Source organism: Vreelandella arctica, from assembly GCF_037070215.1.
Classification (GTDB): domain Bacteria; phylum Pseudomonadota; class Gammaproteobacteria; order Pseudomonadales; family Halomonadaceae; genus Vreelandella; species Vreelandella arctica.
On the sequence record NZ_JBANSN010000024.1, the window covers coordinates 1 to 56,823 of the forward strand.

The window sequence follows — 56,823 nt, forward strand, 5'->3', positions numbered from 1 at the left end:
GAAACCGCTTAGCGCCGATGGTAGTGTGGGGTCTCCCCATGCGAGAGTAGGTCATCGTCAGGCACCTATACCGCAGAAAACCCAGCCACCCGGCTGGGTTTTTTGTGTGCGTGGAAGAAAAGCCGTTATTTTTTACAGAAGCAATTTTTTCTTAGCACTCTGAAAAATAAGTTTTTTAAACATATTTATAACAATAGCTTGCGTATTTAACATGGTATTGTTGCCAAGCAGCATCTAGTATTATGCTGCAAGTGCAAGATTTAAAATCTCAGGAGGAGAAACGATATGACGACGGAATTAGCCAAAAAGTTAGCAATTGCCCTATTTATGGCGTTAATGGCAGGCGGGCTTGTCGCCTGTGATGATCAAGGCCCTGCTGAAGAAGCGGGTGAAAGCATTGACGAAAGTGCAGAAGAAGCCGGTGAGAGCATGGAAGAGCTCGGTGAAGATATGGAAGAGGCTGCCGAAGACTAGGCAGGATAAGCATGTAATTGCTACGTTAGCAAAGCAGCCGCTGAAAAGCGGCTGCTTTGTTTTTGTATCGTGTCTATTATGATTCCAATAATGATAAAAATTAAGGAGGCGCTGTGCAGCTACAACGTGAAAAAAGCCTACTGCTGATGGTCGATTTTCAGGCTGGCCTGCTGCCTGTGATTGAAGGTGGTCAAGAGGCCGTTACCGAGGCGGCTTGGCTAGGTGAAATGGCTTGCCTACTTGAAGTGCCGGTGTGGTTAACCGAGCAGAACCCTGAAAAACTAGGTGGTACCGCACCAACTCTATTGGCCGCTCTAAACGATTATCAACTGTGGCAAAAACAGCATTTCAGCGTGATGGCAGAAGCTGAATTTGGTTCAGCATTAAAAGCATCACGTAAAACGCAGATTGTACTGTGTGGAACAGAAGCGCATATCTGTGTGCTGCAAACGGCGTTGGGGTTGCTAGCGGCAGGTTACGAGCTGTACTGGCTTAGCGAAGCGTCTGCCAGCCGTCGACCACAAGAGGCTACGCTGGCCCGTGAGCGTGCTTGCGCAAGCGGTGCGGTGGCTGTAACAGCTGATATGGTGGCTTATGAGTGGCTACACCGCTGTGACACAGCGCTCTTTAAAGAGGCGCACCAGCGGTTTTTAAAGCCGCGTGCGTTACGCCCCGTACGTTTTTTCTAGATTGTACCAGCCCGGTCGTTCGCTTTAGCGATCAGTTTCTTTGCGAGTGAAAACAAAGGTATCACCCTGTGACGCCGAGGCGTCAAAACGGTAGCCTGCCACATCGAAGCTCTTGAGCTGGTCAGGTTCGTTAATCTGCTGCTGAATTAGCCAAGCGCTCATCAGACCACGTGCCTTTTTGGCATAAAAGCTGATGATCTTGAACGTACCATTCTTCTCGTCTTTGAATACCGGCGTAATCACGCGCGCATCAAGCTGTCTCACATCAACTGCCTTAAAGTATTCATTAGAAGCGAGATTAACCAGTACCTTGGAACCGCTTTCAGCAATGGCCTCATTGAGTGCAGGCGTTAGGGTGGGCTTCCAGTAAGCATAGAGATCTTTACCGGCGCTATTAGATAACTTGGTGCCCATTTCCAGCCGATATGGCTGAATTAAGTCCAGTGGCCGTAGCAGGCCATATAAGCCGGAAAGTATGCGTAGGTGCGATTGCGCATAACGGTTTTCAGCCTCACTGAAGCTTTCGGCTTGTAGGCCAGTGTAAACATCACCCTGAAACGCCTGAGCAGCAGGTTTGGCATTGCTTAGGGTGAAAGGGGGCTGCCACTCTTCAAAACGTGCAGCATTCAGGCCCGCCAATTTATCGCTGATGCCCATGAGTTCGCTGATTTGCTGCGGCGAATAGTCGCGTAAAATATCGATCAGCGCTTGGCTCTGTTTCAGGAAGTCGGGCTGTGTCACTTTCGTTGTGGTCGGAGGGGTTTCAAAATCCAGCGTTTTGGCGGGAGAGATAACGCTCAGCATCGCATACTCCTGGTCGTGCTCTGGTAAATAAAAGCCGATTATAGGTGGGCTTAGTATACCAAGCCTCGGCGAAGGCCGAGGCTATAGTGACGATAGCTTGGTGAGAGCCGACTTATTCTGAAGGACGTTTTTTAAGAGCGGCTTTTAAGGACAGGGATTAGGCATACGACGGTGAATATCTTCGATTGCCTCTAGCACGTCGTCATCCAGCTTGAGGCTCTCGCTGGCAAGATTGCTTTCCAACTGCTCCATGGTTGTCGCGCCAATAATGTTACTAGTTAAAAAGCTGCGCGAGTTAACAAAAGCCAACGCCATTTGAGCAGGATCTAAGTCATGCTGTTGAGCCAGTGACACATAGGCTTGCGTGGCAGCTTCCGCTTCTGGGGAGGTATAGCGTTTGAAGCGCTCATAAAGCGTCAGGCGGCCTTTTGGCGGTTGGGCACCGTTCAGATACTTACCTGAGAGAACACCAAACCCTAGCGGCGAATAGGCGAGTAGCCCTACGTCTTCACGATGCGCAATTTCAGCCAAACCCACTTCAAAGGAGCGGTTCAGAAGGTTGTAGGGATTCTGTACAGAGGCGACACGCGGTAAGTCCAGCTTGTCGGCGAGCTGTAGCGAGCGCATGACTCCCCAAGGCGTATCATTAGAGAGCCCAATGGCGCGCACCTTGCCTGCATCAACCAGCTCTTTTAGTGCAGATAATGTCTCTTCCAGAGGCGTGGCCTCTTCATCTTCGCTATGCACATAGCCTAATTTGCCGAAGAAATTAGTTTGACGGTCTGGCCAGTGCAGTTGGTAAAGATCAATATGATCCGTATTTAAGCGCGCTAAGCTTGTATCGATGGCCTGATGAATATGCTCGCGGGTGAGGCGTGGACCACCCCGGATATGGTCAAGCCCTGGGCCGGCTGCTTTCGTTGCAATGATTAGATCGTCGCGGGAGCCACGCTGTTTCAGCCAGCTACCGATATATTGCTCGGTAAGTCCCTGGGTCTTAGCCATCGGGGGTACCGGATACATTTCAGCGGTATCAATGAAATTGATGCCAAACGCCACGGCTCGGTCAAGCTGCTCATGGGCTTCGGCTTCGCTATTTTGCTCGCCAAACGTCATCGTGCCTAAGCAGAGTCGACTGACCTCCATGCCGGTTCTGCCAAGTGGGCGCGTTTGCATTTTTATCTCCTTACTAAGGCGGCATTGCCAAAAAATAAGCCACCCTGGCAGGGTGGTAAACGGCGTATGCATGGCATGTTAGCGAGGCTCTTGGAAAGCAGCAAATTAATGGGGTTGAGTCGTCGCAAAGGCAGGCGTATGCTTGCCAGCCCATCGACCGGCTAAAGGCCGGTTTCTCGTGTGGTTGGTAGCTGTTTTTGGTGGCTGCTGGCCCAAGGTCCCAACAGATAGGCAGGGTGGTTTGCCATGCTGCAGGCATCAACGTTGTTTACTCGGCTAGAATTTCGTCTAGCTAAACGGCTGTTTCATAATCGCTGGCTATTGCCGCGTTCTCCGCGTACCCAGCGTTTAACGATGCGCTTATTTAAGCGTTGTGCGGAGGCGGGTCACCCTGATGCGCTTTCCGTTTATGGTCATATGCTTTTTCATCGCAGTCAAACGCCTCAGGATAAGGCGCGTGGTGCGCGGTATGTTCTGGAAGCAGCGCATGCAGGAGATGTAAAGTCTCAGTACCAAGTAGCGCAAATCCATGAGCATGGCTGTGTGCAATACCCCCGTCGCGAAGATTATGCGGTGACGTGGTATGCCCGCGCTGCCCAGTCTGGGCATTTTTTAGCCGCCGAGCGTCTTGCCCGAGCTTATCGCCTGGGTGAGCTAGGCTTGACGGTAGATGATGAGCGAGCCGCTTATTGGCAACGACGGGCCGAACAGCAGCCGCTAGATGACGTGGCCGTCGCATAAGCGCTTTCACGTTTTGATTGAGTGAGGAAGGTTGTGTCCGAGACGCTACCCACAGTACTAGATATTGAAGCCTCCGGATTTGGGCGTGGCAGTTACCCCATTGAAGTAGGCATCGCACGGGCTGATGGAAGCTGCTGCGCCTTTCTCATTCAACCGCTAGATGAGTGGACGCACTGGGATCCAAAGGCGGAGCTGCTGCACGGTATCTCTCGTGAGCGCCTCATTCAGGAGGGCTATCCGGTGCGTCAGGTTGCCCACTGGTTAAATGATGAGCTGCGCGAGTTAGGCAAGGCCTACAGTGATAGCTGGGGCTACGACAACACTTGGCTTTCCCTGCTCTTTCATCACGCGGGTATGCTGCCGCGTTTTCGCCTTGAGGCGCTAAGAATACTGCTCAGCGAAGAGCAGCAAGCGTTATGGAGCGACACCAAAGAAGCAATGATCGCCGAACGCGGCATTCACCGCCATCGGGCAGGTGAAGATGCACGTTTGCTGCAATTAACTTATCAGCATACCCGCCAGCTCACCGAGCGCATGGGTCGCTAGTAACTTCTCCCTCACTCTTCTCTTTTGTCAGTACTACAGCTGAGCTTCTAGTGCATCAAGCAGTTCATTGGATGTTGATGCGTCGAGCAGCATGTCACGAGTGGCGGATGCCAAAAAGCCATGGCTGACAGTGCTGTCTAAAAAGGTCAGCAGCGGTGAATAGAACTCGTCGATGTTAAGCAACCCCATGGGTTTTTCATGCAGGCCCAGATAGCCCCACGTCCATATTTCAAACAGCTCTTCAAAGGTGCCAATCCCGCCGGGTAAGGCAATAAAAGCGTCGGCATTAGCCGCCATGGTGGCTTTGCGTTCATGCATATTACGCACCCGAATCAGCTCGCTTAACCCAAAGTGTGCCTGTTCTCGCTCCACTAAGTGTTCGGGCATTACACCAATGACGTCGCCGCCTGCCTCCAACACTGAATTCGCCAGTTCTCCCATCAGGCCAATGCGTGCCCCGCCATAAACCAGCGTGTGACCACGCTCGGCAAGCGTGCGCCCTAGTTTATTGGTCGCCTGCCGGAAAGCTGGGCTATTACCCTCACGAGAGCCAAGGTAGACACAAATTCGAGCCATTCGTTTTTTCCTAACGCTAAAAATGAGAAGTGATTAATCCGTTGCTTAGGGCAGGCAGCGGTCGACCTGATGGTGTTGATCCATCCACTGCCCTATAACGTTGTTACCACAAAGGTGATGAGCATATTGAGTGTGCAGACAGCGTACTTGGTGCCAATTGCTAATACCGCCAATGCCGCGTTCGGTCATTACGTCGGTATAGCCCAACTGAGCGACTTCTTGGCGCTGGGCATCGCTCATATAGTCCCAGCGAGCAGCCACATAATCACGGTGACTTTGCAAATAAGCCTCAAGAAAGTCTGGTTCTTCCTGCAGCCGCTGTTCGAGCGCTTTGATAACGCCCACCGCTTCAATGCGAGAAATTTCTACTTTAAGCACGTCTGAGCAGAGCCAATACAGGGTAGGAAAAGGTTTGCCATCAACGATAGGAGACATGCGTAGCACCAGCGGCGTGCCTTCGCCGTCAGTGGCGGCTACTGCTTCAATGCCACGCGGTGCGCGGCCAAGCTGTTGAGCAATAATGGCGAGCTGACGTTCGTCAGGCGCCTGATTGGTGCGTATCACCATCGGGTTGGTCTCTCACAAATTTGTTTGAGCGGCCAACGGCACGGAAAAAGCAGCGATTGAGCTGTTCGGGCGACGCAACATAGCACCACGTCCGCTCACAGTATTCAGCGGCTCGTGCCATTAGCACATCATAAAGGCGGTTGAAGGGGGCATCATAATCGTAGGGGTCTGCCCCAAACAAGCGGATATGCGGATAGTCGGCGAAGCGCTCAACAAAGTAGTGCTCAAGATCCGCTTCAACGGCACGGTGCTGCGCAACGTTGTCAGGGTCTATCCACAGGTTGTAGCGGATGGCCATAAGCGTGGCTCCTATTGCCCCGGCAGTGGGGGGCAGCGTCGGTCAGGCGTGTTCATTCAGGGGCATCTTGCAGGTGGGCCGTTAACGCCTCACGTAAATTTCCCTCGATGGGCTTGGCACACTTAGCCTGGTGGTCGTACTGCACCATAACGGTGTGACCCAGGTTGGTAAGTGTGCCGTGCTGGCGCGCCTCTTGGGTCACCGTAAACGAACTGTTGCCCAAGCGTGTTAAATACGTACGTATTTCGATGTCGTGACCGTAAAACAGTTCAGCTCGGTAGTCGACTTCCATACGCGCCATAATTAAGCGCCACTTCTTCGGGTTTAAATCAGGCGTGAAGAGTTTGAATAAGTCGTTACGGGCCAGCTCAAACCAAGCGGGTAGGCGAGTATTGTTGATATGCCCTAGGGCGTCGGTGTCGTAAAACGCTGGCTCAATGGTACGCGTAAACATGGCATGTCCTTGTTATTAACGAAGGGTTATCAATGACTGGTGATTAATGAACGGGATTAGCAGCAGGTCTTCAGGATTAACCCAAGCAAGTGCTTGGTCAAGTGTCACGGCGTCGGTACCACGCCGTCAGTTGCATCCATCCCAATAGCCATAGCGTCGCCGTGGCAAACCCAGCCAAGCTGCCCCACAACAGGCCTAGCGTTGGGTAAGTATAGGAAACACATAGGGTATAGCTCAGCAATGAACCAAGCCCCATCGGGTAGTGTTTGATAACAGTGGCTACTGGGGCCGCGCCGTGATTGAGATGAAGAATCAGCAAAAAAGGCAGCATGGTGACCGGAAAGGCGGCCAGCGTTCCCGCCCAGGCGGGCGGAAGCCAATGCGCTAGGCTCGTAATGGCAAATATGATCGCGGCGGCAAGGCAGGCCCGTGCAGCAAGAGCAGGGAGCGAAAACGATCGACTGGGTGGACTTTTTACATCTGGAATAGCGCGGAACAGGCCACTAAATGCGGCAATAGCCCCTAGTGTTACCAGCGTGCCGCTGAGCCGGGTGAAATCAAATTGGGCGAGTAGCGTGCTGGCGGCTAGCCACGCAGTGAAACCGCCTAGCACACCGCTGGCCATGCCTTTAACGCCTGGTTGACGTCCTGCTACCCAATAACCGGCGCCTAGCGCCATCGTCGCGGTAAACCCAGCCAGCGTATGTACTGCGCTTTGGGTCGCAAAGACGGGTGAAATTTCTAAGCCGATAAAAAATAGCGCCAACGCCGTGCCCAATGGATAACCCGCCAGCAGCCCGGCCATACGTGGACTGGCGCGCACCGCAATTGCCCCTAGCCCCAATACCATACTGATTGAAAGGCCAAGCTTTGCTAGCTGCCAAGTGAGCGGAATTTCTATCATGTAGCGTGTTCCTTGCTGTTATTTTTTGGTGCTATTGGTGTGTCGTTGTTTTATGACGCCATTTAATGGCCTTCACCCTTTCGGTTTTCTAAGCGAGCGTGCTGCCGATTAAACTAAACGCAGCCCTTGCTGGTCGCGCCAAGCGGCTTCTAACGCCTCTTGCAGAGGAGCTTTTAGGTGAGCAGGGAGGGCGTCCTGAGCTGCTTGCAATGAATCAAACGAGCGATTGCGTAGCCAGCAGTATGCCCAGGCGCAGGCTTCGGCATCACTATCGGGAGTCGGGCGGGCAGGCATTTGATTAAGCAAAAATACCGCGGTTTTGGGCGCCCATAGTGGGATCTCATCGGCGCTGGCCGTGCTCCACGTATCAAGTGTTGCGCCGCTGGGCGTGGTCTCGGGTTCGCCCAGCTTTGCCACTCGGGCTGTCTCCGCGAGAATCAACGCCAAGCGATCAGCATCAGCTTGGCCGAGTGCACGCCACTGCCGCAGCAGCGCCGGCAGCCCTGCCCGCATCTTGGTATAAAAGTCATCTTGCGGCATGCTTGGCATCACCCCTGTTCAATAAGTGAGATTTTTCATGGCCTACGATTTTGCCACGCCTGTGGAGCGACGCCACCCAGAAGGTGGCTGGGCATCGCAAAAATGGCACCGCTACGGCGACGACGTGTTACCCCTTTGGGTCGCCGATATGGACTTTCGCTCCCCGCCAGCAGTCGTTGATGCGCTGCAGTCGCGGGTGGCTCACGGTGTTTATGGCTATGGTGAAGTGCCTGCTACGTTAACAGAAACGCTATGCCAGTGGAGCGCCCAGCATTACGACTGGCCCATTCAGCCCGAGTGGCAGCAGTGGTTGCCAGGGGTAGTGCCTGCCTTACATTTGGCTGCGCTCGCGCTGACCGAGCCTGGCGACGGTGTATTAACAGTCACACCTATCTATCCGCCGTTTCTAGCAGTGGCAGAGCGCACCGGGCGTCTGCCCCAGCAGGCGATGCTCCAAGCGCCTTCGAATCCCGGTGAGCCTTGGCAGCTCGATATTGCCGCCCTGGAGGAGGCGATTACGCCGCTTACCCGCCTGTTGCTATGGTGTCATCCCCACAACCCGACAGGGCGCGTATGGCATCAGGAAGAGCTTGCTGCGCTGGCTGAGCTGGTAGAACGACATGATCTTTGGGTGGTATCCGATGAGCTTCACTGCGACCTGCTATTAGATGAAGGCGCGTGCCACCGTCCGCTGGTGGCAGCATTTCCTGAACTGGCCAAGCGCACAATCACCCTGTGGGCGCCCTCTAAAACCTTTAATTTGGCTGGGTTGACTAGTGCCTGCGCGGTGATCCCTGACCCTGCTCTGCGTCAGCGCTTTGCAGCCGCAGCAAAAGGGCTACTGCCCGATAGCAACATACTCGGCTTGGTCGCGGCGGAAGCGGCTTATCGTGACGGTGAATCGTGGCGGCAGGAACTATTAAACGTACTACGTGAGCATCGTGCGACGCTGGAGGGGCGAGTGGCTAGCTGGCAGGGCGTTCATTGGAGTGCGCCGGAATCAACGTATCTAGCCTGGCTGGATATGCGCGAGGCGGGCCTGGGCAATGCGCCCCATAAAAGGCTGCTGAAAGAGGCGGGGGTGGCACTTTCAGACGGGGCTGCCTTTGGCTGCCCCGGCTTTGTACGGCTTAACTTCGGCACCACTGCTACCCAACTGGAAACGGCATTGTCACGCATGGATGCTGTGCTAAAAAGCAGTGAGACCCGTTAGTAGAGCATGGCAAATAGTTTACGGCGGTAGGTAACGGTCAGCGGGTGGTCGGCGCCTAATGCATCGAACACCTGCAGCAGTGTTTTACGCGCTGCGTCATCATTGTAGGCACGGTCGTGTTTCATTAGCGCCAGGAGTGCTTCCAGGCCTGCATCGTAATGACCGTCAGCCACTTGGCGCAGGGCGCGCTGGTACTGAGCTTCGCTGTCGGTACGATCGCCCAGGGCTGCGATCTCTTCGGTTGAGGGCGCCTGTTCGCCAAACTCAATGCTGGCGCGCACGCCCCGTGCAGGTGCCGCGTCGCGCTCTTCCGGCGGCAGGTTATCAAGCACTTCACGCGCCTCGCTGCCACGCCCTTCGGCTACCAGTACCCGGGCGAACGCGACTTGATAAGCGTAGTGTTCCGGGTACTGGCCCATCAGGGTTTGATAAATTTCGCGCGCGCCCGCGACATCGCCTGCCTGCAATGCCTCTTCCGCCTGCTCTTCCGGGGTGGGGGGTGCTTCGCCGGGGGCGGGGAAGTAACGATTCAACCACTCGCGTACCTCCTTTTCCGGCAATGCTCCCTGAAAACCATCCACCAGGCCGCCCTGGCTAATCAGCTTCACATCGGGCACTGAACGCACGCCGAGTTGGCCGCCGATTTCTGCATTCGCGTCTATATCGAGCTTACCGAGCACAAAAGCGCCTGCGTATTCCACTACCAGTTTCTCAAGCATTGTGAGCAGGGTGCGGCTGCTATCGGTGGAAGGCGAGTAGCAGCCCATCAGTACCGGCACCTGCATGGAGGCTTCCAATACCTGCTGAATATTGCCTGCGTTCAATTCAATGATGACATCTTCAGGACGCACCGCCGCACGCTCATCGGTAGGCGCGGTAGCATCGGTATTTCCAGTATCCGCGGTGAGCGGCTTACCTGAACGGGGATCAATAATCGACATAGGTAGACTCGTCAGCAAAAAATGAATAATAGTTACCCATGATATGCAGGCATGCCCCGGCGGATTCAAGGAAAGACCGGATTTGAACCGATGACGGTTATGAGACTGATGATTTAGGGACATTTATTTTGTCCTTAAATGGTTTTAAATGGCTTTAAACCTTATGATAGAGCGGTTTTCGGCAAATGCCGCTTCTGGACGTAAGGGTTATTAATGACACGGGAAGGCGTAGGAGATTGTCACAGCCAGCAGCTGGAAGCAGTGACCGTAAGTCTCGGGAAGCGGTACCGCAAGCTAATAGCATGGGCGCACGAGGAGAATTTACTTGATGTTCTCCAGGTCATTTATCACGCCCTAGGACTAAGCCCCCGCAATGACGCGATTGCCAATCTTGTAAGGGAATGCTCTCACCCTGAATCTGTCGAGATTCTCTCGCTTTGGGCGGGCGACCCGATAGTCGATGAACTACAGCGGTTTGTTAACCATTTCAATGCATCGCCAGACATCTCTCGTGACTACTCACAGGTACCTCATGTCGGCACGGTTGAACAAAACAAACGTCAGTTTCAGGAAGGGGGTGTAAAAAATAAAACGTTTTTGATTACGTTGCTCACTAACCCGCTGGCTGATGGTAAGGCGAAGTCGACCGAAGGCTACCTGCTGTTTTGGCGTCGACTTTTGCGTTTATGGTTTTTGGTGCACGCAGCACAGCGTATCGCTCATCAAAAATGTATCGCGGATCGCAATATCAGTGATGCAGCACGTTTTATGACCTTAGGCCCCTACGATGAAAAATGGCATGTGGTAGACGCGCTATTAAGGCGGTGTCGCAGTTTTGTGGGGCAGCATGAGCCGACGCTTGAGCGTGTTAACGATGCGTTCATCTCTGCCGCCGATGAGGTGAGTCATGATTATCGTGATAACAAGAGCTATAGCCGCTTTTTCAACGCCATTACTGCTATTGCGCGTCAAGATGTTAATCCCATTAATCATGAGGCAATAGCATCTCTCTTGCGTATTGAACGGTTCTTGCCGACTGTCCTCCCACTGGTACACCAAGGTTATGACGAAAGCGAAGATACCGAGTACGAATTTTACGCGTATCAAAAAGAAGAAGATGCCGATCAAGACCCAGAGGATGAGGGAGTCTATGTTGCAAGGGTAGATCCCTCTGATAGCGATGCGGAACAACAATTAGCTAGCCGAAGCTATTTTGTCCAAACGGCAGAAGCATCGCATTTTTTGCCATGGAGCTGGGAAAAGCTACTGCCGCCAGAGCGAGAAAAGCTGCTTAGTTGGGTGGATCAATGCTTATTTTCAACCGATGAGGTAGAGCAGCTCGGCGCCGTGATGGTATGGCTGTCAGTTCGCTTCTCACGCTCGCTCTATTTTGCTGCACAGTTTCAGATAGATGATGCCCCGGGTGATGAGTGGACATTGACACGTGACTTTTCATCGATAGCGCGGAAATCACCTCGACGTGGGAATGCCTGGCAACCCAATAGCGAATCACTCGATTATGTTCACTCAATAAGAGAAGTGCTCTCCGTTGAACTGCCGGAACAGGTCACTGCGATCCTCCAGCGAGCCGCTAACGCGCAGCAAGCTTCGCTCGCCACGTTAGGGGATATGTGGGAGAACACTCTGCCTTTGGAACGTTGGTTTTATCAGCAGACCCAATTACATTTTCCCCGAGTAACGAGCGCTAAATTGGCGCAGGTCTGGGGACAAGCCGTCTTTGATAACACCCATGACCCCCATTTGGCGCGTCTTTTAACCGCTCACCCCAACGCAGGGTTGCCAGGCGCATGCAGCTATGCGACATGGGATATAACCGCGATCGAAAAAGGATTGTCTCTATCCCTCTCCGACTCAACGCCATTTCCCCCCTCCGTGAATCTGATTGGTAGCCGTCTCTCGCCCATCACGACGGTGTTGCGTCAAGAGATTACTAACGCCAGGGCAATGGTTGAAGGCAGCGCCGACGGTGACCTGATTCACTATCACAACGTCCTGGCTCAATACTGTGTCATGGGACTTTATGCAGCCTCGGGCGGCCGATATCTTAAAGATCCATTTGAGTCGCTGGGACACTTCAACCTAACAGCACGTTGTTTATATCTTAACGATAAAATCGACCAAGGGCGCCGAAGTAGCCGGATGGTGCCGTTACCAGACAGAGCGATCGAACTGTTGCAGTGTTACGTGACGCATTTGCAATGGCTGGCTCAAGTACTCAAAAACGTCAACGCTGCGCTGGCAGAAGCGATACATCAAACACTGGATAACAACGCTTTATCAGCACTTCCGCTGTTCTTCTTGTTGGATGATTCGCTGGTATGGCACTCCATGACAAGCACCGACTTGCCCGGGGTGCCTCTCTTTCAGTGGCCCTTGCCCGGCAACGTGTTTCGCCATCGCTATGCCCAACAGCTGCGTTTTTTGAAGGTGCCATCAGAAGTGGTTGATGGGTGGATGGGGCATGCGGAGCGCAGTGTGGCGACCTACGGCGATTTTTCGCCGCGTTGCTGGACCGACGATGCGCACAGCTATGCCGATGCCGTTAACACCGCCTTTGATGAATTAGGTTTTTTTCCTCCCACGCTGCCTTCGGTGTTGCCTTTATTAACGCCTCCATCTAGCAGTGCTGAGGATCAGCACTATCAAAAGGCACTGGTGAACCGTCGGTTTGGTCAGTGCCAGCGAGAACACGAAAGACGCCAAACGATGGTGCGAGAACGTAAAGCGGCTGAAGCGGATATCGCAATATATATGAGCCGCAGAGCATGGGGGGAGCTGACACAGGACGATATTGATGTGTTAGTTCAGCGTATGCTGCATCGAAGTGGTTCGGTGATACATACCTATGCATCGCTACGGTTGTCAGTGCTGTTGCGGTGCTTGAAAGAGGAAGGCAACCGGCACCAGCACGGTATCAGTAAGCGCGTGGCAGAAGCGTCGGCTGAAAAATCGTTACTGTCCAGCAAGGCTTCAGAGGCCCTTTCATTGTGGCCAGAGCTAAAGCGGTGGGCGGATAACATTCGAGCGAAAGTACTGAAAGCGCATTTTTCTAAATTGAGCGCTTTGAGCGTTGGGGCGCTTTTGTTGTGCTTAGAAAAACGCATTAGTTATCAACGTATGCTGCTAGATGTAGCCCGAGGGCGTAATTATCGACTCATTCAGCACAAGCAAGAGTATTTGCTTGAGTATAGCGAAAGCCTGGAACTGGACAATTACCTCGCACCCGTTCAGCGCCACCGTATCAGCTATAAGACTGCATCTTTGCTAGCCGCCGGGCAGCAAATTCAAAAAGAAATCGATCTAAACAAAGTGCTGATGCCAGCCACTATCACTCCACCCCCTGATGCATTGAGAGGGCATTTGCCGAACATAGCGGAGACAAGCGTTCAAGCCTTGTTTGCAAGCTTGGGTGAGCTGATGGATCAAGTAAATCTCTTATCACTGCCTGGCATGGTGGCAGGCATGCTAGGCGGGCGTGTTCTTTCGACGAGCTTACCGCTTCACGATGAGCTACGGATTCGAGAGGGCGTTAGGTTAGCATTTCCTACCCATGACGATAGCGCAGACAGTGAACTCAATGTGTCGGCCACAAAAACGTCTCGTTGGCGCCATCTCAACAAAGTGGAGCAGCAGGCCAATGCGCAACGGCTTTATGAAGAAGTCCAAGAGGTTCTGAAAGGGTATACAAAGCGGCAATTACGCCAGGGGGCTTCGCAACTCGATAGGCTAAGCAGCGCATACGACGGGCACGTCAGTAGCTGCGTCCTGCTATTAGTGCGGTGGATGAGTTTTATTATGCGGCGAGGCAAAGTCGGTAAACGGAACGACTATGCGCAAAGCTCATTAACGCGGTACTTCTCAGCATTGAAATCAGCCTTTGCTGAGATTGGCTACCAGGTAGATCTCCTCGACTTTGACGAAGAGGAAGTCACGCACCTTTACGCTAAAATGCTGACGTTTGTTGAGCTAACGTCGCAAGATGCGCACTACTTCAGTCATCGGTTGCGTGATTTTCATGCGTGGGTAGAAACGTTGGGGGTGGCAAGCCCTGATTGGCAAGAATTAGCTATCGAGAATGATCGCCGCAGCGTTCGCGCAGGGATGTTGATACAAAGTGAATACCTCCTGTGTCAGTCCGCTTTGCAATCAAAATGGCAAAGCCAACACGATGAGAAATTTCTGTTGTTAGGGTTTGTGCTGTTACTGACCTTTCGTTTTGGGCTGCGCGCGCAAGAAGCGATAGGGCTACAGCGCAATGACTGGTGTGAGCATTACGGTATCCGTTGGGTGCTGGTGCGTGATAACGCGCAGCGCAAGCTCAAAAGCGACGCTAGTCGCCGCGCAGTGCCACTGCTTTTTGCGCTAGATCCAGCCGAAGAGGATCTCATCGGTCACGTGTTAAGTCGCTTCCACTCACTGGCGGGTAACGATTCAAAACGTCCTTTATTGGGTGAACTTTACGAGACCCAAGTCAGGCTCATTCACTGGGCAGCGCAGGTGAGTCCAATTTTGATTCAGTTACTGCGCAATGGGACGTCGAGTAGGGGAATGACGCTGCACCATTGCAGGCACGCGTTCTACAGCACATTAGCGCCCTCGTTATTTGGTATACAAACATTGCTTACAGAAGCGATAAGCGGTCACCTTGATCCACAGTTCATACGTCAGCACGTATTAGGTCACAACAACCAAGTATCGCGACGCAGCGGTATGGCCATGGCGAGATTGATGGGGCATCGTCACCCGCGTACGGGGTCATTAAACTACAATCATGTATTGACTGATTGGGCAGATCAACTAACCCCCGTACGTCATATGCGTGCAAGAAAAATTGATGGTGTTCTAAACACCAAGACATTGTCGCGTATTGAAACTCCGGCGCTTGAAACAACCGATATTTCCGTTCGTTACACTCGTTTAAATTTTATGGTGTTATGGAAAATACTACGGTTTGTAGGGCTAGGTATGAGCTATGAACGTGCAGGGAAGCACGTTAATCTTAATCCAGAGGCTACAGAAGTCATTGCAAAAATCGTTCGCGAAGCCGAATCACATATGCGATTTAAATTGAAAGGGGAAAGCGATGCTTGGGTAAGCGGGGCGAACTATCCCAATATTTTATTACGTCAAGTAGGCGAAAAGGCGTGGCGCCGACTTATTGAGCATGTAACAGGACTAGAAGCGAGCCGGTTGGTGAGCTTGGATGGTAGCGTAATTTTGGGTGAGTTACCTTTTTTAATCAGTAAGAACCGGCAGCTACTAATGAGTCATCAGCATCACTGCGCCTTTCTTATACAGGTATTTTCTCTGTTTAATGTGCCAAAGCAATATATACAGATTGCCTTAAAAAATGCGCCTGAAGAGCTCGTCAAAATGCTAAAATCAAATGGCCTTTATCAAGAAAAGAACATTAATACGTTCCAGCTGGATCCGTTTCCGATTATCGTCGATAATGTGCTTGATCGACGCCAAGAATATGTCGGCATTGGCCTTAAAAGATCTCCGGAAGGAACGATACGTAACAGTCACGAGCTGTCTGTAGCCTTGCTAGCTTGTGGTCTCTTTGCGACACTAAATAGATCTTAGTTGTAAGTATCTAACGTTTCTTCAGTTTCGCTGATAAGCGTGAAATCATCTATTTCTGTTAAGGATTTATCTATCTTCAGTTCTGATAATGTATAAGAAGGTTTTTGCTTCATTTTTTGCGTGATCTTTTTTGCTTTGAAGCGGACATAAGATTCTTGATAGCTGGCTTCTAAAAATACCTTAAAGTCATCGGGGTGAGTAACGGTAAAGTGTCGTACGTCACCTGCCTGTTGTAGACTATCTTCAATGACGCGAAGTTCTATCCAAGTTTGCGTTCTTGAAAAACCATCAGGGAGGCCAACGCCTTCGATCGGTATATTTGTTTTCTCCTCATCGTCGAGCGTAATAAAGTCAGAGTTAACACAAAGAATTGACTCTTTTTCAATAGTGTCAATTAAGCTAAAACCATTCGCCGGGATTTTTGTATTTTTCCAGCTTGATAGAAACATATTGCGGCGTTCATCAAGCATTTCAATATTTTCTTTACTTAACCAAGATATATCAAGCGTTTGGTTAAAAAGATCGTTATTAGGAAGAAGTTGTTGAATAATAAATAACGCCAGTGTGCGTGATTTTTCTATGATTTCTTGATTAGTTTTCGAATCTTTAAAAGCGTCTAAAAAGAAAACAGCACCATCTTTATCATAAGGGTTTTCTGTACTGAAAAATATGGTTTTATATTTTATTGCGACACTATATTCTTTTTCAGTAATGCAGTTAAGACTGGCGGCAAGATATTTGATGATTTTTTCAATAGCAGAGTTTTTAATTTTATTTACATCAAATTCACAATAGTTTTCATATACACTTTCGATGGCGCTAGCATTGGGAGCGAGGATAATCACCTGGTTTTCTTTTAATTTTGACACGGTAAATTCACCAAGTTTAACTATATGTATATACAGATAAAACTAGCAGCTGTGTCATGTTTTCAATGGGTTAAATAACCGTGTTTTTTGATGCTATTTCGCTAATTTAGCTTCATGGGTGTCATTTGTGACTGTTGCACTCTGCTCAAGAAGGAAGGGGGAGAGTCACTATAGATCTCGGTCTACTTGAAGGCTTCGTCACCACGCGGCGGTGAGAGAAGTTGCGAAAGCAAGAGAGCGTCACCAGCGTCGTCATGGCATTTGTGCTTGCCAACCCGTATCGCTCCGATTAGCTGTAGTCCTCAACCGTGTCCTCGTGATCGCCCCACTAGTGAGCCAGAGCGTTAATTGCATCACAAAGACAGACAATGACACCGCTAGAGCCATTGCCAAAGTTGATGTGCCAAGCCATTTAAAACAAGCCACCCCAACAGCAGCAGAGAGTACACTTCCAAATAATACGTGACTGGGCTGTGCGAAGGGGCTGTCAGGAGCTGAATAAATCAGCACTGAAGTGGCTCCGAAAGATCCTACAATGAGCAACTGGTGTTCTCGTTTGTCCCACGCTGGCCTGAACAGTAAGGATCACAGAAATACACGGAGGCGCTAACCGCTTTTGCGACCGTCTCGTGGTCTGCAAACTCCGAGCCATTGTCTAGCGTGATCGTCTTCACCGCGCCCCGACGAGGCTTAAGTAAACGGACCATGGCTCTCTGCGTTAGTTCTGCCGTTACCTTTGGCAGACGTGCCGCCAACAAGTAGCCACTTCGTCGCTCTACCAACGTCACTATCCCCGCTTGCTTGTGCCCATAAAGCACCGTGTCGCCTTCCCAGTGACCGATGGTGAGGCGTTTTTCGATAGCAGGTGGCCGATGCTCTATCCCCACACGCTTAGGAATCTTGCCTAGTCCTGCACTTTTGGCATGGGCACGATGTTTACAGCGACGCTTGGGCTGGCGGAGGTGTCGCCACAAATCGCCACCCTTGGCCTTATCGTCCCAGATCAGCGAATAAACCCATTGATGACTAACTCCTATCCCCGTCAACGGCGCCATAAAACCGCTAATCTGCTCTGGACTCCACTCTTCTCTAAGCCTGTCAGCTACGGCATTGATCAGGCTAGGGAGTTGCTTTGTCCACTTCCAGGCGGAGCGGCGTCTCTGATCGCTGTAACGCTGCGCTTGTGCGGGTTCATATCCCTGGCACCCGAATTACGTCTCAGCTCACGGCTCACGGTACTGCTGTGAATGCCAAGCTGTTGAGCAATCTGACGTTGGCTCAATCCTACATCCCTATGGGCAAAAATTTGATATCGTTGTGCCTGGGTCAGTTGTCGGTATCCCATACTCTGCTTCACTTTGGTCGGTAAGGCGGAGAGGGTACCGCTGCTGGCCCTCCTGCCTCTACCGTATGATCCAAAGTGCTGCAGTTATTCTATGAATTCAGGTTACATGGAGCCTTCAAGCTTCCAATGCATCAACCTTATCAGTTTCGGTGGCAAGGTAAGCTTCCAGAGAGTCATCCATGGCATACAACCAGGGGGTGTGATGAGTGGGAGCCATGGTGCCTGTCATCAACGAACGGTAGGAGTGGTCACGGAAAGCCATGATGTTTTCGTGTTTGTGATGCTCCCATTCCAGAAAAGTTTTGTTGACGCCGTCAATATCGAAACTGGGATAGTCGGTTTTGTCGATGAGTGCCTTAACGTAATCACCCTGAAAAACAATCATATCTTCATCGCTTTCGAGGGTTTTTTCTCGTGCTCGCCAAGAGGCACTGTCGTCGCGCATTTCATTCTGGCTCGGCAGAGGGATACGTCCCAAGATAACATCACGTACGAACCAAGCTTGGGCATCAAACATATTGAAAGTGTAAAACTGATCCTGCATGCCCAGATAGAAAAGCTTGGGATTGTGCTCCCAAACGACGCCTTTATAAAGAGTCAGCGGCCACAGGCGGTTGCTAGTCTTTAGGCGTAGTGGCTCGTCAAGGAAGGGAAAGTGATGGAGGTAGCCAGTACACAGGATGATGGCATCAATGTGCTTAGATGAGCCATCCGCAAAATAGGCCATATCGCGATCTACTCGCTTTAGCTGGGGCTTCTCTTGCCAGTTATCGGGCCAGTTGAAGCCCATCGGCCGAGTTCGATAGCTATTGGTGATGCTCCTTGCGCCGTACTTGTAGCACTGTGAGCCAATATCTTCCGCGGAATAGCTACTGCCGACCAACAGAATGTCCTTGTCTTTGAATTCCAGCGCGTCACGAAAGTCATGAGCATGTAGTATGCGTCCGTTAAAATGCTCAAAGCCTTCAAACTCAGGTACGTTGGGGGTGGAGAAATGTCCAGAGGCAACGATGACATGATCAAATTGCTCGTTGCTGATGGTGCCCGTGGTGTGGTCGTGGGCGATGACAGTAAATGTCTCGCTAGCTTCTTCGTAGCTGATTTGGCGTACCGGGCAATTGAAGCGGATGAATTTGCGTACTCCGGCTTTTTCGACGCGGCCTTTGATGTAATCCCAGAGCACAGCACGTGGCGGATAGGAGGCAATCGGACGACCAAAATGCTCTTCAAAGGAGTAATCGGCGAATTCCAGACACTCCTTCGGTCCGTTCGACCACAGATAGCGGTACATGCTGCCATGAACTGGTTCACCGTTTTCGTCGAGTCCGGTACGCCACGTATAATTCCACAGCCCGCCCCAATCGCCTTGCTTCTCGAAGCAGACCAGCTCTGGGGTTTCACTTCCCTTATCATGTGCCGACTGAAAGGCTCGAAGTTGTGCTAGGCCACTTGGGCCGGCGCCGATGATCGCAATACGCTTTTTCATAGCTAGTTTCCTGTAAGTGTCCTAAATGCAGAGAAGTAGTCGTAATGGGCGCGAAAAAATCTTCGCTCACACACTACCAACCTAGCAGCCTGTCGGACTTTCCGTTGCACCGTGAGATACTGACCACCGTCATCGCCGAGCTGAGAAGATCGCCATGAGCCGCTTCATCCCTGTGGATCGCCAGACCGATTACCTGCTGCCGCCTTCGGTAGACGAGTGGTTGCCCGATGGTCACCTGGCGCGGTTCGTTGTCGATGTTGTCGAACAACTGGACCTCTCGACGTTGACCCGGCGTTACATGGGGCGGGGTTCCAAGGCACATCACCCGGCGGTGCTACTGAGCCTGCTGATCTACGGCTACGCCACCGGGGTGGTCTCCAGCCGCAAGATCGAGCGTGCCACCTATGACTCGGTGGCGTTCCGCTACCTGGCCGCCAATACCCATCCCGACCATGACACGCTGGCCACCTTTCGCCGCCGCTTTCTGCCGGAACTGGAACAGTTGTTCGTACAGGTGCTGCTGCTGGCCCGCGAGATGAAGCTGCTCAAGCTTGGCACCATCGCCCTGGACGGCACCAAGCTCAAGGCCAACGCCAGCAAGCACAAGGCGTTGTCGTATGGCCATGCCAAGAAGCTGGAGGCACAGTTCAGGGCAGAGGTGAAAGCGCTGACCGAGCGGGCCGAGTCGGCGGACAAGGAGGACGCGGCCGACGGCATGGATATCCCCGCCGAGATTGCCCGCCGTGAAGCCCGCCTGGCGGCCATCGCTGAGGCGAAGGCCAAGATCGAGGCGCGCGCCGAGGAGCGGGACGCCACCGAGCAAGCCGCCTATCAGGAAAAGGTGGCGCGGCGGGAGGCGCAGCGCAAGGCCGGCAAGAAGCCCCGTGGGCGTGACCCCGAACCGCCCACTGGTGGCCCGCGTGACAAGGATCAGATCAATTTCACCGACCCGCAGTCGCGCATCATGCCGGTCACCGGCAAGGGGTTTGATCAGTGCTACAACGCCCAAGCCGCGGTTGATACCGAGAGTCTGCTGGTGACCCATGTCCACGTCACGCAGGCGACCAATGACAAGCAGCAAGTCATGCCGCTACTGACGGCCTGGCAAGGTTACCCGGAAACGCTGGGAAAACCTGACCACCTGCTGGGTGATACCGGCTACTTCAGTGCCAGCAATATCCAGGCCTGCCATGACCATGGTATCGAACCGCTGTTGGCGATGAAGCGAGACGTCCATCACCTTCCGGTCTTTGAACGTTTCGCCGCGGATCCGCCTGCCCCGGAGAGCGAGGACCCCGTCGAACAGATGGCACACCGCTTGAAGACGCAGGCGGGCCGAGCGCTCTACGCATTGCGCAAACATACCGTGGAGCCGGTCTTCGGGATCATCAAACACGTGATGGGGTTCCGGCAGTTCTCGCTACGCGGACTGGATAAGGTCAGCGGCGAGTGGCGATTGGCCACCATGGCGTGGAATATCAAGCGGATGCACCGGTTGACGGCGGGCTGAGGGCTCGCCGCGCCCAACCGGCCAGCAGGCAAGGCGTCAGAACCGCCTTGCAGAAGCTGAGGGGCAGGTTAAGAGCCACACAACAGCACCAACACCAACACCAACACCAACACAGGGGGGGGGTGAAGAACCCACGCCTCAGCTCATCCATTAACCTCAAGTCCGACAGACTGCTAGGCCCCGGCTATTTTATGGGTGGTAAACCCTTTCCCAAAATAGGCTTCGCATGAGATAGGCTATTCCGATGACTACCTTCTGAGGCTGCCTAAGTGCTTAATCTAATATTTTCGTGTATTATCGATGCAAGGATCTCGGGCACGGATGGAACCATGGCAAGAAGGCGCTTTATTGCTCCACTTTCTGACTCTGAACAGCAGACGCTGACCTCTGCTTATCAAAATGGTGAGAAGCGCGCCTTACGTCGTCGTGCTCATGCCATCCTGTTAAGCAATCAAGGCCATACCATCAATCAAATCAGCGAGATACTGCAGGTTCGTCGCGATGCCGTATCACGATGGCTCAAGCAATGGGAAGCGTCGGGCCTTGATGGTCTAATCGATAAGCCGCGCAGTGGTCGAACGCCTGTCTTGGATGACAATGACCATCAGCGACTGCAGGAGCTGGTCGCAGAACAGCCCCATCAGCTCCGCTCCTTGCACGCCCGCTTTCAGGAGGAGACGGGGAAAAAGGTCAGCATGGTGACGCTCCGCAGGGCGCTTAAAAAAATAGGCTCAGCTTCAAGCGTATTCGGCATTCATTGAAGGCACGCCGTGACGAAACTGATTTTCGCAACACTCAGGGCCTCCTCAAGGCGCTTCACCAGCGGGAAGACCAGGGCGAACATGAGCTCTATTACTTTGATGAATCAGGCTTTTCACAATCATCGTCGGTGCCATACGCGTGGAGCCTCATTGGTAAACCCTGCGAAGTGCCCGCCTACTCGCATAGCCGAAGGCTGAACGTACTGGGATTTCTCAGCCGAGCAGGGAAGCTGATCTATCACACCGCCACCGAGTCCGTGACCACCGATACGGTCATCGACGCGTTTGACCATTTTGTAGCCCAGAAAGACCCCGACACCTTTGCCGTGGTGGTGCTCGACAATGCCAGCATGCATCGCTCCAAGGCCTTCAGGCGGAAAATACTCGAGTGGATGTCGCATCGTGTTCATCTGGTCTACTTATCGGCTTACTCGCCGGAGCTGAATCTGATTGAGATTCTGTGGCGGCAGATGAAGTATGCATGGCTGCCGCTGAGTGCGTATCTTTCGTTTGATAATCTCTGTGATGAGGTACACCGGCTACTCGATGGCTATGGCACTGAATGCGCGATTAATTTTGAATAGGCACTTAGCGCTTGGGTGCTGAAACGCCTGTTGGGCCAATGTTCACTTTGGACGGGTGTGACATCAAACTCGTCAATTACCAGTGAGCAGTGATAGTTGCCTTTTTCCCACGATGCCTGATTATAATTAATCAACTGTTTTCCTCAAAGCGGCCAAAGCCATTTGGGCGCACCGCTAGTTGGTGCCCTAAAAATGTTTTGCCACCACTTGTGAACCACGCCACTTAGGTAATCTCTGGTCATGCCGTGCATATAACGTTAAATGTTGCCTGGGCATGCAACATCTGTTCATGAAGTTTAGCAAGGCAGAATTTGTTTGGCTGGTGGCAACACCGTCTTTAGTCATACGCCCGGCTTATTCATGAGACCGGCCTGAAAACGAAGATGGCGAGTGGTTTTCTCTTGTAGAATCAGGATGTTCCTGGCAGAACACGATTCAAGAGGACCACTCGCCATGGGTGAAAGCCTATCCACCTGGACGCCCTCGTGCAACGGCTCTGTCCGTGTCGAGTTGAGCGGCCAGCGCACCACCAGCGACAGCGGCGCTCTGCTGCTGCGTGAAGCCCTCGACAATAGTGGCGTGATCGAGGCGCTCGAGGACAATCTGGTCGACCTCCGCAATCCGCTACGCGTCCGCCACTCACTGGCCAGTCAGCTGCGTACCCTGGTGCTGCAGCGTGCCATGGGCTGGATCGATCTCAGCGATACCGACACGCTGCGCCGTGACCCGCTTTGGCAGCTGGCCTGCAGCGACGCGCGCGGGATGACGCCCCTGGCCCAAGACCGGCCGTCTCAAGCCACGTTGTCGCGGCTGCTGACCTGCCTTGGCCGCAACGACAACATCGATGTCGTGCACGAAGGCCTGCTGCGGCTGGTGCTCTGGCGCCTGACCTCGCTGAAGAACGGCGATCGTCCCAAGCAGCTGACGCTGGATATCGACGGCCTGCCGATCGAAGTCCACGGCCATCAGGGCGGCTCGGCCTATCACGGCCTTTACGGTACCCGCATCTACTCGCCGCTGGTCGCCTCGCTGGCCGAGACCGGCGACATGGTGGGCGGCCTGCTGCGCGAGGGCAACGCCGGCCCGGCCGAGAACGCCGACACCTGGATCCCGCACCTGGTGAAGCGGCTCAACGAGAGCACCGGGGCACAGGTTCGTGTGCGCATCGACGCCGGATTCACCGACAACGACACGCTGGAAGCCCTGGAGGATCGGGGGATCGAATACCTGGGCCGGTTGCGCAGTCACACCGGTCTACAGAAGCTGGCAGCACCGCTCCTGAAGCGGCCACCCGGCCGGCCACCCGAGCAGCCTCGCGAGTGGTGCCACGACCTGGAGTACCAAGCGGGTACCTGGCCGGCACCACGTCGCGTGGTGTTGGTGGTGCAAGAGCGCCCCGATGATCTGCTGCTGCATGCCTTCTTCCTGGTCACCAACCTCGGCAAGTTCGACTGGCCACCGGAGAAGGTCCTGGCGCTCTACCGCAAGCGCGGCAGCGCCGAAGCCCATATGGGCGAGGTGAAGTCGGCGCTCGATGTGAACCTCTCGTCGACGGATCGTGGCGCCTCCACCGTCCAGGACGTGATGGCGCGCAACGAGGTGAGCCTGCTGCTCAGCCTCTACGCCTACCAGGTCCTGCATGGCCTGCGCTGCCTGTTGGAGCGGCAAACCCGACAAGGCTGGAGTCTGAGTCGGATGCGCGAGCAGGTGCTCAAGGTCGCCGCCACGCTGAGGCTGCACGCTCGGCGAATCACCGTTCATCTCGGAGCCGCTGCCGACAAGTGGTGGCCGACGCTGCTGAAGGGGCTGCCGAAGCTGACCGCACTGAGCTGACGGTCCTGCGAGACCACCACAGCATCAGAAAGCGAGCGACCGCGGCGGCGGTCGGCGATCACGGCTGCTTTGAAGGTCGAGATTAATTCCTGGAGGTTATAAATCGGCGAAAGAAACGCAGTGTTCGGGCATTACGAAGCAGGCGCTCACGCCGGAAATACGGATCCTTACGAGCAATGCCGATGGCACGTAGCTTCAGACTGCCCAATCAGAGCCCTCGTGAATGAGGCGGGATACGAATAATCAAAAATGTCAGGGTGACAGCTCTGGTGCGCGACTGCTTTGGCTACTCGTGCTTGGTATCAATAGATATTGGTAGCTAACACTATTATTTATATGTTTTTTAGATATATAGTAACTGTCTATATAAGAATGAATAAGTCGTAATGGTAGAGCATACGTTCGCGGTCAAAAGAGACGACATAAGCACTGGTAAGCAAATAGCGCGCTTTGGCCACCCCTATCGCGATATATGCCAATGGGCTGCCCAGCATGATCTCAGTGATGCTCTGGAACTGGCTTTTTGGACGCTGGGATTGGATCACCAGGTCGTCGCGATTGGCAACCTGGTTAATGAATTTCACCATCCTGAATCAAAAGACATTCTGGCTCGATGGCGGCAAAATCCCACCCTTGCCTCGCTAGATGATCTGGCGAAAGCCATTCGTCAAGATCCCTTGATCAACCTTCAGTATCCTGCATTTCCTCATGCAGGAGACGCTACAAAAACGAAACAAACATATAAAGGCAGCCTTAAAGAGCAAACGTTTCTTATAACGTTAATTACTTACCCGCTGCCTGGGGCGGAGCAATCATCTGAATACGTGTTAAGGCGTGCGCTACGCTTGTGGTTGATCGCGCAGGCGGCGAATCGGGTAGTGACAGAGCATTGCTTAGCGGATCGAAATATCAGTACCGCAGCGCGCTTTTTGATTGCAGACCGCTATAAAGCGCAGTGGCAACTCGTTGATGATGTCTTGCGCCGTGCCCGACGTTACCTGACACCTGATACTTGGACATTTGAACGTTTTACTGACGCGTTGTCTTTGGCTGCTGAGCAGTACAAGCAAAGCCATACATTTGGTAAAAGTGGCACCGCATTCATTAATGCCATTATCGAGATTGCCAGTGGTGATACAAAACCTTTCACCACTCAGCGCGATTTCCCTCCGCAGCCTTTTGTGCATGCTGAGTTATCTGCACCCATTTCTGAGCCGACACCGTTAATAAGCCTTGATGAGTCATCTGAACAGTTTATAGAAGTATGTCCTAGCCCGGCGGGTTTGTTAGATGAAGAGGCTGATGAGGCGATTTACTTACTGCCGGTTGATGCAACAGATACCCAGGCTCAACAAGAGCTGACAGGGCGTAGCTTTTATCAACAACAAGCGGAAACTTCCCATTACCTACCGTGGAGCTATTCTAAGCTTTTGCCACCTGAGCGTTTACTGATTGAGCAGTGGATTGCCCAGCAGCTCAAGCATACTGATCAACGAGAGCGATTGGGCGGAGCGTTAGTGTGGCTCGCGATACGTTTTTCGCGGTCTCTTAGCCAAGTGCTTGCAATGGGCATTGGAGACGAGGCCCAAGGGGAGTGGTCTTTATCATCAAACCTCAAGCAGATGGTTCGCTTGTCACCGCGTCGACGTAATGCATGGAAACCCGATATCGCCGCGCAACCTTACGTGGCAGCTGTTCACGAAAAGCAGTGTGTTGGACTAATTCCCGAAGTAAGAGAGACGCTTGTAATCTGTAGTCAACCATTGTCCACCCAAGCCTCACTGGCAGAGTTGTGGCAAAGCGTATCGCCAGCCCAAAAAATTGAGGTGTGGTTTAATGAACGCATGCGCATAGCGTGCCCACGCGTTACCAGCGGTAAGCTGGCTGAGGTATGGGGTCAATCTGTTTTTGATGCCTCAGGCAATCATCATTTCGCGAGGATGTTAACGGCTCACCCCAATAGCGCCTTACCTGGTGCGTGTAGCTATGCCAGCTGGGATATCGAGGCGATTGAGCAAGGACTTGCTTTACCTTATCAGTTCCACGGCGCCGAAACGTTACAATCGACGAATCAAGGCAGCTTGTTGGTACCGCTTGAAGCCCAGCTCAATAGGGCGATTAGCGAAGCGACTCAGCAGCTCAAAGAAACGTTAGAAGGCGATGATCTGGTGCGTCTACATAATCAGTGGACCAGCTACTGTGTCATGGCCCTCTATGCGGCAACGGGGAGCCGGTACCTTAAAGACCCTTTTGAAAGCCCACGGTTTTTTAATCACGACCTCCCAGCTGTGTTTATTAATGATAAAGCGGAAGGCAGCGGTGTGCGCAATGGTCGTATGGTGCCATTGGCCGATAAGGCGATTAAGTTTGTCGAGGCTTACCTATCGTACCTCCAACGTCTCGCCGAGCATTTGTTGAGCACCCATCCTGCAATATCCTCACGAATTAACACGCTATTAGAGTTGCCTGCGAAGGCTGAACAGCCCCTATTCTTTTTACTCGATGAGTCGCTCAATTGGTACTCTATGTCAGCGACTGATCTACCAGGTGCCACCTTATTCGACTGGCCACTACCCCCCAATCTTTTCCGTCACCGACTAGCACAGCAATTACCCTTATTAGGCGTCGATAACGAAGTTGTGGATGGTTGGCTGGGGCATGCGGAAAAAAGTGTCGCCACCTATGGCGACACCTCGGCCCGCTGCTGGATGGACGATTGGACAGCATGTCGCAAAGAGGTCAACGAACTCTTTGAGCGACTATCGTTTGATTTGCTAGCACCACCTGCCTCCTTGCCAGTAGCTGCCGTGAGCAGCTTGCGTGATTCAACGACATCTTCCCGGGCATTTGGGCAGCGGCTACGCGAAAAAAATCGTCGCTTGGCAACACGAAACGCTATCAGAGCAGCGCTTAACGATATTGATTTGTTTCTAAAAGGGCGTGATATGGCCACGCTGTCCGCTGATGAGGTCAATCAACTGGGGCGGCAAATGTTACTTCATCAGGGAAATACGCCTTATCCCTCTGCAGCCTTACGGTTTAGTGTGCTGACACGCTTGCTAGAGCGGCATGAATCACCGCATCGCCATGCGTTTCAGCGCCGTTACATTCCGATGTTGCCGGAAAAAACGCTGATTCATGAGCACGCACCCGCTTACGCTGCATTAATGACTCAATTGACGCATTGGGCATCGACTATGCGTCCATACGCTACCCGAACCCACTGTTCTAAACGCCAGGCATTAGCGCTCGGCGCGTTACTTTTGTGTATTGAAAAACGCATTTGTTATATGCGCCTTCTGAAGGATGTGTGCCAAGGGGATAACTTTCGGCTGTTATATCACCGTAAAACCTATTACTTGGAATATAGCGAACAGTTAGATAGCACCAGCTGGCAAGCCCCCGTACAGCGGCACACAGTGTCATATCATGTGGCATCACTACTAACTTACGGCCAACGCCTAACATCTAGCAAAGCGCTCGACGATCCTTGGACGATCCCAAAACAAGCGCCGCCTTTGCCTGAGGCGTTGATCCAGTGCTGTGAGAGACAAGAGTGTATAACGATCCAGCAGATACTTGGGCAGGCGGCCGCTATTGTCGATCAAGCCAATCTTCTGAGATTACCGGGCGTAGTGGCTGGCGCGTTAGCAGGGCGGATAGTGGCCACCAGCCTCCCTATGCAAGCGCACATTCGTATGGTGCACGGCAAATCGCTGATGTTCCCACCTTCAGCAGTCAACACTGAGGATCTGGAGCTCTCGACAGCGTTGCCAGCGCTATTACGAGCTAATGGCGATAAACATGAGCTGCAGCAACAGGCTGTGCTTCTATTTAAAGAGGTGAAGCAAATCTTGGATGGCTACACCAAGCCGCAGGCTAAAATAACGGCAAAATCGCTGGAGCAACTAGTAACACAGCGAAACGGTAAGGTAAGTAGTGCCATCATGCTGTTGGTCATCTGGATCGCAGCGGTTATCCGGAGTGGTAAGGGGCGAGCGGGCAGGCGCTTTAAGCCGTTCGAAAGCAGTAGTATCCATCGTTACTGGGGCGCGTTGCGTAAGCTTTTTGAGGAGCTTGCGTACGGTGTCGACCTGATGGCGCTCGGTAGTGAAGAAATCACCGCCTTTTATGCAGGTCTGATTGATTATCAAGAAACCCAGTTGAGCGATATGAGCTATTTTAGCCATCGTCTACGTTCTTTTCACCGCGTAGCCGCCTCTCTCGGCGTTGAAGAGCCGGATTGGGATGAGCTACCCGTTGCAGAGCAAGGACGACACGTGCGAGCTGAAATGCTCTCAGAACGAGAATACCTTGAGACACTGAAGCGGATAGAAGCATCGCAACGAGCCCCCGATATTGCGTGTTTACTTCAGTTTGTATTGCTATGCGCGTATCGCTTTGGTTTGAGGCTTGATGAAGCGAGAGGGTTGCTCAGGCGAGATTGGTGTGAATCTCATGGCTACTGCTGGGTATTGATTAGGAACAATCGTTATCGAACATTAAAAAGTGAGGCCTCTCGACGTGCTGTGCCGCTTTTGTTTTCTCTCGATGCGACAGAGCAACGTACGCTTAACGCTGTGCTTAATCGTCATGATGCGCTACTGGGTGGTGAGGCATCCCTACCGCTGCTAGGCGAGATACGCGATGGGAAAGTCGAAGTAGCGCTTAGTGCATCAGCAATCAGCGCTGCTGAGATAGATGCGTTGCGTCACGTGAGTGGCAGCCCAACACTATCACTACATCACACCCGTCATGCGTTTTACAATATAACGGCAGCCTCTCTGCTGCAGCTAAACACGCCTGTCGCCACCAAAATAACCCAGCATATAGATAGCGCTAACATACGTCAGGTGGTGATGGGGCAGCAACATTACTGTTCGCGTCGCGTGATGATGGGGCTGGCGCGCTTAATGGGGCACCGCCAGCCATCGACAGGACTGCTGAACTATAATCATTTGATTCTAGAATGGGCGGATGCGCTGACGCCTGTTAAAGGGACAAATGGCAGCATGCTCAAAGAAGCAATAAAGCCGCAGGATTTTAAACGTTACACGCCGGCTTCTGCGCTACCTCAAGAGCTTTCTTTGTTTAACGAACCAACACCGCATTTACTGATGAAGGCGTTGCGATTAGGCGCACTACGGCAGAACGTGCGACGAGCGAGTGAGGCGTTGGGATTGTCCCCGGTACATGCTGCTATCCTTGAAGGTGTTATTAAGGAAGCTGAAAGCAATATGCGCTTCAAAATTCGGGGAAAAGACCAATGGATAACATCGCAAGAGTACCCCTTAGGCCTACTGCGCAGTATCAGCGATGCTGCATGGGATCGCCTGCTCGAGCATGCTAAAAAAATTGATGGCGAAACCTTAACGATTAATGGGGCACTAGAGCTCAGTGAGTTAGCTTGTCAGGTTGGACGGCACCGGCATCTACTGATGAGTGAAACGAGGCACGTGGCAGTTATCGCTCTTACTGTCAAAGCATTTAAAGTGTCTTCATCCAACTACGTCGTTGTTGGAAAAAACTGCAGCGATGACGTAAAGCGCATGCTGAACTCGTATGGGTTGAAAGAGATAAGTGATACGGGTGTTCAGCTAGATATGTTTGAAGTTGTAAAGGGCGGTAGAGAGATGAAGTATCAGCAGTATGCCGGGCTGCTACTAGGTAAAAATGAACGCGATATTGTTAGAAATCGGTATGAGTTGGCAGTCGCTTACATAGTGACTGCCACTTGTTTATATATGAATAAAAATTAGTTTAACATTAACTAGATTGCAGCTGAAAGTTTTTGTAAGGATTGTCATCGCTCGCAATGGAAAGAGTAGACAATACATATGTCTTTTGCTTTTTGGGGCCTTTGGGGTTGTCCAAACGCTCGCCGGTGTAGTATAAAATGTAGTTATTAACTTTTGCAGAAGCTAATGTCATGATGTGATCAGCATGATTGGAGGAGAGCGTAAAAGGTGTGCTTGATACTCTATTAGTTGAATCGATATTATACAGAGAAATTGTATTGCTGTGTTCATCATATCCTGCTGGTACAGCATATCCCTTCACTGGCGTCGGTTCAGTTGTTTTAAACGTTGGTGCACAATACTGACCGCTAACTAGGAGTTCCACTTTTGGTTGTTTTTTGTTATCTATTTCTGGTGAAACGGTAAAAGCATGTTTGATGTTTTTTCCGTTTTTTTTATTGATAAATTTTTCAGAATGCTCTTGAATGAATTCTTCATCTTCCGGTAGTTTTTTGCCAGCATGAACGACGCTTAAAATATCATTTTGCGAAATAACGGAGTGCGTTATTTTGTAAGCTAAGAGGGCAAGCTTATGTGTGAGCTCTTCTTGATGGGGCTGGTTTTCTAAAAACAGCATGCCAATATATTTATTTTTATGCTCGCCTTCTGTTTCTATGAAAAATTTATTTTCAATTCGAGTACCAATTTCAGGTTCTAAGTCTTCAATATATTTTGATAAGATATCCTGCAAGTGAAAGGTAAAATCTTTTATTTCAGTGTTTGCCAAGTTGTCGGGGGTGCACTCAATTCCATTGCTATATTGAATTTTTATGGCATCTTCTAGCGAAACGACCTTTATGATGAGGTTTTTAGGGTACTTAAAGTGAGTTTTCTTCTGTTGTTGTGACATGCTTTTCCTCAACACTGTTAGATCTTAAAGCCTACATCTCTAAACTAAGAGCAAAGGTCAAAGGAGGTATATTCTGTTCATGCGAATTGTCCTTCTGTAATGGCTTTATTTACGAATAGAAGATGTCTCTAATGCGTGCTATATATACATACAGTGAAGTTAGCAGCTGTACGATGTTCTCAAAAGGCAAAATAACCGCATTTTTTTATGCTATTTCGCTAATTTAGAATTGTTAATGCGCCATCTCACGTAATTGTAAGAATCGTCTAAAAAGGTTTTGTCAGTTTAAGCTAATCTTCATTGTCGTAGTGAATAATCGAGAGCAGTTTGATGGGGACTTCTAACAGTTGCTCCGGCCCATGCGGTACGGCAGCGTCGAATGCCAAGCTATCGCCGGGGCCCATTTCGTAAAACTGTTTGCCGTGTCGATAAAGTAGGCGCCCTTCAAGCAGGTAGATGAATTCGTGCCCGGCATGACTGAAGTTCGGGAAGACTTCGCTGGCATCGTCCATGGTGATCAGAAAGGGTTCGTAACGCTTGATCGGCCCCTGTCGATAGCTGAGCAGATGATAGGTGTGGCCGACTTCCGTACCGGTGCGCACAACTTCCATGCCTTCGCCAGACTTTACGTGTTGCGCCCCCCGGCCGCCGATATCGAAATCGCTGAACAGCTTGGATATCGGCAGGTCGATGGCGTTGCAGAGGCGGCTTAGGGTGTCCAGGCTGGTCGACACCTGGGCGTTTTCGACCTTGCTGATCATCCCTTGGCTAAGTTCTGCAATCCGCGCCACGTCGGATATCTTATAGCCTTGCGAGATGCGCTTACGTTTCAAAGCTCTGGCGATATGCTGCTCCAGGCTAAGGCGCGTTTCATTCTTGTCGGTGGTGATTTTTTCGCTCATAACCTTTCAGGGCAATGTTTGTGCCACATTAGACGTGAATATGAAAAATAAAATATGTATATGAAATTATAAACCACGGAACAAAGCAGTGCCGGTTTATTGCGGACTCACATCCACGCCATCGAGGTCGTTACATTAAGCGGCTAGCGAGAAGCTAATGCGCTTTTTTGTGCGTGAAGCCCTTCGCTGCGCCACACGCTGACCTTATAAACCAGCCTGATCAGGCCGGTTTGCTGCGCCTTTCAATGCTGCCTAGCTCGAAGGAAATACGCTCGGCGGTCGCTAATAATTGTTGTTTAAGATCCGTCATGTCGTCGTCGCTGTCGATCAAGGCGTCAGGGCCTGAAACGTTGATGGCCGCTACAATGCGCCCTTGATAATCCTTTAGCCCGGTGGCGATAGCGGTGGCGTAATCGGAGCGGTGAATGACCCAGCCTGTCGTGCGGTCGTTGGCAATCGTCTGTTTCAGCTCGGGGAGCGTGCGGGGCGCCGGGGCGGGGTAGCCATCCAGGCGCACGTGCTGATAAAGGGCATCGAGTTCGGGTTCGTCAAGATCCGTCAGCAGGATTCTGCCCATGGCGCAGCTGTGGCAAGCGATGCGCGTGCCCACGGGCACATTGACGGAAAGCCGCTGCGACGCAAAGGAGCGGTAGATATACACCGCGTCCTGGCCTTCGCGCACACTAAGGTGGCAAGACATCGACACTAAATTGCGCAGAGCGCTCAGGTGCGGCATGACGATATCAACGATGTCGCGGCTAGCAAGATAGCTGAAGCCGTGGGAGATGACCTGCGGGCCCAGCTGATAGGTGTTCTTGGCGACTTTGTCTAAGTAGTTCATCTCGGTCAGCGTGGTTACGATGCGGTAAATGGAGGACGTCGTGACCTCTAGCGCATCGGCAAAGTCCTGGGTGGTGAGTATCCGGTGCTGGCTGTCGAAGAGTTCGAGGATTTTAAGGCCTCGATAAAGCGCGGGAACCGTATAGTCGATCTCTTTGCTGGAATGTGTCGCCATAGCCGTAATAAGGCTCCTGACTGAATGGGTTCTATATGGATTCTATGTGTGAACGGCCTGGTGGCTTCCCGTCGCCACCAGGCCGTTCAGCCTGCATTACGCTGGGTGGTGGTGACGCAACGCCATGATACTAAGCTCTTTCCCCTCGAATTCCTGCATCGCATCAAGAAGAATAGGCCAGAAATAACATGCCGAGGCGCTATCCACCAAGAGATAGAGGCAGGAAAGATCCGCTTGGCTGGCGTTGATAATGATGGCATTGGCCCGCGCGACAGAGGTTTGAGCGACGTGGCCCGGGGCAAACGCTTTAGGTGACAAATCAACGCCGCACAGCTTCGCCATTACATCGATGGCATGGCAGCCGGTCAAGGCAAGCCAAGCGTGCGTATCCTGTCGGGGGAGAAGATAGGCATCAGTCAGACGATGGGCGCGCTCGGCTGCCTGCCACGCTAGCTCATCGCGGCTGATGCGCTCGCCATCATCGGCAAAGCTGCCCAGCAGCAGATATTCGCTGGCGGATAGCTTGGCTACCAGGCTGCCATCTTCTTGGCGTAGCGCTTGATTAGGCGCAGCGGGTAGCTGGTAGTGGTACTCGCTGAGTATCGTTGCTGCCTTCTTGCCGCGTAACCCGGCCCGTGCCAGCGCGGACAGATCCGTTAACCCGCAAGCGGGGGCGCCGGTATTGGGCTCGATCAGTGCTTCATTCAGCGTAGCCTTGATTGCATAGCCGCACAGGTGTTGCCACCCGGTCGCGTCGGGCTGGTTGGCCTGGTGAAGATGGTAAAGTGGTGTACGCTTGGCGGTGAGAGTGTCATCTAGAGTCGCCATGGTTTACATCTCCTGTCGGCTGTTGTTGGCATCGTAAAAAGGCAGCTTGACGACCTCTGCGTTCACTTCATCGCCGCCTTCAACCCGAATGGTGATATGGCTACCGGGCGTTGCTTTATCGGCGCCAGCGTAAGCCAGGCCGATGATCGCGTCCTGACTGGGCGAGTATTCGCAGGAGGTCACGTTGCCGGTGATATCGCTGCCTTCCAGCACAAGGTGACCTTCCAGCGGCTTGGCGGAGGTTGCCGGTAACCGGAAGCCGACCAGGCGGCGCTTGGCAGGCTGCTCATCGAGAATATCCACGGCACGGCGGCCGACAAAGAACGGCTTTTTGCGATTGACCGCCCAGCTCATGCCGATCTCGGAAGGGTGGCTCATGCCGTCGGTATCCTGTCCAATGATGACATGGCCTTTTTCAAGGCGTAGCAGCCGCTGGGCTTCGACACCAAAGGGGCGGATACCGAACTCTTCGCCTGCTTTCATCAACAAGTCCCAGAGGTACTCGCCATAGCGTGACGGCACATGCAGCTCATAGCCCAATTCACCGACGAAACCCACCCGCAGCAGGCGCGCTGGCGCTTCACCGGCCTTGCCTTCACGCAGTTCCAGGTAGGGAAACGCTTCAGGTGAAAGATCCACCTCGGTGCAGACTTTTTCCAGCACCTTGCGCGATAACGGGCCAGCGACATTCACCGCTGCGTAAGCTGACGTGACATTGGCAATATCCACGTCCAGGCGCCACTGGGCATTCCACTGCAGCATGCTCTGATAAACGCGCGCCAAGCCGCTGGTGGTGGCGGTGACGTAAAAGTGATTCTCGCCAAGGCGGCAGGAAACACCGTCATCAACCACGACCCCTTGCTCATTGGCCATGGCGGCATACCGCGTGCGCCCCACCGGCTGCTTGAGAAAGCCGAAGGTGTAGATACGGTTGACGAACTCCGCGGCGTCCGGCCCGCGCACCTCGATGCCCCCCAGGGTGGAAACATCAATCAGGCCGACCTTTTTCCTGACATGGAGCGCCTCTTCCTGCATGCAGCGGTCACGATCCAGGTGGCCATTCGTTGCTGAGGGGTAAAATGCGGGGCGTTGCCAATCGCCCGCTGGCATCATCTTGGCGCCGAGTTGCAGGTGGCGCTGGTGCAGTGGCGTGACCCGGAAGGGGTCGAAACTGCGCCCGGCCAGGTGGGAAAGGGTTTCAGCGGTGAACGGTGGGCGCGCAGTGGTAACCCCCGTTTCGCTGACGGTGCGATCCGTGGCGTCGGCGACCAGGCGTGCGGTGGGCAGTGCCGAATGGCGGCCTTGCGAAGGGCCCATGCCGACGGTCGAGAAGCGCTTGACTAGCTGTACGTCTCGGTAGCCATGGCGCGTGGCGTTAATGATGTCGCGAATTTGCAGATCTTCATCAAAATCGACGAATTCCTTGCCCTTGGGGTGGGCAAAGATGGGCCAGGGAAAGTTGACCTGCTTCGGCGCTCCAGTCAGTGGGGCGGCTTCAGCCGCTGGCAGGCCGAGGCTTTGCAGCGCCTGGGTGCCGGCGATGACGCCGTCTTGCAGCACCTGGTCAAGGTCGTGCAAGCCGTTGACCGAGCCCGCCACGTACAGGTGCTTGGGCAGGTTCGAGAGGGAAAACTCTGCCACATCATCGTTATAGGTCAGCTTGCCGCCTGCCTGACACAACAGCTGATACATCGGCATATAGCCGGCGGTCATGCACAGCAAGTCGCATTCCATTGTCAGGCACTCGTCCGCCACTTCGCCGCGGCGGGTGATGCGTCGCACATCCACACCGGTCACGTGGTGCAGAGTTTTGTCGTGTAGCGCCTCGAACACGGTGTGCTCAACATGCAGCGGAATGCCATGTTGGTTGATTGCTTGGGTGAGGCGAGAGTCGACCGGCCCAGTGCGCATATCCACCAGCGCCGCGACCTCAATGCCCTGTTCGTGCAAGTCGAGTGCTGCCAGGTAGCCATCGTCATTGCCAGTGAGCACGACTGCGCGTTTACCAGGGCGTACCGCGTAATGGCGAATCAGCCGCTGGGCGGCGCTGGCCAACATGACGCCGGGCAAATCGTTGTTACGAAAAATCGCCGGTTGATCAAACGCACCAGCGGCAACGATGCACTCCTGGGCGCGAACCTTGTACATCCGCGTGCCCTGGATCACGGGCAGAAAGTTGTCGGTAAACCAGCCATTGCAGGTGGCTTTACACAGCACATGAATGTTGGCATGCGCCTCAACCGCCGGGATCAGCGCTTCGCACACTTGATCGGCACGCACGCCCGCATCATCGAAGCGGGCGTAGGTGAGCGCGCCACCCAGCTGAGGTTCCTGTTCAACCAGTAGAACCTTTGCGCCCCCTTCAGCGGCGGTTAAGGCCGCCTTTAGACCCGCCGGCCCACTGCCGACCACCACCACATCGGCAAACAGGTAGGCCTTGTCGTGATAGCCACCCGTGGCATTAAGGTCGTACCTGCCCAGCCCGGCCTTCTTGCGAATCAGCGACTCCCAGAATTTCCAGGCACCTTTGGGTTTATAGAAGGAGCGGTAATAGAAGCCCACCGGCATGAACTTGGAGAACTTGCCAAGCTTCATATCGCTGTCGTGATCCAGGCTGCCACTGTAGTTCTGGCCTGTGACGGCCAGGCCTTGGCTAAGCGGATGCGTGTCGGCCAGCACGTTGGGCTCGTCGGGTAGCTGAATCAGCGTATTGGCGTCCTGGCCTGCCATGGTCAGCGGGCCTCGGGGCCTGTGATACTTGAAGGAACGCGATAGCAGGTGGCGGCCGTTGGCGATCAGCGCGCTGGCCAGCGTGTCACCTTCCACCCCATGGTAATTTGTGCCTTCGAACTGAAAGGTGATCGGCTGCTGGCGATTGATGAGACTGCCCATCGGGGCCGGGAGGCGTGTTGGCATGGTCTGCATATCGTCAGGTGAGAAATGGCGGTTCATGAGCGTTGCTCCTCGACGGCAAACTCGATGCGCTCCTGGAAAATTTCCTGGGGATCAAAGGTGCGCAGAATGTCATCGGTGACGGTGTGCCGCTCGGCAAGAAACCAGTAGCTGGAGGCAACATGCATCCACCACTCAGTGATAACGCCCGCGGTGTTGTCGCTGTAAAAAACGTAGTCTGCCCATTCACGGTCGCTACAGGTGGTGGGATTCGGCATGGATTTGAGCTCCCCGCCATGGATGAATTCGCTGATGTTGCGTGGCCCGTTGAGCGGACAATTCATGATTTTCATTGTGTTTGCCCTCTCGTTAGTGGCTGGCCGCCGTGGCGCCCATTTCATTGACTTGCTGGAAGTTGGCAAAGCGCTCCAGGCGGAACGGTTGAATCAGTTCGGGCACTTTGCCGCCGCTGGCGACCATTTCCGCCATGGTCTTGCCGCAGATGGGCGTTGCTTTGAAGCCCCAGGTGCCCCAACCGGCGTCGAGGTAATAGTTCTCGATCGGGCTCTCGCCCATGATCGGGCTGTAGTCGGGGGTCATGTCGGTAATTCCACCCCATTGGCGCATTAGCTTGGCCTTGGCTAAAAACGGGAACATTTCGATGCCGCTGGCAATCAAGCTTTCCTTCATTTCCAGTGTGGAGCGCGTGTTGTAAAGCGGGTAGGGGTCTGACCCACCGCCGAAGACCACTTCACCGCGGCTGGTCTGCTGAACGTAGCAGTGCAGGGCGGAAGAGCTGACCAGCGGATCCAGAAAAGGCTTCACGGGTTGGGTGACCATCGCCTGCAGGGGATAGCTGATGATCGGTAGCCGGAAACCGGCTTGCTTGGCCAGCAAGGAGCTATGACCGGCGACGGCCTGAACGGCGCAGCCACACTGAATGGTGCCCCGTTTGGTCTCGACGGCAGTGATGCGCCCACCTTCGATGACCAGGTCACGAACTTCCGTTAGCTGATGAATTTCAACGCCGCGCTTGGCGGCTTCCTTGGCATAACCCCAGGCCACGGCGTCGTGCCGAGCGGTCGCACCGTCGCGGTGCCAAAGCCCAGCAAGCACGGGCAGGTGGCCTGGGTCGAGGTTTAGCGAGGGAACCAACTCACGAATCTGCTGGCGGTCAATCATGTCAGTGCGCCCACCAAAATGCTTGTTGACTTCGGCCCGCTGGCGGAAAGCGCGAACGGTGGCGTCGGTGTGGGCTAGCGTCAGCTGGCCGCGCTCCGAATACATGACGTTGAAATCGAATTCGTTGGATAGGTTCTGAAAAAGCTTGACCGACTCGCTATAAAACCTGACCCCTTCCGAGGTTAGATAGTTGGAGCGGATCACGGCAGTGTTACGCGCCGTGTTGCCGCCGCCAAGATAGGCTTTCTCAAGCACCGCGATGTTAGTAATGTTGTGATACTTGGCCAGGTAATAAGCGATGGCCAGACCGTGACCACCGCCACCAATGATCACCACATCGTAGGAGGGCTTGAGCTCCTTGGGTGGCGGCAGATCCACATCAACGGGGTAGTCCGATGACAGGCCATATTTAAGCAGTCCAAAAGGCATGGAGATGCCCTCCTGTATCGCATTAGGTAAGTGCTGGCTGGGCCGCTTGACGGTGCTGCAGCTTGGTCGCTGTGACGGTGTTTTGCATCAAGTAGGCAATCGTCATGGGGCCGACACCGCCGGGCACCGGCGTAATGGCTTTCGCTACTTGGCTGGCGCTTGCGAAGTCCACATCGCCGACCAGTCGTGTCTTGCGCTCGCCCTCATTCTCGCCATTAATTGCCTGCTCAACGCGGCTGATCCCTACATCGATCACCACCGCGCCGGGCTTGAGCCAGCTGGCATCGATCATTTTCGGGCGACCCACCGCGGCGACGACAATATCGGCCTGACGGGCGATGGTTTCGGCATTCACGCTACGCGAGTGCAGCAGCGTCACCGAGCAATGGGCGTGCAACAGAAGCGATGCCATGGGCTTGCCAACGATATTGGAGCGGCCCACCACCACGGCATGTTTGCCGCTTAGGTCGCCACAGGTTTCCTGCAGCAATCGCAGACAGCCGCTGGGGGTGCAGGGCGTCAGCACATCGCTCCCCTGCACAAGGCCACCCACATTGGCGTGATGGAAACCGTCGACGTCTTTCAGCGGGTCGATGGCCTGAATAACGGCTTCTTCGTCGATCGTGTCCGGTAGCGGTAGCTGCACCAGAATGCCGTTGACTTCGGGGTCTTTGTTTAGCGTGTCGATCAACGACAGCAGTTCGGCCTGACTTAATGTCGTGTCGAAGCGGTGTTCGAATGAACGAATACCGACCGCTTCCGCCTTTCGAATCTTGTTTCTGACGTACACGTGGCTTGCGGGGTCTTCGCCAATCAGTACAACGGCCAAGCCGGGGGTGGTGCCTTCAGCCGCCAGGTGTTTAACACTTTCGGCGACTTCGGCAAGCACCCGCTCGGCACAAGCTTTACCGTCGATGAGGGCCGCAGAGGCTTGGGTCGTTGCGCTCATTGGAAAATCACCGTCTTGTTCTGATCCAGAAAGACGCGGTGCTCAAGGTGATACTTGACCGCACGAGACAGGGCTATGGTTTCGGTGTTGCGGCCAACGGCGACAAGATCCTGGGGGCGATAGGTATGATCGACGCGCTGAACTTCTTGGTCGATGATCGGCCCTTCGTCGAGATCTGAGGTGACATAGTGGGCGGTAGCACCGATCAGTTTTACGCCTCTCTCATGCGCCTGATGGTAGGGCTTGGCGCCTTTGAAGCCCGGTAGGAAGGAGTGGTGAATATTGATCGCACGTCCGCTCAGCTTCTGGCACAAATCATCCGATAGGATCTGCATGTAACGCGCCAGCACGACCAGTTCGGTCTGGGTTTCTTCGACGATATCCATGATGGCCGCTTCCTGTTGTGGCTTGGTCTCCTTGGTGACGGGTAGGTAGACAAAGCGAATCCCCTCACGCTCGGCCATGGGGCGAAGATCCAGGTGGTTGGAGACGATGGCGGTAATCTCCATGTCCAGCTCACCCTTGCCATGGCGGTACATCAAGTCACTTAGGCAATGGTCAAACTTGCTCACCATCAGCAAGACCCGCATGGGCTGGGAGGAACTGTGAATCTGCCAGTCCATCTCGAAAGGCTGCGCCACCCCCGCGAAATCATTGCGCAGTGTCTCGATGTCCGGCGTAGCGCCCTCGTTGAAGCGAAACTTGGCGCGTAGAAAGAAGCGCTTCAGCTCTTCATCGTCGTATTGGGCCAGTTCACTGATATAGCATCTGTTTTCGCTTAGATATGAGGTCACTGCCGAGATGATACCGGATGTCGCTGGGCAAGAGACGCGAATAATGTAGTTATCATCGTGAATGCTCATTTTTTTCTCCTATATAAAATAATTTATTTATATTTGGATAAAATTAGTTATTTTTATCCAAAAAATAGAAATTAAATCCTTATTTAGTAGAGTAGCTTTATATTTGTGTTTTTGTCGAGGTGGTTATCCAAGCGCTCTATCCATTTTGTTCAGTCATCAAGGCCACGCTGCTCAAGTCATCAAAACCCGCTTTCCCAAGCGAGGCCATTGGCGTAACATCGCTTTTCATTCTTTTAGGGAAATAATAATTCCTTTCAGTAAAGCAAGAAGCTTGCCATGTCTGGCATGGCCAGGACAAACGGTACATACCTTGCTTTATTTCATATAAAAAACAGTTAATTAAGGAGTGGATTTTAAGTCAGCGAAAATGGCTATTTTTAGGTTTAATTTTTTATATGTGTTTTATACGTTCGTTGCTGGTGCGATTTTTAGATGGTGTGCACTGTTACGGCGCAGGATACATAAAAGCGATGGAGCTGAAGAGAGCCGGCAGGGGGTGTCGATAACAAACAATAAAATATTTAATTCTTTATAAACAATCGATTATGCTTTTTTTGTTGCGATGGAGAGGGCGGCCAAATGATATTGGCATACTAAGTGCTTTTCTTTTTGGGAAATATAGTTTCTTGAAAGGAATTATCACGAGGGTAATAATATGTCTCCAGAAGCTGCCGTTAAATTTATCAAAGATAACGATGTGCGCTACTTGCTGGCCCAATTTGTTGATATTCACGGCGCGGCTAAAACCAAGTCAGTGCCGGCGAATTGTTTGATGGACGTGGTAGAAAAAGGTGCTGGTTTTGCAGGCTTCGCTGTTTCCGGCCTAGGTATGAAGCCGCATGGGCCTGATTTTATGGCGAAAGGGGATTTGAACTCTCTTTCGCTGGTGCCGTGGCAGCCGCGCTATGCGCGTATGGCCTGCTGTGGCTATGTCAACGACGAGCCTCATCTGCTTGATAGCCGTGTCGTGTTGCTTAAGCAATTAGAGCGGTTAAGTGATAAGGGATGGACGCTAAACACCGGTTTAGAGCCTGAATTTTCATTGTTTAAACGTGGGGCCGCAGGAGAGCTGTTGCCTGTAGACGAGAGCGATACGCTCGCCAAGCCCTGTTACGACTATAAAGGCTTGTCGCGGTCTAGAGAGTTTCTGGAACACTTGGTGGAAGCACTGCAAAGCGTTGATTTCGATATTTATCAAATCGACCATGAAGATGCCAATGGTCAATTTGAGATCAACTATACCTACAGCGATGCGCTGACGTCCGCTGACCGTTTCACCTTTGTGCGCATGGCCGCTGGTGAGATTGCCAATGAACTGGGCATGGTGTGCTCGTTTATGCCCAAACCGCATGCCGACCGGCCGGGTAATGGTATGCACTTCCATCTCTCGATTGCCGACCAAGACGGCAAGAATGTCTTTGGCGATGACAGCGACCCGCAGAACCTGGGGCTTTCCCCCACGGCGTATCACTTTCTTGGCGGCCTGCTGCATCACGCGCCAGCGCTGTGTGCCTTCGCGGCACCCACGGTTAACTCTTATAAGCGTCTCGTCTCGGGCGGCTCCAGCAGCGGCGCAACGTGGGCACCTGTGTTCATTACCTATGGCGATAACAACCGTTCAGCCATGGTGCGTGTGCCTTATGGGCGTTTGGAGTTTCGTCTGCCGGATGCTGGCTGTAATCCTTATTTGGTGCATGCAGCTCTTATTGCTGCTGGCCTTGATGGTATTGACCGTCAACTGGATCCCGGCAAGGCACAAAACATCAATTTGTATGAACTGACGCCCGAGCAGTGTCGCGAACAAAACATCGATATTTTACCCCAGTCACTCTCTGAGGCGGTTGACGCTCTGGAAGCAGATTCCGTGCTGCGTGAAGGGCTTGGGGAAGCAATTACCGATGAGTTCATCAAGGTCAAGCGTGAGGAGTGGGCTGAATACAGCAGCCAGGTCAGCGATTGGGAAATCCAGCGCTACGCGGAATTCTTCTAATGATTGAGTCTTATCGAAACGTAAGACATGCACTGACGAATAAGCCGAGGTAATGCTATGTGTGGAATTGTTGGGCTTTATCTGAAAAAACCTGAACTAGAAAGTCGGCTGGGTGAATTGTTCGAGCCGATGCTTATTGCCATGACCGATCGCGGGCCGGACAGTGCCGGTTTTGCTGTTTACGGCGATGAATACGACGCTGGCGTTAAACTGACGCTGCAAAGCGACGATGCCGATTACGATTGGCAGGCCTTGGCCGATCGCTTGAACGCTGCCTTTGGTAGCTTGGACTCGTGGTTCCAGAATGCCAACGTGGCCGTGCTTAAGCTGGCCAGTGAAGAAAAGCAGGTGCTGAGCTGGGTGGCTGAAAACATCCCAGACGTCAGGGTGATGAGTGCCGGACAAAGTATCGAGATTCTAAAGGGTGTCGGGCTTCCTACTGAAGTGGCGGCGCGTTACAACCTTAAAAATATGCGTGGCAGCCATGCGATTGGCCACACGCGCATGGCCACTGAAAGCGCTGTCACGTTACAAGGCAGCCATCCGTTTTCGACCGGGCTGGATCTGTGCCTGGTGCATAACGGCTCGCTTTCCAACCACAACCGTCTGCGCGATAAGCTTAAGCGCCAAGGCATCAGCTTTCAGACCGACAACGACTCTGAAGTGGCTGCTGGCTACTTGACGTGGCGTATGTCCAAGGGCGAACCCCTCAATCAAGCCCTCAAGAGTGCGCTTAAAGATCTGGATGGCTTCTTTACCTTTACTATTGGCACCCGCGATGGTTTTGCCGTGGTACGTGACCCTATCTCCTGTAAACCTGCGGTGATTGCCGAAACCGACGATTACGTTGCGATGGCCTCCGAGTATCGTGCGTTAGCCGATCTGCCAGGCATCAAGGAAGCCAAGGTGTGGGAGCCGGAACCGGCGAAAATCTATGTGTGGGAACGTGATGGTGCAAAGGTGGAGGCCGCCTAACTTATGAAAACATACGACCTTTCAAGCGACAGCCTGCGTGAACTCAACCAGGCTCTTCACGATGCGGACATAACGGCCAGCGAACGTGAATGGCGCGTTGCTAATCCGAACGGGGCGCACAATATTGCGTGCGGATTAAATGATGCTATTAGCGTCGATATTGACGGCCACGCGGGGTATTACTGCGCGGGGATGAACCAGAAGGCCAATGTCACTGTGCATGGCAACGTCGGTGTTGGCGTCGCTGAGAACATGATGTCCGGCATGGTGCATGTTAAAGGCGATGCGTCCCAATCAGCTGGTGCCACGGCTCAGGGCGGCCTGCTGGTGGTTGACGGTAACGCGTCGGCGCGCTGCGGTATCTCCATGAAGGGTGTCGACATCGTCGTCAAAGGCAATATTGGGCCAATGAGCGCCTTCATGGGGCAATCGGGATGCCTGGTAGTGTGCGGCGATGCAGGTGAAGCACTGGGAGATTCGATTTATGAAGCACATATCTATGTCAAAGGTTCGGTCACTTCCCTGGGCGCTGATTGCATTGAAAAAGAAATGCGCCAAGAGCACTTGGATGAAGTAAGCGACCTGCTTAAGCGTGCCGGGGTTGAAACAGATCCTACTGCCTTTAAGCGCTATGGGTCGGCACGCCAGCTATACAACTTCAAAGTCGATAACGCCTCGGCCTACTAATCAGGAGCCTGACATGACCGATAAACAGAGTAATCCGGCACTGAGAGAGTCCGCGACCTTTGGTCGAGACGTCATCGCCGAGATCCAGCGCGCCGCCGAAACCGGTATTTATGATATTCGCGGCTGGGGGGCAAAGCGTAAGGTTCCGCATTTTGATGATCTGCTGTTTCTGGGGGCGAGCATGTCGCGCTACCCGCTGGAAGGCTATCGTGAAAAGTGCGGTACCGACGTTACCTTGGGGACTCGCTACGCCAAGAAGCCGGTCGTGATTGATACTCCGGTGACCATTGCGGGCATGAGCTTTGGAGCCTTGTCGGCGCAGGCGAAAGAAGCCCTGGGACGCGGCGCATCAGAGGTGGGCACCTCAACGACCACTGGCGACGGTGGTATGACCGCCGAAGAGCGCGGCCAGTCCACTAAACTGGTCTATCAGTATCTGCCGTCGCGTTATGGCATGAATCCTGATGACCTGCGCAAAGCCGATGCCATTGAGATCGTGCTGGGCCAAGGCGCCAAGCCAGGTGGCGGTGGCATGCTGTTGGGGCAGAAAATCTCGGATCGCGTCGCACAGATGCGCAATCTGCCCATGGGTATTGACCAGCGTAGCGCTTGCCGTCACCCTGATTGGACCGGGCCGGACGACCTGGCCATCAAGATCGCTGAGCTGCGAGAGATCACTGATTGGCAGGTGCCTATCTACATTAAGGTGGGCGCCACCCGCACTTACTATGACGTCAAACTAGCCGTTAAGGCGGGCGCCGATGTTGTGGTGCTCGACGGTATGCAGGGCGGGACAGCAGCAACCCAGGATGTGTTTATTGAACACGTAGGCATTCCCACCATGGCTGCCATTCCGCAAGCCGCCCAGGCGCTACAGGAAATGGGTGTCCATCGTGAAGTGCAGTTAATCGTTTCAGGTGGGATTCGTAACGGTGCTGACGTTGCTAAAGCCATTGCCCTGGGGGCTGACGCCGTGGCAATCGGTACCGCGGCATTGATCGCGCTTGGCGATAACCACCCACGTTACGAAGAAGAGTACCAGCAGCTCGGTTCTGCAGCTGGCTACTATGATGACTTCCAGGAAGGCAAGTGCCCAGCGGGTATTTCCACCCAGGATCCCGAACTGAGCAAGCGTCTGGATCCGGTGGCTGCCGGTAAGCGGTTAGCTAACTATCTGCGAGTAATAACGCTAGAGGCGCAGACACTAGCAAGAGCCTGCGGAAAATCTCATCTCCATAACCTGGAGCCGGAAGATTTGGTCGCTTTGAATATCGAAGCCGCAGCGATGGCCAGGGTGCCGCTTGCCGGTACTAACTGGATTCCAGGACAACAGTTCTAAGCCATGCGCGTGCAAGGACAAGGCACTGTTATATAGCATGTAGCCTTCACCTGTTATGGGTGGGGGCTTTTTTAATGTACTTTTTGCACCAGAAAGTGCTGTCTAAAACCTAAAAATCACTAAAACGGCTCGTGGTTATCATGAGTGGCCTCTACGTGTTTGGTAATTAAGCGTTTTGTTTCTTGGCATGAATAATGCTTCTTGAATACAGTGTTTAGTAAAATGCGGTGTTTAATAAAAAACGTGCTTAGTAAAAATACTGCGTTAAGTAAAAGAGCTGAAAGTGCACTAGCGCGATTGCTGCTTTTACGAGCTTGCCGCTTAGCAGAAAAGGGGGTAGGTGATTACGCTCGACCATTTCAACTTATAACTTAAATGATTGCTTAAGGGTAATAAAATGAACGAAATAAGTTTAGAGCTCAGTTATGCGCTTGATACTTTTTATTTTCTTGTCTGTACGGTGTTTGTCATGTTTATGGCCTGCGGCTTTGCCATGTTGGAGTCAGGGCTCGTCAGATCAAAAAATACCGTCGAAATACTCACCAAGAATGCGATGTTGTATTCGGTGGCCTGTATCGTCTTTCTGATAGTGGGCTATAACGTGATGTATCCCGCTAACCCGATCAGCAGCGTGATCCCTGGCCTGGGTTTCATGTTGGGCAGTGATCATAGCGTGTCGGATATTTCTGCTGGGGAGGGGGCGCCTTATTATTCTTCCATGGCCGACTTTATTTTTCAGGCAGTGTTCGCGGCAGCCACCATGTCGATTGTTTCTGGGGCAATAGCTGAACGTATGAAACTGTGGCCGTTTTTGATTTTTGCCGTGTTCATGGTGGGGGTGATTTACCCCGTGAATGGCTTTTGGAAGTGGGGCGGTGGCTTCCTTGATGAGATGGGCTTCCAGGATTTTGCCGGGTCTGTCGTGGTGCACATGGCGGGCGCCTCTGCCGCGCTGGCAGCGGTCTTGCTGGTCGGCCCGCGCAAGGGGCGGTTTGGCCCTAATGGCGAAGTCAGGGCTATTCCAGGTGCCAACCTGCCGATTGCCATGCTGGGCATGTTCATTCTGTGGATGGGCTGGTTTGGGTTTAATGGTGGTTCAATGCTGAAAATTGCCAGCGTAGACGATGCCAATGCGGTCGCCCGTATCTTCGTTAACACCAATACGGCCGCCGCATCAGGCATGGTGGCTGCAGCGCTGCTCTACCGGTTGATGTTCGGCAAAGCGGACATGACCATGGTGATCAACGGCGCCCTGGCCGGGCTGGTGTCGATTACCGCTGAACCGCTCTTGCCCAACCCAGGAATGGCAGTCGTGATCGGTGCTATTGGTGGTGTTGTGGTGGTGTTTTCCGTATTGGGGCTTGATCGGTTGAAAATCGACGACCCGGTCGGCGCCATTTCGGTACACGGAAGTGCTGGCGTATGGGGGGTCCTGGCCGTCGTCCTGACTAATCCAGATGCGTCTTTCATGATCCAGCTGATCGGTGCGGTTGTTGTTTTTGCCTGGATGTTTGGGGCTAGTTTGCTGGTGTTGTGGATCATCCGTATGACGATGGGCTTACGCGTCAGCGAACAAGAAGAGTTCGAAGGGATGGATGTTCACGAATGCGGTATGTCTGCTTATCCTGAATTCGTGTCTTTCACTACAAATACAGAAGCAACAGAAGGAAAAGCAAAGCGGGGCAGTGCTACCAAAACACATAGGGTGGCGGAGACCAGTCCCGAAGTGCGATAAGTGATCTATTGGTGCCAGGGGTATAGCAAGATTATGATAGTTAATAATTTTCCTGATAATTTACTTGTTGAGTGCCAACATGTATTTGCTTTTTCAGTCGACAAATACCAAGACGATTATGGCTGAGTAAGGCAAAACTGTAGAGCGAACGCGACATCCAGCCGAGGCTACTGCTTTCAAATGGTATTGTTAGCTGAGATAACCAAGCGTGTGGTACGGCAAACGTTATTTTGCCCAATTCACGGTGCGGTGCCGCATGTGAATTTTGTCTGTTGCCGTTGGACATTTTGAAGTAGGGTACGCTGTACGTGGTGGCCTAGGGCAATGAGCAATCCTGAAAGCTCTATAATGAAAACAACGCTGCATGTGACTAATTCACTTTATGACTAAACATATAGCACCAAATCAGACGCTTATCAGAATGCCGTCTCTGACGGCGGTGAAGTCTTTCGTTGCCGCGGCTCGTTACCAGAACTTTACCCGCGCCGCAGAGTCGCTTTGCGTGACACAAGCAGCGATCAGCCGCCAAGTAAGAGAGCTTGAGGGGTTTCTGGGCACCGATTTGTTCAAACGGGTAGGACGCTCGATAGAGCTTACCCAGGAAGGGTCGATTTTTTTCGATGCAGCCCAGCTATCTTTCCTGAATATTGCCCAGGCAGCTGACCGCATCCGAAACAATCGGGTTTCCAACGCAAAGCGGACGCTCACCCTGTGCTGCTCCCCCGCCTTCTCAGCGTTTTGGCTGTCGCTTCGCTTGCCAAGCTTTTTTAGCATGCATTCCAATATCGACCTTCAGGTTCTCTCGACCGAGAACTTTCTCACGATGGAACCGGGGGTATATCCAGATATTTTCATTACAAAAATGCAGAAAGTCAGGGAGGGTTATCACAGCATCCCCCTATTTCATGATGTGATTTATCCCATTTGTACGCCCAGCTACCTCGCAGCCCATCCTGAAATAAACACCTTGGAAGGGTTGCGCGACGGGGTGCTACTTAACTTAAGCCCTTACGGACGCTCGCAAGTGTCGGAGCATGTGAACTGGGAGTCATGGCTAGCCATCCATAAGCTGGAGTGTGCCGGAAGTTCTCAGAATGCAATCCATACGTTCAATGCCAATGACTATAGTATGCTGATACATATGACATTGAAAAATCAAGGAGTAGCGTTAGGGTGGGATCATCTTGTCGGCCCTTTGGTAGCTGATGGTCAACTCGTTAAGCCTATTGATAAAGAGTTAGTGCTTGAAGGCACGCGTCATTATCTTGCTTACCGTGAAGATAAAGCAACAGATGAAACTGTCTCTATGTTTCGGGAATGGTTCATGAGTCAATGTGCTGACTCAGTTAGAAAGTAATATTTTTAATATGATAGGGGCATTGTGGCTTTGACGATAACTAAATCTCAAGACCTTAAGTATGAACCTTTATCTGTGGGATTTTTATTGCTACATCGCTTTACGCTTTTACCTTTTGCTGCTTTTGCAGACTGTTTGCGCTTAGCTGCCGATGAGGGGGATCGTAGCCGTCAGCTGCATTGTCATTGGTCTTTCATGACCAGCACTGGCGAGGATGCAGAATCGAGTTGTGGCGCTGCCATTACACCCTGTATACCTCTGCAGGCCCCCTGCGAGTTTGATTACATCGTGGTGATTGGCGGGGTGCTGGACAAGCATAACCAAGTTGATTCAAAGGCAATAGAGTACTTACGCAAGGCCGCAGCGGAAAATGTACCGTTAGTCGGCGTGTGCACCGGCGTTTTTGTCCTTATCCAAGCGGGACTGATGGAGAAACGCCGTTGTTGTATCAGTTGGTACCATCATCGTGACCTTACCCAGCGCTTTCCCTCTATTGAGCCAGTAGCTGACCAGCTTTTTATCGACGAAGGCGATATTATAACCTGTGCAGGCGGAGCCTCCTCTGCAGATTTAGCTGCTTATCTTATCGAGCGTCATATGGGTAAAGCGTGGGCTATGAAGAGCCTGCATATCATGCTCATCGATGAACCTCGACCAGGTAGTCATGCTCAACCCCAACCCGTTGTTTATGTCAAAATTGATGACCGCATGGTTAGACGTGCCATTGCGATAGTTGAACAGCATTTAGGTAACCCTATACCGGTAGACGTACTGGCTGAACGTGTGGGTACCACGCGGCGCCATCTAGAGCGACGCTTTCGAGAGACGCTAGGAGTAAGCCCCCAAAAGTTCTCTCGAGAATTACGTTTGCGCTACGGCTTATGGCTACTTCACTACACCGGCAACAGCGTCACGGAGATAGGTGGCCGCTGCGGCTTTGCCGATACAGCACATTTCTCGCGTCATTTTCGCGCTTTTTTTGGATTGACGCCGTCGTATGTACGTAAACATGCTGATCAGGTGAATGGCGTCTCAGTCGATCCTCATTTTTTGCATATTCATGATGCCACCCTGTCTTAAAGACCTAGAATACATCACTGAACTTTGTTGTTGCTCTTCAAAAATAATTAACTTTCTATTGATTACCTCTCTATAACCCCCGTGCCTTGGCCGCGTTCATAAAACTTGTCGCATTTGTTCAATTCTTGACCCTCCTTCTTGGCTTTAAATCCAGGTAAGCGCGATCTTCCTTATTAGGACACTGATCCGACAACGATAATGCCGGGATAGAACCAGGAGAGAATTATGAACCAATTTAGCCTTGATGCGTTTGATGCTGGGGTTGCTGAAGCCATTGCAGAAGAAGTCATCCGCCAGGAAGCGCACATTGAATTAATTGCTTCTGAGAACTATACCAGCCGAGCGGTGATGGAGGCCCAAGGCTCTCAACTGACCAATAAATACGCTGAAGGTTACCCAGGGCGACGCTATTACGGGGGTTGTGAGTTTGTCGATAAGGTTGAATCGCTGGCCATCACCCGGGCGCGCGACTTATTCAGCGCAGATTACGCCAATGTGCAGCCTCACTCGGGAGCCCAGGCCAACGCTGCCGTTTTCATGGCGCTAATTCAGCCGGGAGACACCGTGCTGGGCATGAGCCTTGCCCATGGTGGTCACCTTACCCACGGCGCGGCCCCCAACTTTTCCGGCAAGCATTATCATGCGGTTCAGTACGGTCTGAATGTGGACACAGGAGAGATCGACTACGACGAAGTTGAGCGGCTGGCACGTGAACATCAGCCCAAAATGATCATCGCAGGCTTTTCTGCCTATTCGCGAGTCGTTGACTGGCGCCGCTTCCGGACGATTGCCGATGAGGTGGGGGCCTATCTGATGGTTGATATGGCGCATGTCGCCGGTTTAGTCGCCGCAGGCCTATACCCCAGCCCGTTGCCGCATGCGCATGTGGTGACCACCACAACGCACAAAACCCTGCGCGGGCCTCGTGGCGGATTGATTTTATCGGATCATGGTGATGAGGCGCTCTATAAGAAGCTAAATGGCGCGGTGTTCCCAGGCCAGCAGGGTGGCCCATTGATGCATGTCATCGCAGCCAAGGCCGTGGCGTTTAAAGAAGCGATGAGCCAGGATTTCGTCAACTATCAGCGGCAGGTGGTTGCCAACGCCCGCGCCATGGCGAATGTCTTCGTTGAACGTGGCTATGATGTTGTTTCGGGCGGCACCGACGACCACCTGTTCCTTGTGTCGTTAATCAAGCAAGGGGTGACTGGAAAAGACGCAGATGCCGCCTTGGGCCGGGCGCACATCACGGTTAACAAGAATGCCGTGCCGAACGACCCGCAGAGCCCTTTTGTCACCTCTGGCTTGCGCCTCGGTACGCCCGCCGTGACCTCCCGCGGGTTTGTCGAGGAAGATTGCGAGCAGCTCTCGACCTGGATTTGCGACATCCTTGATGTGCTGGCCAAGCAGGAAAGCACTGACCAAGTGGAGGCCGATGTTCTCAACAATGTGGCGGCGCTGTGCGCTCGTTACCCGGTGTATGGCAACGCCGCGTCGAACGTTAGCGAAACATCGATAGCTTGAGCCTGACCGTCACTAGGCTCTAACGGAGCCGATCGAGGAGAAAGTCTATGCAGCATTATTCCGGCTTCGGGTTGGTCAAACATGCGCTCAGTCACCATGAAAACTGGCAACGCCAGTGGCGCAACCCCATCCCCAAGAAAGAGTACGACGTGATCATTGTCGGCGGGGGCGGTCACGGTCTTGCGACTGCTTACTACCTGGCGAAAGAACACGGCATCACCAATGTGGCTGTGATCGAGAAAGGCTGGCTGGGTGGCGGTAATACCGCACGTAATACCACCATCGTGCGCTCCAACTATTTATGGGATGAATCGGCAGCTCTTTATGAGCACTCCATGAAGCTTTGGGAAGGCCTATCCCAGGATCTCAACTACAACGTGATGTTTTCACAGCGCGGCGTGCTCAACCTTGGCCACACGCTGCAGGACATGCGCGATATTCAGCGTCGAGTAAGTGCCAACCGTCTTAATGGCATTGATAGCGAGGCGCTGGACGCACGTCAGGTGCAAGAAATTGTGCCGATCCTCGACTGTTCCAAGCGCGCTCGTTATCCCGTCATGGGCGCTTCCTGGCAGCCGCGTGCCGGGGTAGCACGGCATGATGCAGTGGCCTGGGGCTATGCCCGCGGTGCCGATGCACGTGGCGTCGACATACTCCAGCAAACGGAAGTCACCGGATTCAAGATTAATGATGGGCGTGTCGTCGGGGTTCACACCAACCGGGGCGATATTGGAGCTAAAACGGTCGGCTGTGTCGCCGCGGGCAACTCCAGCGTGCTGGCCAAGATGGCGGGCTTCAAGCTGCCACTAGAATCACACCCGTTGCAGGCGCTGGTTTCTGAGCCGCTCAAGCCGGTGCTTGATACCGTGGTGATGTCTAACCATGTACACGGTTATATCAGCCAGTCGGACAAGGGCGACCTGGTCATTGGCGCGGGTATTGATGGGTATCTGGGGTATGGCCAGCGCGGCAGCTACTCGACGGTGGAGCATACTCTTCAGGCCATCGTAGAGATGTTCCCGATCTTCTCGCGGGTACGCATGAACCGCCAGTGGGGCGGCATCGTTGACACCTGCCCAGACGCCTGCCCGATTCTATCGGCCACGCCTGTGAAAGGGCTGTTTTTCAACTGCGGTTGGGGTACTGGGGGCTTTAAGGCCACACCGGGCTCCGGGCATGTGTTTGCGGCTACGTTGGCGAAGGGGAAAGCTCATCCCTTGGCCGCCCCGTTCTCTATCGATCGTTTTAATACCGGTGCGCTTGTTGATGAACATGGCGCTGCGGGTGTCGCGCACTAAGGAGGCACTGTCATGTTCCACATTTATTGTCCGTACTGTGAAGAGTACCGCGAAGAAGAAGAGTTTCACCCCAGGGGGCAGGCGCATATTCAGCGCCCGGCAGAGCCTGAGACGTGCTCTGACGACGAGTGGGGGGATTACCTGTTCTTCCGCGATAACCCGCGCGGCGTTCACCATGAATTATGGGTGCACTCGGTAGGCTGTCGGAAGTTCTTCAACATCACCCGTCATACTGTGAGCTACGCGATTCTTGAAACCTACAAAATGGGTGAGCAGCCTTCCATAACGGCGGCTGATCTTCCTGGAAAAGATAAACAGGCTGGTGTCCAGGCGGCGTCAGGCGGCTGGCAAACCGTTGGGTCACAGCCGGAAAGCGAAGCACTCAACAAGGAGGCGCGAGCATGAGTCAGGCTAATCGATTACAGCAGGGCGGTCGTATCGACCGGTCTCGCCCCTTGACCTTCACTTTCAATGGCCAGCAATACACAGGGTATGCTGGCGATACGCTGGCCTCGGCCTTGCTTGCCAATAATGTTGATATCGTCAACCGCAGCTTTAAGTATTCACGCCCACGCGGCATTGTCGCGGCAGGCGCTGAAGAGCCTAATGCGGTGGTTCAACTGGGTGCCACTGAAGCAGCGCAAGTGCCCAACGTGCGCGCTACTCAGCAGGCGCTTTACGAAGGGCTAACGGCACGTAGCACGAATGGCTGGCCTAGTGTCCAGCGGGATTTAATGGGCATGATTGGAAAGTTGGGCGGCACCTTTATGCCCCCTGGCTTTTATTACAAAACCTTTATGGCGCCGGCCTCGCTATGGATGACCTACGAAAAGTATATCCGTAAGGGGGCAGGGCTGGGCCGTAGCCCGACGGAAGCCGATCCGGATCGCTATGAGCATATCAATCAGCACTGCGACGTGTTGGTTATCGGCGCCGGCCCGGCTGGTCTAGCCGCCGCCAAGACAGCAGCGCACAGCGGCGCACGGGTCATTCTCTGCGATGAGCAAGAGGAAATGGGCGGTTCACTGTTAGACAGCCGTGAGCTGATCGATGATGCGCCGGCAGCGCAGTGGGTTGAGCAGGTTCTGAGTGAGCTCAGCGGCATGGAGAATGTCACGCTGCTGCCGCGTACCACGGCCAACGGCTATCACGATCATAACTTTGTCACCCTACATGAGCGCCGGACGGAGCACGTGGCTGATAGCGCCCCTGACATTGGCGGTCGCCGCCAGGCCCGTGCCCGGTTGCACCGGGTGCGTGCCAGCGAAGTCGTATTGGCCACCGGCGCCCATGAGCGTCCGCTGGTTTACGCCAACAACGATGTGCCTGGCAACCTGGTCGCTGGCGCCGTTTCAAGCTATATCCGTCGCTACGGTGTGGTGCCGGGGCAAACGTTAGTGCTGTCGGCAACCAATGACCACGCGTACCGTGTAGCGCTGGACTGGCATGAGGCGGGCCGTAAGGTAGTCGCCATCGCCGATGCGCGTGAAAACCCTCAGGGTGAGCTTGTTGAACAGGCCCGTTCGCTGGGTATCCGAGTGATGACCCAGAGTGCCGTGATCGAAGCGAAAGGCGCGAACCGTGTTAGTGCGGCTTGCGTTGCCAGGATCGACGCCGAAGCCTTCGCCGTAGTCGGGCCAATCGAAGAATTGGCTTGCGATACCATCGCCAGCTCAGGTGGCTACAGTCCGGTTATTCACTTGTCTTCGCATACCGGCACACGCCCGTTATGGCGGGATGATATTTTAGGCTTTGTACCCGGTGAGTTAGCCGGCCTCACCTCCGCCGGCGGTGCCCGTGGGGTCTACGCCCTGCCGAGCGTTATGCAAGACGGCGTCGATGCTGCGGTTCATGCGCTCAAGGCCGCGAATATTGACGCGCAAGCCAATACCATGACGCTGCCGCAGGTGGCAGCTCGTAACGAGGGTGACGCATGCGCGCTTTATCAGGTGCCGCACCGCAAGCCTTCCGCGCGCGCGCCCAAGCAGTTTGTCGATCTTCAAAATGATGTCACCGCCGCCGGTATTGAGTTGGCGACACGCGAAGGGTTTGAGTCCATTGAGCACGTCAAGCGCTACACGGCGATGGGGTTTGGAACCGATCAGGGTAAGCTTGGCAACATCAACGGCATGGCCATTGCGGCGCGTTGTCTGAAACGCTCTATTCCGGAGGTCGGGACTACCGTTTTCCGCCCCAATTACACGCCGGTCACCTTTGGTGCGATTGTCGGCCGCCACTGCGGTGAGCTGTTTGATCCCGAGCGTTACACCGCCCTGCACCAATGGCATGTTGAGCAAGGCGCCGAGTTTGAAGATGTCGGGCAGTGGAAGCGCCCCTGGTACTTTCCACGTACCATCAATGGCAAGCAAGAAACCATGCATGAAGCGGTGGCTCGTGAATGCCTCGCGGTGCGTGAGCGTATCGGTATTCTGGATGCCTCTACGCTGGGCAAGATCGATATCCAGGGCCCCGATGCCCGTGAATTCCTAGGCCGTGTTTACACCAATAAGTGGGCCAAGTTGGCGCCAGGCCGTGTCCGTTATGGATTGATGTGCAAAGACGACGGCATGCTCATGGATGATGGCACGACCAGTTGCCTGGGTGAAAACCACTTTTTGATGACCACCACCACCGGCGGCGCTGCGGGTGTGATGGAGTGGCTGGAACTCTGGCATCAAACGGAATGGCCTGAGCTGGACGTTTACTTCACCTCGGTCACCGACCACTGGGCAACCATGACCGTCACAGGCCCGGACGCCCGCAAATTACTCGCTGAAATTACCGACGATATCGATCTGGACAAAGACGCGTTCAAGTTCATGGACTGGTGCGAAGGAACGGTTGCTGGGGTACCCGCGCGTGTTTTCCGTATCTCGTTTACCGGTGAACTTTCTTTCGAGATCAACGTGCAAGCCAATTACGCCATGCACGTTTGGAAGACGCTGTTCGAACATGGTGATAAGTATGGCCTGACACCTTACGGCACCGAGACAATGCACGTTCTGCGGGCTGAAAAAGGGCTGATTATCGTCGGTCAGGACACCGATGGTTCGGTCACCCCGGAAGACCTAGGTATGCAGTGGGCGATTGGCTATGACAAGCCCTACTCCTGGATTGGCAAACGCGCATTGTCGCGCCCCGATACGCGGCGTACCGACCGTAAGCAGTTTGTCGGCTTGAAGCCCAAGGACCCCAAGGTCGTGCTTGAAGAAGGGTCGCAGATCGTCTTCGATCCTAATCAGTCAATCCCCATGAGCATGCAGGGACATGTAACGTCGAGCTACTACAGCCCCACGCTGGGCCATGGCTTTGCTCTGGCGGTCGTCAAGGGTGGACATGACCGAATGGGTGAAACGGTCTATTTGCCCATGGTCGACGGTACGGTTCACGAAGCTGAGATTGTCAGCCCTGTCTTCATCGATCCTAAAGGAGAGCGCCAGAATGTCTGACGTCAAAGAGTTTGATACCCGTCCTGCCGGAAACGTGGAGGCCGAGTCACCATTAGCATGGTCGTTGCATCGCCAAAAAGCGCTACCCCAGGATGCTCAAGCGGGCGTAACGCTGCAAGAGCAGGCTTTTCTGGGGCACCTCGTTTTACGGGGGGGCGCCATCACGTTGGACGAGGCCGTGCGCGAGGTGCTGGGTATCGCGCTGCCTGCCAAGCCCAATACCGTCACCCAGGATGCTAGCGGCGAGCGTTCGATTCAGTGGATGTCTCCCGATGAATGGCTCGTCATTGTGCCCAGTGGCGAAGAGATTAACCTGGAAAGTCAGCTGCGTAAGGCCATGGGGCAGGCACATTGCAGCATCGTCAATGTGAGTGGCGGACAAACCGTGTTGACGCTAGAGGGCGAGAAGGCGCGTGACGTGTTGATGAAGTCCACACCTTACGATGTGCATCCACAAGCGTTCCCGGTGGGTAAAGGCGTCACCACCGTGTTTGCCAAAAGCTCGATTGTGTTGCGCCGACCCACTGAGCACCGTTGGGAGCTGGTCGTGCGGAGAAGCTTCGCCGATTACTGTTATCGCTGGTTATTAGATGCGGCTGCAGAACATGGCATCGACATTAACCGATGACATAGACGCTGAACGATGAGTCGTCAGGCCGGTGTAACGCCGGCCTGTTACCTAGCTGCATGGATAACAAAGGGGGAACGTTATGAGCCGAGTAGCTGATACCTGGATTCTTACTGCGCAATGCCCTAGCCGTATTGGAACGGTTGATGTGGTGACACGCTTTTTGAAAGAGCAGCAATGCTACATTACCGAGCTTAATTCGTTTGATGACCGGTTAAGCGAACGCTTTTTTATTCGCGCTGAGTTTAGGCCCGAATTGGAGGACTTTTGTGACGAGGCGTTTCATGATGTCTTTGGGGCTCGTGCTACAGAGTTCTACATGACGTTCGAATTGACGCCGCCCGGCAAACGCACTGCGGCGGTCATCTTGGTATCGAAAGCGGATCATTGCCTGAATGATTTGCTATATCGCTACCGTATTGGCCAACTGCCACTGGATATCCGAGCCGTGGTTTCCAACCATCCGGATCTTGAACCGCTGGCTGCTTGGCATGGGCTGCCTTTCCATTACCTGCCGATAACACCTGATACGAAACCGCAGCAAGAAGCGCAGATACAGGAGGTGATCGAAGGTACTGGTGCCGAACTGGTAATTTTGGCGCGCTACATGCAAGTGCTGTCGCCCGCGATGTGCGAACGTTTGTCTGGGCGTGCCATCAATATTCACCATTCGCTGCTGCCGGGATTCAAAGGCGCCAGACCCTATCATCAAGCGTATGAAAAAGGCGTTAAGCTTGTCGGCGCCACTGCCCATTACATTAATAACGACCTTGATGAAGGCCCTATTATCGCTCAGGGCGTTGAGCCTGTTGATCATGCACATTATCCAGAAGATTTGGTCGCGAAGGGGCGCGATATTGAGTGCCTGACCCTGGCGCGGGGCATTAGCTATCATCTCGAGCGGCGTGTTTTTCTACATGGCGGCCGAACGGTCGTATTTAGCAACTAATACTGTCGCCATTTTAGTCCTTTCTTATGTGTATGTTTTTAATCTAAAAAAGCCTTAGAGCTGAGTGCTAAGTGCCTGATCTTAAGTTTTCGTGTAACGTTGGAGTCTGATATCTCTAACGGATGGAACCATGTTAAGGCGTTTCGTTGCTCCCCTTACTGACTCTGAACAGCAGACGCTGTCCTC

43 protein-coding genes and 2 pseudogenes are annotated in these 56,823 nt (G+C 53.2%); 23 read left to right on the forward strand and 22 right to left on the reverse strand.

Features of this window, described 5'->3' with window-relative positions:
• The first annotated feature begins 285 nt into the window (after nucleotides 1-285).
• Nucleotides 286-474, forward strand: a complete 189-nt coding sequence (locus tag V8L70_RS17115) for a hypothetical protein (RefSeq protein ID WP_101146656.1) — start codon at nucleotides 286-288, stop codon at nucleotides 472-474.
• 113 nt (nucleotides 475-587) lie between these two features.
• The gene (locus V8L70_RS17120; RefSeq protein ID WP_101146655.1) at nucleotides 588-1,163 is read left to right on the forward strand and encodes an isochorismatase family protein; all 576 of its coding nucleotides are present in this window, start codon (nucleotides 588-590) and stop codon (nucleotides 1,161-1,163) included.
• Between the two features lie 24 nt (nucleotides 1,164-1,187).
• Here the strand turns inward: V8L70_RS17120 and yaaA are convergent, their stop codons facing one another.
• Nucleotides 1,188-1,967, reverse strand: a complete 780-nt coding sequence (gene yaaA / locus V8L70_RS17125) for a peroxide stress protein YaaA (protein ID WP_101146654.1) — start codon at nucleotides 1,965-1,967, stop codon at nucleotides 1,188-1,190.
• Nucleotides 1,968-2,111: 144 nt separating this feature from the next.
• Nucleotides 2,112-3,143, reverse strand: a complete 1,032-nt coding sequence (locus V8L70_RS17130; RefSeq protein WP_101146653.1) for an NADP(H)-dependent aldo-keto reductase — start codon at nucleotides 3,141-3,143, stop codon at nucleotides 2,112-2,114.
• Between the two features lie 246 nt (nucleotides 3,144-3,389).
• Between V8L70_RS17130 and V8L70_RS17135 the strand changes: the two genes are divergently transcribed.
• Both V8L70_RS17135 and V8L70_RS17140 read left to right on the forward strand, forming a co-directional pair.
• Nucleotides 3,390-3,884 (forward strand): tetratricopeptide repeat protein, encoded by a 495-nt coding sequence (locus V8L70_RS17135; protein WP_336270214.1) that lies wholly within the window; start codon nucleotides 3,390-3,392, stop codon nucleotides 3,882-3,884.
• Nucleotides 3,885-3,917: 33 nt separating this feature from the next.
• Nucleotides 3,918-4,430 (forward strand): hypothetical protein, encoded by a 513-nt coding sequence (locus V8L70_RS17140; protein WP_008956371.1) that lies wholly within the window; start codon nucleotides 3,918-3,920, stop codon nucleotides 4,428-4,430.
• A 33-nt stretch (nucleotides 4,431-4,463) separates the two neighbouring features.
• Here V8L70_RS17140 and V8L70_RS17145 read toward each other — a convergent pair whose 3' ends face one another.
• The 6 genes from V8L70_RS17145 to V8L70_RS17170 form a co-directional block, all read right to left on the reverse strand.
• Nucleotides 4,464-5,006, reverse strand: coding sequence for an LOG family protein (locus V8L70_RS17145; protein WP_008956370.1), 543 nt, complete (start codon nucleotides 5,004-5,006; stop codon nucleotides 4,464-4,466).
• A 45-nt stretch (nucleotides 5,007-5,051) separates the two neighbouring features.
• Nucleotides 5,052-5,573: a DUF501 domain-containing protein gene (locus V8L70_RS17150; protein WP_035586146.1), complete on the reverse strand. Its 522-nt coding sequence runs from the start codon at nucleotides 5,571-5,573 to the stop codon at nucleotides 5,052-5,054.
• Nucleotides 5,545-5,871, reverse strand: a complete 327-nt coding sequence (locus tag V8L70_RS17155; protein WP_008956368.1) for a hypothetical protein — start codon at nucleotides 5,869-5,871, stop codon at nucleotides 5,545-5,547. The genes V8L70_RS17150 and V8L70_RS17155 overlap by 29 nt, the downstream gene beginning before the upstream one ends.
• A gap of 52 nt (nucleotides 5,872-5,923) precedes the next feature.
• Nucleotides 5,924-6,325 (reverse strand): acyl-CoA thioesterase, encoded by a 402-nt coding sequence (locus V8L70_RS17160; protein ID WP_101146649.1) that lies wholly within the window; start codon nucleotides 6,323-6,325, stop codon nucleotides 5,924-5,926.
• Between the two features lie 97 nt (nucleotides 6,326-6,422).
• Nucleotides 6,423-7,229 carry a hypothetical protein gene (locus V8L70_RS17165; protein WP_336270215.1) on the reverse strand — a complete coding sequence of 269 codons (807 nt, stop codon included), beginning with the start codon at nucleotides 7,227-7,229 and terminating at the stop codon, nucleotides 6,423-6,425.
• A gap of 108 nt (nucleotides 7,230-7,337) precedes the next feature.
• On the reverse strand, nucleotides 7,338-7,769 hold the full coding sequence (locus V8L70_RS17170; protein ID WP_336270216.1) for a hypothetical protein: 432 nt from the start codon (nucleotides 7,767-7,769) through the stop codon (nucleotides 7,338-7,340).
• 37 nt (nucleotides 7,770-7,806) lie between these two features.
• On the opposite strand from V8L70_RS17170, the gene V8L70_RS17175 reads away from it, so the two are divergent.
• Nucleotides 7,807-8,982, forward strand: a complete 1,176-nt coding sequence (locus tag V8L70_RS17175) for a MalY/PatB family protein (RefSeq protein ID WP_336270217.1) — start codon at nucleotides 7,807-7,809, stop codon at nucleotides 8,980-8,982.
• On the opposite strand, the gene V8L70_RS17180 is transcribed toward V8L70_RS17175, so the two are convergent.
• The gene (locus tag V8L70_RS17180; RefSeq protein WP_336270218.1) at nucleotides 8,979-9,923 is read right to left on the reverse strand and encodes a co-chaperone YbbN; all 945 of its coding nucleotides are present in this window, start codon (nucleotides 9,921-9,923) and stop codon (nucleotides 8,979-8,981) included. The two genes, V8L70_RS17175 and V8L70_RS17180, sit on opposite strands and share 4 nt — an antisense overlap.
• Before the next feature lie 213 nt (nucleotides 9,924-10,136).
• Here V8L70_RS17180 and V8L70_RS17185 point away from each other — a divergent pair, with 213 nt between their 5' ends.
• Entirely contained in the window at nucleotides 10,137-15,530 is a 5,394-nt protein-coding gene (locus V8L70_RS17185) for a site-specific integrase (protein ID WP_062375250.1), read from the forward strand.
• Here the strand turns inward: V8L70_RS17185 and V8L70_RS17190 are convergent.
• The 4 genes and pseudogenes from V8L70_RS17190 to V8L70_RS17205 all read right to left on the reverse strand — a co-directional run bounded on the left by V8L70_RS17190 (nucleotide 15,527) and on the right by V8L70_RS17205 (nucleotide 19,230).
• Entirely contained in the window at nucleotides 15,527-16,375 is an 849-nt protein-coding gene (locus V8L70_RS17190; protein ID WP_336270219.1) for a hypothetical protein, read from the reverse strand. The genes V8L70_RS17185 and V8L70_RS17190 overlap by 4 nt on opposite strands.
• Nucleotides 16,376-16,741: 366 nt before the next feature.
• Nucleotides 16,742-16,945, reverse strand: a pseudogene (locus V8L70_RS17195) (HPP family protein); the annotation flags it as partial.
• Nucleotides 16,942-17,744 (reverse strand): annotated as a pseudogene (locus V8L70_RS17200) (IS30 family transposase); the annotation flags it as partial. The pseudogenes V8L70_RS17200 and V8L70_RS17195, both read right to left, overlap by 4 nt.
• Before the next feature lie 115 nt (nucleotides 17,745-17,859).
• The gene (locus V8L70_RS17205; protein WP_062372159.1) at nucleotides 17,860-19,230 is read right to left on the reverse strand and encodes a trimethylamine monooxygenase; all 1,371 of its coding nucleotides are present in this window, start codon (nucleotides 19,228-19,230) and stop codon (nucleotides 17,860-17,862) included.
• A gap of 154 nt (nucleotides 19,231-19,384) precedes the next feature.
• On the opposite strand from V8L70_RS17205, the gene V8L70_RS17210 reads away from it, so the two are divergent.
• The 4 genes from V8L70_RS17210 (at nucleotide 19,385) to V8L70_RS17225 (ending at nucleotide 29,677) form a co-directional block, all read left to right on the forward strand.
• On the forward strand, nucleotides 19,385-20,740 hold the full coding sequence (locus V8L70_RS17210) for an IS1182 family transposase (RefSeq protein WP_016913619.1): 1,356 nt from the start codon (nucleotides 19,385-19,387) through the stop codon (nucleotides 20,738-20,740).
• A gap of 329 nt (nucleotides 20,741-21,069) precedes the next feature.
• A protein-coding gene (locus V8L70_RS17215; RefSeq protein WP_336270222.1) for an IS630 family transposase occupies nucleotides 21,070-22,085 on the forward strand; the annotation gives its coding sequence in 2 pieces (ribosomal slippage) (nucleotides 21,070-21,460 and nucleotides 21,460-22,085; 1,017 coding nt in all).
• Between the two features lie 414 nt (nucleotides 22,086-22,499).
• Nucleotides 22,500-23,918, forward strand: coding sequence for an IS1380 family transposase (locus V8L70_RS17220; RefSeq protein WP_336270223.1), 1,419 nt, complete (start codon nucleotides 22,500-22,502; stop codon nucleotides 23,916-23,918).
• A 386-nt stretch (nucleotides 23,919-24,304) separates the two neighbouring features.
• Nucleotides 24,305-29,677 (forward strand): hypothetical protein, encoded by a 5,373-nt coding sequence (locus V8L70_RS17225; RefSeq protein ID WP_336270224.1) that lies wholly within the window; start codon nucleotides 24,305-24,307, stop codon nucleotides 29,675-29,677.
• Between the two features lie 7 nt (nucleotides 29,678-29,684).
• On the opposite strand, the gene V8L70_RS17230 is transcribed toward V8L70_RS17225, so the two are convergent.
• The 9 genes from V8L70_RS17230 to purU (V8L70_RS17270) form a co-directional block, all read right to left on the reverse strand.
• On the reverse strand, nucleotides 29,685-30,566 hold the full coding sequence (locus V8L70_RS17230; RefSeq protein WP_284453417.1) for a hypothetical protein: 882 nt from the start codon (nucleotides 30,564-30,566) through the stop codon (nucleotides 29,685-29,687).
• 290 nt (nucleotides 30,567-30,856) lie between these two features.
• Nucleotides 30,857-31,468 carry a helix-turn-helix domain-containing protein gene (locus V8L70_RS17235; RefSeq protein WP_284453418.1) on the reverse strand — a complete coding sequence of 204 codons (612 nt, stop codon included), beginning with the start codon at nucleotides 31,466-31,468 and terminating at the stop codon, nucleotides 30,857-30,859.
• Between the two features lie 220 nt (nucleotides 31,469-31,688).
• On the reverse strand, nucleotides 31,689-32,483 hold the full coding sequence (locus V8L70_RS17240) for an IclR family transcriptional regulator (protein WP_284453419.1): 795 nt from the start codon (nucleotides 32,481-32,483) through the stop codon (nucleotides 31,689-31,691).
• A gap of 96 nt (nucleotides 32,484-32,579) precedes the next feature.
• Nucleotides 32,580-33,311, reverse strand: a complete 732-nt coding sequence (locus V8L70_RS17245) for a hypothetical protein (protein ID WP_284453420.1) — start codon at nucleotides 33,309-33,311, stop codon at nucleotides 32,580-32,582.
• A gap of 3 nt (nucleotides 33,312-33,314) precedes the next feature.
• Nucleotides 33,315-36,263: a 2Fe-2S iron-sulfur cluster-binding protein gene (locus V8L70_RS17250; RefSeq protein ID WP_336270226.1), complete on the reverse strand. Its 2,949-nt coding sequence runs from the start codon at nucleotides 36,261-36,263 to the stop codon at nucleotides 33,315-33,317.
• A complete protein-coding gene (locus V8L70_RS17255; RefSeq protein ID WP_336270227.1) occupies nucleotides 36,260-36,556 on the reverse strand; it encodes a sarcosine oxidase subunit delta in 297 nt (98 codons plus the stop codon). The genes V8L70_RS17250 and V8L70_RS17255 overlap by 4 nt, the downstream gene beginning before the upstream one ends.
• Before the next feature lie 16 nt (nucleotides 36,557-36,572).
• Nucleotides 36,573-37,814, reverse strand: a complete 1,242-nt coding sequence (locus V8L70_RS17260) for an FAD-dependent oxidoreductase (RefSeq protein ID WP_336270228.1) — start codon at nucleotides 37,812-37,814, stop codon at nucleotides 36,573-36,575.
• A 22-nt stretch (nucleotides 37,815-37,836) separates the two neighbouring features.
• Nucleotides 37,837-38,763: a bifunctional methylenetetrahydrofolate dehydrogenase/methenyltetrahydrofolate cyclohydrolase FolD gene (gene folD, locus V8L70_RS17265; RefSeq protein WP_027957679.1), complete on the reverse strand. Its 927-nt coding sequence runs from the start codon at nucleotides 38,761-38,763 to the stop codon at nucleotides 37,837-37,839.
• Entirely contained in the window at nucleotides 38,760-39,626 is an 867-nt protein-coding gene (gene purU / locus V8L70_RS17270) for a formyltetrahydrofolate deformylase (RefSeq protein WP_027957680.1), read from the reverse strand. Before purU (V8L70_RS17270) ends, folD begins: the two co-directional genes overlap by 4 nt.
• Before the next feature lie 655 nt (nucleotides 39,627-40,281).
• Here purU (V8L70_RS17270) and glnT point away from each other — a divergent pair.
• The 13 genes from glnT to purU (V8L70_RS17335) all read left to right on the forward strand — a co-directional run bounded on the left by glnT (nucleotide 40,282) and on the right by purU (V8L70_RS17335) (nucleotide 56,637).
• Nucleotides 40,282-41,616 carry a type III glutamate--ammonia ligase gene (gene glnT, locus V8L70_RS17275; protein WP_027957681.1) on the forward strand — a complete coding sequence of 445 codons (1,335 nt, stop codon included), beginning with the start codon at nucleotides 40,282-40,284 and terminating at the stop codon, nucleotides 41,614-41,616.
• Nucleotides 41,617-41,673: 57 nt separating this feature from the next.
• Nucleotides 41,674-42,591 (forward strand): class II glutamine amidotransferase, encoded by a 918-nt coding sequence (locus V8L70_RS17280; RefSeq protein WP_027957682.1) that lies wholly within the window; start codon nucleotides 41,674-41,676, stop codon nucleotides 42,589-42,591.
• Between the two features lie 3 nt (nucleotides 42,592-42,594).
• Complete coding sequence (locus tag V8L70_RS17285; protein WP_027957683.1) at nucleotides 42,595-43,278, forward strand: GltB/FmdC/FwdC-like GXGXG domain-containing protein; 684 nt, start codon at nucleotides 42,595-42,597, stop codon at nucleotides 43,276-43,278.
• Nucleotides 43,279-43,291: 13 nt separating this feature from the next.
• The gene (locus V8L70_RS17290; RefSeq protein WP_027957684.1) at nucleotides 43,292-44,617 is read left to right on the forward strand and encodes an FMN-binding glutamate synthase family protein; all 1,326 of its coding nucleotides are present in this window, start codon (nucleotides 43,292-43,294) and stop codon (nucleotides 44,615-44,617) included.
• A gap of 397 nt (nucleotides 44,618-45,014) precedes the next feature.
• Entirely contained in the window at nucleotides 45,015-46,352 is a 1,338-nt protein-coding gene (locus tag V8L70_RS17295) for an ammonium transporter (RefSeq protein WP_027957686.1), read from the forward strand.
• 421 nt (nucleotides 46,353-46,773) lie between these two features.
• On the forward strand, nucleotides 46,774-47,709 hold the full coding sequence (locus tag V8L70_RS17300; RefSeq protein ID WP_231500621.1) for a LysR substrate-binding domain-containing protein: 936 nt from the start codon (nucleotides 46,774-46,776) through the stop codon (nucleotides 47,707-47,709).
• A gap of 195 nt (nucleotides 47,710-47,904) precedes the next feature.
• Nucleotides 47,905-48,789 carry a GlxA family transcriptional regulator gene (locus tag V8L70_RS17305; protein ID WP_231500622.1) on the forward strand — a complete coding sequence of 295 codons (885 nt, stop codon included), beginning with the start codon at nucleotides 47,905-47,907 and terminating at the stop codon, nucleotides 48,787-48,789.
• A 225-nt stretch (nucleotides 48,790-49,014) separates the two neighbouring features.
• A complete protein-coding gene (glyA, locus tag V8L70_RS17310) occupies nucleotides 49,015-50,313 on the forward strand; it encodes a serine hydroxymethyltransferase (protein ID WP_027957689.1) in 1,299 nt (432 codons plus the stop codon).
• 47 nt (nucleotides 50,314-50,360) lie between these two features.
• Nucleotides 50,361-51,611, forward strand: a complete 1,251-nt coding sequence (locus V8L70_RS17315) for a sarcosine oxidase subunit beta family protein (protein WP_027957690.1) — start codon at nucleotides 50,361-50,363, stop codon at nucleotides 51,609-51,611.
• A 12-nt stretch (nucleotides 51,612-51,623) separates the two neighbouring features.
• Complete coding sequence (locus V8L70_RS17320) at nucleotides 51,624-52,016, forward strand: sarcosine oxidase subunit delta (RefSeq protein ID WP_027957691.1); 393 nt, start codon at nucleotides 51,624-51,626, stop codon at nucleotides 52,014-52,016.
• Nucleotides 52,013-55,060: a sarcosine oxidase subunit alpha family protein gene (locus V8L70_RS17325; protein ID WP_233975421.1), complete on the forward strand. Its 3,048-nt coding sequence runs from the start codon at nucleotides 52,013-52,015 to the stop codon at nucleotides 55,058-55,060. Before V8L70_RS17320 ends, V8L70_RS17325 begins: the two co-directional genes overlap by 4 nt.
• Entirely contained in the window at nucleotides 55,053-55,688 is a 636-nt protein-coding gene (locus V8L70_RS17330; protein WP_027957693.1) for a sarcosine oxidase subunit gamma, read from the forward strand. The genes V8L70_RS17325 and V8L70_RS17330 overlap by 8 nt, the downstream gene beginning before the upstream one ends.
• An 82-nt stretch (nucleotides 55,689-55,770) precedes the next feature.
• Nucleotides 55,771-56,637 carry a formyltetrahydrofolate deformylase gene (gene purU / locus V8L70_RS17335; protein ID WP_027957694.1) on the forward strand — a complete coding sequence of 289 codons (867 nt, stop codon included), beginning with the start codon at nucleotides 55,771-55,773 and terminating at the stop codon, nucleotides 56,635-56,637.
• The last annotated feature ends 186 nt before the right edge of the window (nucleotides 56,638-56,823 follow it).

Excerpts from the sequence above, each read along its gene's own strand:
- V8L70_RS17330 (WP_027957693.1), top strand. The coding sequence starts at position 55,053 with ATGTCTGACGTCAAAGAGTTTGATACCCGTCCTGCCGGAAACGTGGAG.
- V8L70_RS17145 (WP_008956370.1), bottom strand. The coding sequence starts at position 5,006 with ATGGCTCGAATTTGTGTCTACCTTGGCTCTCGTGAGGGTAATAGCCCA.
- V8L70_RS17135 (WP_336270214.1), top strand. The coding sequence starts at position 3,390 with ATGCTGCAGGCATCAACGTTGTTTACTCGGCTAGAATTTCGTCTAGCT.
- V8L70_RS17210 (WP_016913619.1), top strand. The coding sequence starts at position 19,385 with ATGAGCCGCTTCATCCCTGTGGATCGCCAGACCGATTACCTGCTGCCG.
- V8L70_RS17205 (WP_062372159.1), bottom strand. The coding sequence starts at position 19,230 with ATGAAAAAGCGTATTGCGATCATCGGCGCCGGCCCAAGTGGCCTAGCA.
- V8L70_RS17260 (WP_336270228.1), bottom strand. The coding sequence starts at position 37,814 with ATGCCTTTTGGACTGCTTAAATATGGCCTGTCATCGGACTACCCCGTT.
- V8L70_RS17285 (WP_027957683.1), top strand. The coding sequence starts at position 42,595 with ATGAAAACATACGACCTTTCAAGCGACAGCCTGCGTGAACTCAACCAG.
- folD (WP_027957679.1), bottom strand. The coding sequence starts at position 38,763 with ATGAGCGCAACGACCCAAGCCTCTGCGGCCCTCATCGACGGTAAAGCT.
- V8L70_RS17185 (WP_062375250.1), top strand. The coding sequence starts at position 10,137 with ATGACACGGGAAGGCGTAGGAGATTGTCACAGCCAGCAGCTGGAAGCA.
- V8L70_RS17130 (WP_101146653.1), bottom strand. The coding sequence starts at position 3,143 with ATGCAAACGCGCCCACTTGGCAGAACCGGCATGGAGGTCAGTCGACTC.
- V8L70_RS17295 (WP_027957686.1), top strand. The coding sequence starts at position 45,015 with ATGAACGAAATAAGTTTAGAGCTCAGTTATGCGCTTGATACTTTTTAT.
- yaaA (WP_101146654.1), bottom strand. The coding sequence starts at position 1,967 with ATGCTGAGCGTTATCTCTCCCGCCAAAACGCTGGATTTTGAAACCCCT.
- V8L70_RS17315 (WP_027957690.1), top strand. The coding sequence starts at position 50,361 with ATGCAGCATTATTCCGGCTTCGGGTTGGTCAAACATGCGCTCAGTCAC.
- V8L70_RS17115 (WP_101146656.1), top strand. The coding sequence starts at position 286 with ATGACGACGGAATTAGCCAAAAAGTTAGCAATTGCCCTATTTATGGCG.
- V8L70_RS17280 (WP_027957682.1), top strand. The coding sequence starts at position 41,674 with ATGTGTGGAATTGTTGGGCTTTATCTGAAAAAACCTGAACTAGAAAGT.
- V8L70_RS17180 (WP_336270218.1), bottom strand. The coding sequence starts at position 9,923 with ATGTCGATTATTGATCCCCGTTCAGGTAAGCCGCTCACCGCGGATACT.
- V8L70_RS17155 (WP_008956368.1), bottom strand. The coding sequence starts at position 5,871 with ATGGCCATCCGCTACAACCTGTGGATAGACCCTGACAACGTTGCGCAG.
- glyA (WP_027957689.1), top strand. The coding sequence starts at position 49,015 with ATGAACCAATTTAGCCTTGATGCGTTTGATGCTGGGGTTGCTGAAGCC.
- glnT (WP_027957681.1), top strand. The coding sequence starts at position 40,282 with ATGTCTCCAGAAGCTGCCGTTAAATTTATCAAAGATAACGATGTGCGC.
- V8L70_RS17235 (WP_284453418.1), bottom strand. The coding sequence starts at position 31,468 with ATGAGCGAAAAAATCACCACCGACAAGAATGAAACGCGCCTTAGCCTG.
- V8L70_RS17220 (WP_336270223.1), top strand. The coding sequence starts at position 22,500 with ATGTTCCTGGCAGAACACGATTCAAGAGGACCACTCGCCATGGGTGAA.
- purU (WP_027957694.1), top strand. The coding sequence starts at position 55,771 with ATGAGCCGAGTAGCTGATACCTGGATTCTTACTGCGCAATGCCCTAGC.
- V8L70_RS17300 (WP_231500621.1), top strand. The coding sequence starts at position 46,774 with ATGCCGTCTCTGACGGCGGTGAAGTCTTTCGTTGCCGCGGCTCGTTAC.
- V8L70_RS17225 (WP_336270224.1), top strand. The coding sequence starts at position 24,305 with ATGGTAGAGCATACGTTCGCGGTCAAAAGAGACGACATAAGCACTGGT.
- V8L70_RS17150 (WP_035586146.1), bottom strand. The coding sequence starts at position 5,573 with ATGGTGATACGCACCAATCAGGCGCCTGACGAACGTCAGCTCGCCATT.
- purU (WP_027957680.1), bottom strand. The coding sequence starts at position 39,626 with ATGAGCATTCACGATGATAACTACATTATTCGCGTCTCTTGCCCAGCG.
- V8L70_RS17320 (WP_027957691.1), top strand. The coding sequence starts at position 51,624 with ATGTTCCACATTTATTGTCCGTACTGTGAAGAGTACCGCGAAGAAGAA.
- V8L70_RS17165 (WP_336270215.1), bottom strand. The coding sequence starts at position 7,229 with ATGATAGAAATTCCGCTCACTTGGCAGCTAGCAAAGCTTGGCCTTTCA.
- V8L70_RS17170 (WP_336270216.1), bottom strand. The coding sequence starts at position 7,769 with ATGCCGCAAGATGACTTTTATACCAAGATGCGGGCAGGGCTGCCGGCG.
- V8L70_RS17175 (WP_336270217.1), top strand. The coding sequence starts at position 7,807 with ATGGCCTACGATTTTGCCACGCCTGTGGAGCGACGCCACCCAGAAGGT.
- V8L70_RS17160 (WP_101146649.1), bottom strand. The coding sequence starts at position 6,325 with ATGTTTACGCGTACCATTGAGCCAGCGTTTTACGACACCGACGCCCTA.
- V8L70_RS17255 (WP_336270227.1), bottom strand. The coding sequence starts at position 36,556 with ATGAAAATCATGAATTGTCCGCTCAACGGGCCACGCAACATCAGCGAA.
- V8L70_RS17325 (WP_233975421.1), top strand. The coding sequence starts at position 52,013 with ATGAGTCAGGCTAATCGATTACAGCAGGGCGGTCGTATCGACCGGTCT.
- V8L70_RS17245 (WP_284453420.1), bottom strand. The coding sequence starts at position 33,311 with ATGGCGACTCTAGATGACACTCTCACCGCCAAGCGTACACCACTTTAC.
- V8L70_RS17250 (WP_336270226.1), bottom strand. The coding sequence starts at position 36,263 with ATGAACCGCCATTTCTCACCTGACGATATGCAGACCATGCCAACACGC.
- V8L70_RS17240 (WP_284453419.1), bottom strand. The coding sequence starts at position 32,483 with ATGGCGACACATTCCAGCAAAGAGATCGACTATACGGTTCCCGCGCTT.
- V8L70_RS17230 (WP_284453417.1), bottom strand. The coding sequence starts at position 30,566 with ATGTCACAACAACAGAAGAAAACTCACTTTAAGTACCCTAAAAACCTC.
- V8L70_RS17305 (WP_231500622.1), top strand. The coding sequence starts at position 47,905 with ATGACCAGCACTGGCGAGGATGCAGAATCGAGTTGTGGCGCTGCCATT.
- V8L70_RS17290 (WP_027957684.1), top strand. The coding sequence starts at position 43,292 with ATGACCGATAAACAGAGTAATCCGGCACTGAGAGAGTCCGCGACCTTT.